General features: G+C 69.7%; 47 protein-coding genes. 33 read left to right on the forward strand and 14 right to left on the reverse strand.

From position 1 onward, the window contains the following. The 3 genes from ACFSCU_RS13105 to ACFSCU_RS13115 form a co-directional block, all read left to right on the forward strand. The coding region (locus ACFSCU_RS13105) for an IS1595 family transposase (RefSeq protein ID WP_377560920.1) at nucleotides 1-310 on the forward strand (310 nt) is incomplete at its 5' end. Nucleotides 311-495: 185 nt separating this feature from the next. Then, the gene (locus tag ACFSCU_RS13110; protein ID WP_377560921.1) at nucleotides 496-1,878 is read left to right on the forward strand and encodes an aminopeptidase P N-terminal domain-containing protein; all 1,383 of its coding nucleotides are present in this window, start codon (nucleotides 496-498) and stop codon (nucleotides 1,876-1,878) included. 179 nt (nucleotides 1,879-2,057) lie between these two features. Beyond that, nucleotides 2,058-3,713 (forward strand): IPTL-CTERM sorting domain-containing protein, encoded by a 1,656-nt coding sequence (locus ACFSCU_RS13115; protein WP_377560922.1) that lies wholly within the window; start codon nucleotides 2,058-2,060, stop codon nucleotides 3,711-3,713. Nucleotides 3,714-3,824: 111 nt separating this feature from the next. Here the strand turns inward: ACFSCU_RS13115 and ACFSCU_RS13120 are convergent, their stop codons facing one another. After that, the gene (locus ACFSCU_RS13120) at nucleotides 3,825-4,733 is read right to left on the reverse strand and encodes an acyltransferase (protein ID WP_377560923.1); all 909 of its coding nucleotides are present in this window, start codon (nucleotides 4,731-4,733) and stop codon (nucleotides 3,825-3,827) included. A 56-nt stretch (nucleotides 4,734-4,789) separates the two neighbouring features. On the opposite strand from ACFSCU_RS13120, the gene ACFSCU_RS13125 reads away from it, so the two are divergent. Continuing rightward, nucleotides 4,790-5,401, forward strand: coding sequence for an MOSC domain-containing protein (locus tag ACFSCU_RS13125; protein WP_180550261.1), 612 nt, complete (start codon nucleotides 4,790-4,792; stop codon nucleotides 5,399-5,401). Nucleotides 5,402-5,568: 167 nt separating this feature from the next. On the opposite strand, the gene ACFSCU_RS13130 is transcribed toward ACFSCU_RS13125, so the two are convergent. After that, nucleotides 5,569-6,189 (reverse strand): rhomboid family intramembrane serine protease, encoded by a 621-nt coding sequence (locus ACFSCU_RS13130; protein ID WP_180550260.1) that lies wholly within the window; start codon nucleotides 6,187-6,189, stop codon nucleotides 5,569-5,571. Between the two features lie 113 nt (nucleotides 6,190-6,302). Further along, on the reverse strand, nucleotides 6,303-9,098 hold the full coding sequence (gene glnE / locus ACFSCU_RS13135; RefSeq protein ID WP_377560924.1) for a bifunctional [glutamate--ammonia ligase]-adenylyl-L-tyrosine phosphorylase/[glutamate--ammonia-ligase] adenylyltransferase: 2,796 nt from the start codon (nucleotides 9,096-9,098) through the stop codon (nucleotides 6,303-6,305). A gap of 80 nt (nucleotides 9,099-9,178) precedes the next feature. Here glnE and ACFSCU_RS13140 point away from each other — a divergent pair, with 80 nt between their 5' ends. The 3 genes from ACFSCU_RS13140 (at nucleotide 9,179) to ACFSCU_RS13150 (ending at nucleotide 16,657) form a co-directional block, all read left to right on the forward strand. Next, nucleotides 9,179-13,309 (forward strand): YhdP family protein, encoded by a 4,131-nt coding sequence (locus tag ACFSCU_RS13140; protein WP_377560925.1) that lies wholly within the window; start codon nucleotides 9,179-9,181, stop codon nucleotides 13,307-13,309. Further along, nucleotides 13,306-14,127 (forward strand): carbon-nitrogen hydrolase family protein, encoded by an 822-nt coding sequence (locus ACFSCU_RS13145; protein ID WP_377560926.1) that lies wholly within the window; start codon nucleotides 13,306-13,308, stop codon nucleotides 14,125-14,127. The genes ACFSCU_RS13140 and ACFSCU_RS13145 overlap by 4 nt, the downstream gene beginning before the upstream one ends. A gap of 520 nt (nucleotides 14,128-14,647) precedes the next feature. Beyond that, nucleotides 14,648-16,657, forward strand: a complete 2,010-nt coding sequence (locus ACFSCU_RS13150; protein WP_180550259.1) for a sensor histidine kinase — start codon at nucleotides 14,648-14,650, stop codon at nucleotides 16,655-16,657. A 40-nt stretch (nucleotides 16,658-16,697) separates the two neighbouring features. Here ACFSCU_RS13150 and ACFSCU_RS13155 read toward each other — a convergent pair whose 3' ends face one another. Further along, nucleotides 16,698-16,934 (reverse strand): hypothetical protein, encoded by a 237-nt coding sequence (locus ACFSCU_RS13155; protein WP_377560927.1) that lies wholly within the window; start codon nucleotides 16,932-16,934, stop codon nucleotides 16,698-16,700. Continuing rightward, on the reverse strand, nucleotides 16,931-17,869 hold the full coding sequence (locus tag ACFSCU_RS13160; RefSeq protein ID WP_180550258.1) for a LysR family transcriptional regulator: 939 nt from the start codon (nucleotides 17,867-17,869) through the stop codon (nucleotides 16,931-16,933). The genes ACFSCU_RS13155 and ACFSCU_RS13160 overlap by 4 nt, the downstream gene beginning before the upstream one ends. A gap of 242 nt (nucleotides 17,870-18,111) precedes the next feature. Here ACFSCU_RS13160 and aptA point away from each other — a divergent pair, with 242 nt between their 5' ends. From aptA to ACFSCU_RS13190, 6 genes are all read left to right on the forward strand, one after another. Continuing rightward, nucleotides 18,112-19,476, forward strand: coding sequence for an omega-aminotransferase AptA (gene aptA, locus ACFSCU_RS13165; RefSeq protein WP_377560928.1), 1,365 nt, complete (start codon nucleotides 18,112-18,114; stop codon nucleotides 19,474-19,476). Nucleotides 19,477-19,503: 27 nt separating this feature from the next. Then, nucleotides 19,504-19,803, forward strand: coding sequence for a type II toxin-antitoxin system RelE/ParE family toxin (locus ACFSCU_RS13170; RefSeq protein WP_180550256.1), 300 nt, complete (start codon nucleotides 19,504-19,506; stop codon nucleotides 19,801-19,803). Between the two features lie 2 nt (nucleotides 19,804-19,805). Beyond that, nucleotides 19,806-20,096, forward strand: coding sequence for an addiction module antidote protein (locus tag ACFSCU_RS13175; RefSeq protein WP_180550255.1), 291 nt, complete (start codon nucleotides 19,806-19,808; stop codon nucleotides 20,094-20,096). A 33-nt stretch (nucleotides 20,097-20,129) separates the two neighbouring features. Beyond that, the gene (locus tag ACFSCU_RS13180) at nucleotides 20,130-20,351 is read left to right on the forward strand and encodes a hypothetical protein (RefSeq protein WP_377560929.1); all 222 of its coding nucleotides are present in this window, start codon (nucleotides 20,130-20,132) and stop codon (nucleotides 20,349-20,351) included. An 8-nt stretch (nucleotides 20,352-20,359) separates the two neighbouring features. Further along, on the forward strand, nucleotides 20,360-21,877 hold the full coding sequence (locus ACFSCU_RS13185; RefSeq protein WP_180550254.1) for a CoA-acylating methylmalonate-semialdehyde dehydrogenase: 1,518 nt from the start codon (nucleotides 20,360-20,362) through the stop codon (nucleotides 21,875-21,877). 151 nt (nucleotides 21,878-22,028) lie between these two features. Then, nucleotides 22,029-22,316: a hypothetical protein gene (locus tag ACFSCU_RS13190; RefSeq protein WP_180550253.1), complete on the forward strand. Its 288-nt coding sequence runs from the start codon at nucleotides 22,029-22,031 to the stop codon at nucleotides 22,314-22,316. 88 nt (nucleotides 22,317-22,404) lie between these two features. Here the strand turns inward: ACFSCU_RS13190 and ACFSCU_RS13195 are convergent, their stop codons facing one another. Continuing rightward, the gene (locus ACFSCU_RS13195; RefSeq protein ID WP_377560930.1) at nucleotides 22,405-23,613 is read right to left on the reverse strand and encodes an alpha/beta hydrolase family protein; all 1,209 of its coding nucleotides are present in this window, start codon (nucleotides 23,611-23,613) and stop codon (nucleotides 22,405-22,407) included. A 131-nt stretch (nucleotides 23,614-23,744) separates the two neighbouring features. On the opposite strand from ACFSCU_RS13195, the gene ACFSCU_RS13200 reads away from it, so the two are divergent. Beyond that, nucleotides 23,745-24,371 (forward strand): response regulator transcription factor, encoded by a 627-nt coding sequence (locus tag ACFSCU_RS13200; RefSeq protein ID WP_257645702.1) that lies wholly within the window; start codon nucleotides 23,745-23,747, stop codon nucleotides 24,369-24,371. A gap of 152 nt (nucleotides 24,372-24,523) precedes the next feature. Here the strand turns inward: ACFSCU_RS13200 and ACFSCU_RS13205 are convergent, their stop codons facing one another. Further along, nucleotides 24,524-24,685 carry a hypothetical protein gene (locus tag ACFSCU_RS13205; RefSeq protein WP_180550251.1) on the reverse strand — a complete coding sequence of 54 codons (162 nt, stop codon included), beginning with the start codon at nucleotides 24,683-24,685 and terminating at the stop codon, nucleotides 24,524-24,526. On the opposite strand from ACFSCU_RS13205, the gene mltA reads away from it, so the two are divergent. After that, entirely contained in the window at nucleotides 24,618-25,850 is a 1,233-nt protein-coding gene (gene mltA / locus ACFSCU_RS13210; protein ID WP_377560931.1) for a murein transglycosylase A, read from the forward strand. The genes ACFSCU_RS13205 and mltA overlap by 68 nt on opposite strands. 293 nt (nucleotides 25,851-26,143) lie before the next feature. Continuing rightward, nucleotides 26,144-26,584 (forward strand): hypothetical protein, encoded by a 441-nt coding sequence (locus tag ACFSCU_RS13215; protein ID WP_180550250.1) that lies wholly within the window; start codon nucleotides 26,144-26,146, stop codon nucleotides 26,582-26,584. A 443-nt stretch (nucleotides 26,585-27,027) separates the two neighbouring features. On the opposite strand, the gene ACFSCU_RS13220 is transcribed toward ACFSCU_RS13215, so the two are convergent. Continuing rightward, nucleotides 27,028-29,190, reverse strand: a complete 2,163-nt coding sequence (locus tag ACFSCU_RS13220; protein WP_180550249.1) for a PhoX family protein — start codon at nucleotides 29,188-29,190, stop codon at nucleotides 27,028-27,030. Between the two features lie 95 nt (nucleotides 29,191-29,285). After that, the gene (locus ACFSCU_RS13225) at nucleotides 29,286-29,777 is read right to left on the reverse strand and encodes an Lrp/AsnC family transcriptional regulator (protein WP_377560932.1); all 492 of its coding nucleotides are present in this window, start codon (nucleotides 29,775-29,777) and stop codon (nucleotides 29,286-29,288) included. A 175-nt stretch (nucleotides 29,778-29,952) separates the two neighbouring features. On the opposite strand from ACFSCU_RS13225, the gene ACFSCU_RS13230 reads away from it, so the two are divergent. From ACFSCU_RS13230 to ACFSCU_RS13250, 5 genes are all read left to right on the forward strand, one after another. Continuing rightward, nucleotides 29,953-33,555 carry an indolepyruvate ferredoxin oxidoreductase family protein gene (locus ACFSCU_RS13230; RefSeq protein ID WP_377560933.1) on the forward strand — a complete coding sequence of 1,201 codons (3,603 nt, stop codon included), beginning with the start codon at nucleotides 29,953-29,955 and terminating at the stop codon, nucleotides 33,553-33,555. Nucleotides 33,556-33,832: 277 nt separating this feature from the next. Then, a complete protein-coding gene (gene yajC, locus ACFSCU_RS13235) occupies nucleotides 33,833-34,165 on the forward strand; it encodes a preprotein translocase subunit YajC (RefSeq protein ID WP_180550247.1) in 333 nt (110 codons plus the stop codon). Between the two features lie 84 nt (nucleotides 34,166-34,249). Continuing rightward, nucleotides 34,250-36,139 carry a protein translocase subunit SecD gene (gene secD, locus ACFSCU_RS13240; RefSeq protein WP_180550246.1) on the forward strand — a complete coding sequence of 630 codons (1,890 nt, stop codon included), beginning with the start codon at nucleotides 34,250-34,252 and terminating at the stop codon, nucleotides 36,137-36,139. A 105-nt stretch (nucleotides 36,140-36,244) separates the two neighbouring features. Next, complete coding sequence (secF, locus tag ACFSCU_RS13245) at nucleotides 36,245-37,195, forward strand: protein translocase subunit SecF (RefSeq protein WP_377560934.1); 951 nt, start codon at nucleotides 36,245-36,247, stop codon at nucleotides 37,193-37,195. A 70-nt stretch (nucleotides 37,196-37,265) separates the two neighbouring features. Next, nucleotides 37,266-39,710, forward strand: coding sequence for a DUF1631 family protein (locus tag ACFSCU_RS13250; protein WP_377560935.1), 2,445 nt, complete (start codon nucleotides 37,266-37,268; stop codon nucleotides 39,708-39,710). 19 nt (nucleotides 39,711-39,729) lie between these two features. On the opposite strand, the gene ACFSCU_RS13255 is transcribed toward ACFSCU_RS13250, so the two are convergent. From ACFSCU_RS13255 to ACFSCU_RS13265, 3 genes are all read right to left on the reverse strand, one after another. Beyond that, nucleotides 39,730-40,230 (reverse strand): Smg family protein, encoded by a 501-nt coding sequence (locus ACFSCU_RS13255; RefSeq protein ID WP_180551744.1) that lies wholly within the window; start codon nucleotides 40,228-40,230, stop codon nucleotides 39,730-39,732. Nucleotides 40,231-40,307: 77 nt separating this feature from the next. Beyond that, nucleotides 40,308-41,510, reverse strand: coding sequence for a DNA-processing protein DprA (gene dprA, locus ACFSCU_RS13260; RefSeq protein ID WP_377560936.1), 1,203 nt, complete (start codon nucleotides 41,508-41,510; stop codon nucleotides 40,308-40,310). A 34-nt stretch (nucleotides 41,511-41,544) separates the two neighbouring features. Then, the gene (locus ACFSCU_RS13265; protein ID WP_180550243.1) at nucleotides 41,545-42,846 is read right to left on the reverse strand and encodes a LysM peptidoglycan-binding domain-containing protein; all 1,302 of its coding nucleotides are present in this window, start codon (nucleotides 42,844-42,846) and stop codon (nucleotides 41,545-41,547) included. 144 nt (nucleotides 42,847-42,990) lie between these two features. On the opposite strand from ACFSCU_RS13265, the gene def reads away from it, so the two are divergent. The 9 genes from def (at nucleotide 42,991) to ACFSCU_RS13310 (ending at nucleotide 51,850) form a co-directional block, all read left to right on the forward strand. Then, nucleotides 42,991-43,521 carry a peptide deformylase gene (def, locus tag ACFSCU_RS13270; protein WP_180550242.1) on the forward strand — a complete coding sequence of 177 codons (531 nt, stop codon included), beginning with the start codon at nucleotides 42,991-42,993 and terminating at the stop codon, nucleotides 43,519-43,521. Further along, nucleotides 43,518-44,030: a hypothetical protein gene (locus ACFSCU_RS13275; protein ID WP_180550241.1), complete on the forward strand. Its 513-nt coding sequence runs from the start codon at nucleotides 43,518-43,520 to the stop codon at nucleotides 44,028-44,030. Before def ends, ACFSCU_RS13275 begins: the two co-directional genes overlap by 4 nt. A 65-nt stretch (nucleotides 44,031-44,095) precedes the next feature. Beyond that, complete coding sequence (gene fmt / locus ACFSCU_RS13280) at nucleotides 44,096-45,082, forward strand: methionyl-tRNA formyltransferase (protein WP_377560982.1); 987 nt, start codon at nucleotides 44,096-44,098, stop codon at nucleotides 45,080-45,082. 131 nt (nucleotides 45,083-45,213) lie between these two features. After that, nucleotides 45,214-45,894, forward strand: a complete 681-nt coding sequence (locus ACFSCU_RS13285) for an AzlC family ABC transporter permease (RefSeq protein WP_257646063.1) — start codon at nucleotides 45,214-45,216, stop codon at nucleotides 45,892-45,894. Beyond that, nucleotides 45,887-46,234, forward strand: coding sequence for an AzlD domain-containing protein (locus ACFSCU_RS13290; protein WP_377560937.1), 348 nt, complete (start codon nucleotides 45,887-45,889; stop codon nucleotides 46,232-46,234). The genes ACFSCU_RS13285 and ACFSCU_RS13290 overlap by 8 nt, the downstream gene beginning before the upstream one ends. Nucleotides 46,235-46,384: 150 nt before the next feature. Then, entirely contained in the window at nucleotides 46,385-47,578 is a 1,194-nt protein-coding gene (locus ACFSCU_RS13295) for a phosphoglycerate kinase (protein ID WP_180550240.1), read from the forward strand. Between the two features lie 181 nt (nucleotides 47,579-47,759). Further along, entirely contained in the window at nucleotides 47,760-49,334 is a 1,575-nt protein-coding gene (locus ACFSCU_RS13300) for a phospholipase D family protein (RefSeq protein WP_377560938.1), read from the forward strand. A gap of 278 nt (nucleotides 49,335-49,612) precedes the next feature. Continuing rightward, entirely contained in the window at nucleotides 49,613-51,046 is a 1,434-nt protein-coding gene (pyk, locus tag ACFSCU_RS13305; RefSeq protein ID WP_180550236.1) for a pyruvate kinase, read from the forward strand. 18 nt (nucleotides 51,047-51,064) lie between these two features. Further along, on the forward strand, nucleotides 51,065-51,850 hold the full coding sequence (locus ACFSCU_RS13310) for a bestrophin-like domain (RefSeq protein WP_180550235.1): 786 nt from the start codon (nucleotides 51,065-51,067) through the stop codon (nucleotides 51,848-51,850). An 18-nt stretch (nucleotides 51,851-51,868) separates the two neighbouring features. On the opposite strand, the gene ACFSCU_RS13315 is transcribed toward ACFSCU_RS13310, so the two are convergent. Together ACFSCU_RS13315 and ACFSCU_RS13320 are read right to left on the reverse strand one after the other, a co-directional pair. After that, on the reverse strand, nucleotides 51,869-52,423 hold the full coding sequence (locus ACFSCU_RS13315; RefSeq protein ID WP_180550234.1) for a phosphatase PAP2 family protein: 555 nt from the start codon (nucleotides 52,421-52,423) through the stop codon (nucleotides 51,869-51,871). Further along, on the reverse strand, nucleotides 52,420-53,136 hold the full coding sequence (locus ACFSCU_RS13320) for a phosphatase PAP2 family protein (protein ID WP_377560939.1): 717 nt from the start codon (nucleotides 53,134-53,136) through the stop codon (nucleotides 52,420-52,422). The genes ACFSCU_RS13315 and ACFSCU_RS13320 overlap by 4 nt, the downstream gene beginning before the upstream one ends. Before the next feature lie 172 nt (nucleotides 53,137-53,308). Here ACFSCU_RS13320 and fba point away from each other — a divergent pair, with 172 nt between their 5' ends. Genes fba through ACFSCU_RS13335 form a run of 3 tightly spaced genes read left to right on the forward strand, consistent with a single transcriptional unit; the run spans nucleotide 53,309 to nucleotide 56,672 of the window. After that, nucleotides 53,309-54,373, forward strand: coding sequence for a class II fructose-bisphosphate aldolase (gene fba / locus ACFSCU_RS13325; RefSeq protein ID WP_377560940.1), 1,065 nt, complete (start codon nucleotides 53,309-53,311; stop codon nucleotides 54,371-54,373). Between the two features lie 19 nt (nucleotides 54,374-54,392). After that, complete coding sequence (locus ACFSCU_RS13330) at nucleotides 54,393-55,718, forward strand: DUF2254 domain-containing protein (RefSeq protein ID WP_333706016.1); 1,326 nt, start codon at nucleotides 54,393-54,395, stop codon at nucleotides 55,716-55,718. A 54-nt stretch (nucleotides 55,719-55,772) separates the two neighbouring features. Continuing rightward, nucleotides 55,773-56,672, forward strand: a complete 900-nt coding sequence (locus ACFSCU_RS13335; protein ID WP_180550231.1) for a phosphoribosylaminoimidazolesuccinocarboxamide synthase — start codon at nucleotides 55,773-55,775, stop codon at nucleotides 56,670-56,672. Nucleotides 56,673-56,843: the final 171 nt, after the last annotated feature.

Genomic DNA, 56,843 nt, shown 5'->3' on the forward strand with positions numbered 1-56,843 from the left:
CCGGGGCAAGGCCGACATTGCCAGCATCATTCACACTGATGGCTGGAGAGGCTACGACGGGCTGGTAGACGTGGGCTTTGACAAGCACTTTCGGGTCAGCCACGGGGCCAATGAGTTCGCACGTGGCTCGGTGCATGTCAATGGCATCGAGAGCTTCTGGAGCTTCGCCAAGCGGCGACTGGCGCAGTTCAATGGCGTGCCGCGCAAGACGTTCTATCTGCACTTGAAGGAGACCGAGTTTCGCTTCAATCATCGAAATCAGAACCTCTACCAAGCATTGCTATCCTTGCTCAGAAACAATCCGCTTTGATAGCGTTTGCTTCCTAAGACCCTTAACAAAACCAGCGTGAATCTAATCGAACTGTTTATTTAAGTCCACACTTATGTGTGCCTGCGTCCCGCGATGGGGGGTTGCATGTGGGGGGGCGAACCATAGGAAAGCGCCTGCATAAGCGGGCGCGGCGCGTGCAACGCAATCGACTAAGCTGCGGCTCCATGAACCACGAGCCCTATTCCAGCCGCCGCGCCCGCGTGGCGGCGCAGCTTGGCGAAGGCGGCATCGCCATCGTGCCGACCGCCCCCGAGCGCGCGCGCAACCGCGACAGCGATTACCTGTACCGGCACGACAGCTACTTCTATTACCTGACCGGGTTTTCCGAGCCCAACGCCTGGCTGGTGCTGACGGCCGATGGCCGCAGCCTGCTGTTCTGCCAGCCCAAGGACCTGGAGCGCGAGATCTGGGACGGCATCCGCCTGGGCCCGGAGGCCGCGCCGGCCGCGCTGGGCGTGGATGAGGCGTTCTCGGTCGAGGAGCTGCACCAGCGCCTGCCCCAGCTGCTGGAGAACCGCACCACCGTGTGGTGGCCGTTCGCCACCCACACGGGGCTGGAAGGCCGCATCGACGGCTGGCTCACGAGCGTGCGCGCCCGCGTGCGCTACGGCGCGCTGGCGCCCGAGGGCCAGCGCGACCTGTGCGCCATCCTGGACGAGATGCGGCTGGTGAAGGACGCGCACGAGCTGGACATCATGCGCCGCGCGGCCCGCATCAGCGCCGGCGCCCACGTGCGCGCCATGCAGCGCTCAGCCGCCATGCTGCGCGCCGGCCAGGACGTGCGCGAATACCACCTCGACGCCGAGCTGCTGCACGAATTCCGCCAGCACGGCTCGCAATACCCGGCCTACGGCAGCATCGTCGCCGCCGGCGCCAACGCCTGCGTGCTGCACTACCGGGCCGACAACGCCCCCATCCGCGACGGCGAGCTGGTGCTGATCGACGCCGGCTGCGAGCTGGACGGCTATGCGTCGGACATCACCCGCACCTTCCCCGCCAACGGCCGCTTCACCGGTCCGCAGCGCGCGCTGTACGAGCTGGTGCTGGCCAGCCAGCAAGCCGCCATCGACGCCACGAAACCCGGCGCACGCTTCACCGACCCGCACGAGGCCACGGTGAAGGTGCTGACGCAGGGCATGCTCGACCTCGGCCTGCTCGACAAGCACCAGCACGGCACGCTGGAAGACGCGATCGCCAACCGCCACTACTTCGCCCACTACATGCACCGCACCGGCCACTGGCTGGGCATGGACGTGCACGACGTCGGCAGCTACGTGGAGCCCAGCGAGATCGGCCAAGTGAGCGAGCGCACCGATCCGCTGTCGGGCGAGCTGATCAAGGACCGCCCCAGCCGCATATTGCGCCCCGGCATGGTGCTGACCATCGAACCCGGCCTGTACGTGCGCCCCAGCGACAAAATCCCCAAGGAGTTCTGGAACATCGGCATCCGCATCGAGGACGATGCGGTCGTGACCGAGACCGGCTGCGAGCTGATCACGCGCGACGTGCCGGTGGAGCCGGACGCCATCGAGGCGCTGATGCGCTGAGCGCCGCCAGCGCGGCGCTTGTTGCGTTTGCGATACGGCCGTGCTCAGTCTGACCGTTCTCGCGCGCAAGTGCGGCGATCGTGCGGACTTTTTCCTTGCGCCAACGAAAATGGCGGTTTGGCCGCGGGAGCGTCGGTCACCGAACGCGTCCCGATCCCTGTTCAAGCCCATCGTTCGCCATGCGCTATTTCACCGGCTCTGTTTCGTCCTCGCTCGCCCGCCGTGTGCCGCCCGCGCTGACGCTGCTGCTGGCAGCCGCGGCCGTCAAGGCCCAGCCGGCCCCGCCGGTGTTCGTCTGCCCCACCGTCAGCCCGGCGCCCGCTGGCACCGTCAACGACGTGGGCACGGTGCTCAACACGACGGCTGTCAGCGAAGCGGATCGCGGCAACCAGCCGCGCTGGGAGGCGGCCATTGGTGCGTCCGGCTTTCCCAACCCGTTGCCAAGCACCGTGCCGAGCAACCTGACGTTCGGCTACCTGAGCGGTACCGAGATCGCCAACTATGTCGGCGGACTGTCCGCCCCCAATTCGTTGGCGCAGGTCGGTTTCTACCCCTATCCAACGGGTTTCGTGGCGCCGGCGACGATGTACTTCCGCTATCGCTTCCAGCTTGATCCCACGGTCGATCCGGCGACCTATCTGCTGACCCTGAATGGCATCTGGGCCGATGACACTGTCACGGCCATCTACATGAACGGCGTGCGCTGGACCGGCAACGCCACGCCCGCGTTGCCGACCACCTATGCCAACACTGCCGGCTCCACCGCCACGCTGGGCGGCGGCAGCACCACGGCGCAGCAGTGGAAGGCGGGCGCCAACGAGGTCACATTGTTGGTGTACGACTCAGGCGGCGCGGCCGTGCGCTTGAGGGTTGCCAGTTCGTCCGCCCAATGCCCCAGCGGCCCGGTCGCCATCACCATCGCCCCGGCGCCCACTGTCACGCTGGCGCAGCCCTTCGCCCTGTCGGGCACCACCAGCGGGCTGGCAGACGGCACCCAGATCACGGTCACGGTGGTTGGCACGGACGGCGTGCCGCACAACTATCCGGCCACCGTCACGGGCGGCGCTTGGAGCGTCAACGTGCCGGCCGGCACGCTGCCGGCCGGCAGCTACGATGTGACGGCCACCACGCCGTCCGGCCTGCCGGCGACCACGCAGGGCACGGTGCTCGCACCCGTGCTTGCGCCAGCGCCTCTGCCGGCCACCATCGGCCCGAGCGAAACCGTCAACCTGTCGGGCACGCTGACCAACGTTCCGGTCGGCACGCCGGTGACGATCGAGCTGGCCGGCCCGGGCGGCAGCGTGCAGACCTTCACCACCCAAACGACCGATGCCGCTGGCAATTACGGTCCGGTGCCCGCCGGCCCGCTGGCGCCCGGCAGCTACACCGCCACCACCTCGGCCACCGGCGTCACGCCGCAGCAGCAGACTTTCTCGGTGGTCGCCCCGGCCGTGCCGGTGCTGAGCCCCGCGCCGCTGCCGGCCACCGTCGGCCCGAGCGACAACGTGGACCTCTCCGGCACGCTCACCAACGTGCCCGCAGGCACCACCGTCACCATCACCATCACGGGGCCGAACGGCTTTACCCGGACGCTGACGGCCACCACCGATGGCGCCGGCGCCTACGGCCCGGTGCCGGCCGGAACACTGCCGGCTGACGACTACACCGTGACCACCACCGCTGCGGGTGTGGCCCCGGTGGCGCAAACGCTGGCGGTGCGCGCCGCGGCGGGTGCCGGGGCCGTGCAGGCTGTGCCGACGCTCGGCACCTGGGCGCTGGGCCTGCTGGGCTTGCTGCTGGCAGGCGTGGCGGGCTGGCGTCGTCGATTCCAGTGACAGGGGCAGCACCTCAGGAGCGGTCCGACCAGCCAGCCATGGCCGCGTACCCGCCGATCCGGCCATGAGTCCACTGCCCCGGGTGTGATCGAAGCGCTGATGCGCGGCTGATCACGCCGGGTCGCGGCGCTCGGCCAGCAGGCGCTCGATCTCGGCGTCCTTCTCGGCCCACAGGTCGGCGAGCCAGCCGTGGATCTGCGCGCGGAAGGCGGCGTCGGCGCTGTAGTCGCCGTGGCAGAAGGCGGGCGGAATGGGGCGGCGGTGCACGCGCATCACGATCTCGGGCACGCGCCCGCACATGAACTGCCAGAACGTCGGTCGGCCGTGCGGGTAGACGATGGTCACGTCGATCAGCGAATCGAACTTCTCGCCCATGGCGTGCAGCGACAGCGCGAGCGCGCCGGCCTTGGGTTTGAGCAGGTGCCGGTAGGGCGAGGCCTGCGCCGCGTGCTTAGGCAGAGTGAAGCGCGTGCCCTCGGGGAAATTCATCACGCTGGTGGGCACCAGCGAGAACTTGGCGCAGGCGCGGCGCGTGGTTTCGCGGTCCTCGTCGCGCAGCGCCGGGTTGGCGCGCAGGGCGGCGGGCGAGTGCCGCTTCATGAACGGAAACTCGAGCGCCCACCACGCCAGCCCCATCACCGGCACCCAGATCAGCTGCTGCTTCAGGAAGAACTTGAGGAACGGGATGCGCCGGTTCAGCGTGTACTGCAGCGCGAAGATGTCGACCCAGGACTGGTGGTTGGCCTGCACCAGGTACCAGCCGGCGTAGGGCAGGCCGTCGATGCCGGCCACGTCCCAGCGCGTGGGCTGGGTCAGGCGCATCCAGGCGCTGTTGCCGGCGATCCAGCGGGTGGCGATGCCGTGGATGGCCGGATCGAGCGCCAGCCGCACGCCGCGAAACGGCAGCACCAGCTTGAGCAGCGCCAGCGCGAACAGCGGCGTGCACCAGAACAGGGTGTTCAGCGCCAGCAACAGGGCCGCGATGACACCGCGCAGGACGGGGGGCAGGAAGCTCAGCATGACGGCGCGCATCTTGCCCCAACTGACGGCGGCCGCGCATGCACAATCCGGGCGCCATGCCTGAACCTGCCCCTTGCCCTGTTCCGCGTCTGCTCAGCGTCAACGTCGGCGCCGCGCGCCTGCTGCGCGTGGGCGGCCGCACGGTGCTCAGCGGCATCCGCAAGTCGCCGGTCGACGGGCCGGTGGCCGTGGGCGCGCTGGGGCTGGCGGGCGATGAGCAGGCCGACCTGAACGTGCACGGCGGGCTGCAGAAGGCGGTGTACGCCTACCCGAGCGAGCACCTGCCGTACTGGCAGGCGGCGCGGCGCGCGGGCGGCGCCAGCCTGTTCGACGAGGCGCTGCCCGCCGGCTTCATGGGCGAGAACCTGACGATCTGCGGGCTGCTGGAATCCGACGTGTGGATCGGCGACACGCTGCACGTCGACGGCTCGGGCTGCGTGCTGCGCGTGACCATGCCGCGCGAGCCCTGCGGCAAGTTCACCGCCGTGATGGGCCTGGCCGACGCTGCGCAGCGCATGGTGCGCGAGGCGCGCAGCGGTTTCTATCTGGCGGTGGAGGTTCCCGGCGACCTGCGCGCGGGCAGCGCGCTGCGGCTCATGCCCGGGCCGCGGCGGCTGTCGGTGGCTGAGGCGATCCGTGGCAAGTGGGCCAGGCACCGCAACGGGTAGCGCCACCCGCTGGCCTTGCCGGCGGGTACGCCGTGGAAGAATTTTGATAGGGGAGTATGAGGTTCTAGCGCCCGTCCAGTAAGCGCTGACGGCTTGCTATAGGGGGAGTATGCTTTCGCCCTGCCTTGCATCAATCGTCTGCGCGGCGCTTTGATCGCCGCAGCCGCTCAGAAACGCCTCGACGCCGGCGGCGCATGTCGCCGCGGGCTGGCCAGCAGCCCCACCACCTGCAGCGCCAACGCCAGCGCCGCACCCACGGCCGCGCTGCTCAGGTGCGCGGCGAACACCACGTTGAAGCCCCAGCCGCTGTCGAAACCCACCGGCACGGCCCAGCCGCGCTCCAGCGCCAGCTTGATCAGCAGCCCGCCCGCCAGCAGCAGCCCCAGCCAGCGTGTGGCGGGCGCCTGCAGTGCGCGCAGCGCCAGGATGGCCGCCGCCGCGTGCACCGGGCCCGACAGGCCGTAATAGCCGCCCACCGCTGGCCAGGCCAGCAGCGCCAGCGTGCCCAGCGGCCAGGCCAGCAGCAGGGCCAGCGCGTCGGCGCGGGGCGCGTGCAGCGCCGCGCCCAGCACCGCCAGCGCCGCCAGCGCCAGCGCGTTGCCGGCCAGGTGCGCGCCCAGAAAGTGCAGCAGCGGGCCGGTCCACAGTGTCCACGGCTGGCGGGGCCAGAAATCGGCATGCCACAGCCAGTGCTGCGGCACCACGTGGCCGCTGATGCCGGCCAGCCACAGCGCCACGCTGGCCGCGATCAGCAGCGCGCAGGTAAGGGGCCAGGCGCGGTGGTGCATCAATCAGGGTAGGGCGTGCCGCCGCGGCGACGCGCAGCGAACGGCGGATGGCTGGAGGTCAGTTTGAAATTAATAGCGCCTTGCGCAGATCGGACGGGCGCCAGACGCCATTTTCATCCAAAAACCGTGTGCCACAGCTGCTGGATGGCGAGGCGCTCGGCAGCCAGGGTGTCGGGCGCCACCTGGGTCGGCTGCTCGTCCAGCCGCGCGCGGTGCTGCACGCGCCGCAGCGCGCGGTAGGCATCGGCCGCGGCCTGGCCCACGCCGGCGGGCAGCAGGCCGGCGTCCTCGGCGCGGCGCAGCAGGGCGATGTTGCCCAGGTTCGGCGCCAGCTCGGGGTGCTGCGCGGTGTGCGCCAGCACCAGGTACTGGGTGACGAACTCGGCATCCACCATGCCGCCGGGGCTGTGCTTGACGTCGAACAGCCCGTCCCGGATCGGGTGGGCGTTGCGCATCTTCTCGCGCATGGCGATGATCTCGCCGCGCAGGGCGGCGTGGTCGCGCGGCGCGGTGATGACGGCGTGGCGCACGGCGTCGAAGCGGGCGGTGAGCGGGTCGGATGGCGAGGAAGCGCCGGCCGTGGGCGCCGACGGCGGCACCATCCTGGCTCTGGTCATCGCCTGGTGCTCCCAGGTCCACGCGGTGTTGCTGCCGCGGTTCTCCTGGTAGTCGGCGTAGGCGTCGATGTCGGTCACCAGCAGGCCCGAGTTGCCGTTGGGCCGCAGCGCGGTGTCGATCTCGAACAGGTCGCCCTCGCCGGTCTTCACCGTCAGCCAGGTGATCAGCTTGCGCACGAAGGCGGCGTAGATTTCCTGCGCGTCCTCGTGCTCGTCGTCGAACACGAACACGATGTCCAGGTCGCTGCCGTAGCCCAGCTCCTTGCCGCCCAGCTTGCCGTAGCCGATGACGCCGAAGCGCGGCTCAGCGCGGTGCTTCTGCCGCAGGCGCGGCCAGCACCAGCGCATGGTCAGGCGCAGGATGGCGTCGGCCAGCGCCGACAGGTCGTCGGCCACCTGCTCCACCGTGATGCGGCCTTCCACGTCGCGCGCCAGGGTGCGGAAGGTCTCGGCATGGTGCGCGCGGCGCAGCAGGTTCAGCAGGCTTTCCTCGTCGTCCTCGCCGCCGCGCGCCAGGGCTTCGCGGCGCAGCTCCAGCTCCTGCTCGAACGCGGCGGCGTCGAAGCGTTCGTTCAGCAGGCTGGGGCTGGCCAATTCGTCGATGACGCCGGGGTGCTGCATGGCGTAGCGCGCCGGCCAGCGCGCCGCGCCCAGCACGCGCAGCAGGCGCTCGTGCACGGCGGGGCGCTCCAGCAGCAGGGCGATGTAGCTCTCGCGGCGCAGCAGCGGCTCCACCCAGTCGGCCAGGCGCAGCACGCCGTCCTCGTTCACGCGGCCTTCCTCCAGCCATTGCGCGGTGCGCTGCAGCAGGCGCGTCAGGCGGCCGCGCGCTTCGTCGCGCAGCGCCAGCACGCGCGGGTGCTCGGGCCACTCGGCCAGGCGCTCGCGCACGCGCTCGGGGAAGGCGGGCAGCACGGCGTCGATGTCGGACGGCGCGGCGCGCGCCTCGCCGCCCGCGCCTTTCTGGCAGCTCTTGCAGGGCGCGTCGCCGCCCAGCAGGCGGTCGAACTCCTGCGCCACGAACTCGCGGTGTGTGTCCAGCTCGGCCAGGAAGGGGCAGACGCCGTCGTAGCCCAGGGTGCGCGCGATCCAGTCCAGGTCGGCGTCCTGCGTGGGCAGGATGTGGGTCTGCTGGTCGTCCAGGTACTGGATGCGGTGCTCGACCCGGCGCAGGAACACGTAGGCGCGTGCCAGCGCGTCGGCGGCTTCGGGCGGCATCAGCTCGGCACGGGCCACGCGCTGCAGCGCCTCCAGCGTCGGGCGCGTGCGCAGCTCGGGGAACTGGCCGCCGCGCACCACCTGCAGCAGCTGCACCGTGAACTCGATCTCGCGGATGCCGCCGCGCGACAGCTTGACGTCGTTGGCGCGCTCGGGCCGGCCGGCGCTGCGCCGGCTGGCGTGGCTGCGGATCTGGTCGTGCAGCGTGCGCAGCGACTCGAACACGTTGTAGTCGAGGTACTTGCGGAACACGAAGGGCAGCACCACGCCGCGCAGCCCCTCGGCCGAGCCGCCGGCGATGGCCGCGCGCGGCGCCACCACGCGGCTCTTGAGCCAGGCAAAGCGCTCCCACTCGCGCCCCTGCACCAGCATGTATTCCTCCAGCGCGTCGAGCGAGCACACCGTGGGGCCGGAGTTGCCGTTGGGCCGCAGCGCCAGGTCGACGCGGAACACGAAACCGTGCTCGGTGGTGTCGCCGATCAGGCCCTGGATCAGCTTGACGGCGCGGGTGAAGTATTCGTGCACCGTGATCTGCCCCCGCCCGTCGTCGCGGCCGGTGGTTTCGCCATCGTCGTCGTAGACGTAGATCAGGTCGATGTCGCTCGACACGTTCAGCTCACGCGCGCCGAACTTGCCCATGCCGATCACCCACAGCTGGGCGCGCTGGCCCGCCTCGGTCAGCGGCGCGCCGTGGCGCTCGTCGAGCTGGGCGAAGGCGTGGGCGCAGGCGGCGTCGAGCGCCAGTTCGGCAAGCTCGGTGACGGCGCGGGTCACCACTGCGAGCGGCGCGGCCTGCTCGCAGTCCAGCACCACCAGCCGTTCCATCACCAGCTGGCGCAGGATGCGCAGGCGCGCGCCCAGTTCGTCGTGGCCGCGTTCGGCCAGCGCGGCCAGGCAGGCCGCCATGCTGTCCTGGGTGGGCGCGCCGGGCGGCAGCAGGGGCAGTTCGTCCTCGTAGCGCCTGCGCAGGCGCTGCACCAGGCGCGAATGGCTGGCGCTGCCCGGCAGGCCGGGGAACGGGGTTAACAAAGATTCACGGTTGGCGCAAGAACCTTGCGCAGCGCCACGGGTCATAATTTCTTCAGTCCTCCGGGGCAGGTGCGTGGCCGTTGATCGGCCTGGCCTGCCCGTCCGCTCCAAGCCCCTTCAAGCCGTTGCTCCAGTCGTCTCTCAAGATCGCCGCCATCGTCATGCGCTGGACGGTGCGCGGTGTCGGTGCGCTGCTGTTGCTGATGCTGCTGGCCGGGGCCGTGCTCCACTGGATCATTGTGCCGCGAATCGACCAGTTCCGCCCCCGGCTGGAGCAGCTCGCCTCGCGCGCGATCTCGGCCCCGGTCACCATCGGTGCCATCGAGGCCGAGTCCAATGGTCTCGTGCCGGCGGTGTCGCTGCGCGACGTGCGCGTGCATGACCCCACGGGCCGGGCCGGCTTGCATGTGCCGCGCGTGCTGGCGGCATTTTCTGTGCTATCGCTGGGCCGCGGCGCGCTGGAGCAGCTGGTCATCGACCAGCCCGACCTGGAGCTGCGCCGCACCACCGACGGTCGCCTGCTGGTTGGGGGCATCGACCTGTCGGGCGATGCCGAGGGCGACACCGGCGCGGCCGACTGGTTCTTCTCGCAATCCGAGTTCCTGGTGCGCGGCGGCCGCGTGCGCTGGGTGGACGAGCGCCGCAGCGCGCCGCCGGTGGCGCTGAACGACGTGCAGTTCGTGGTGCGCAACGGCTACGGCCGCCACCAGCTGCGACTGGACGCCACGCCCGACACCGCCTGGGGCGAGCGCTTCACGCTGATCGGGCAGTTCCGCCAGCCGGTGTTCTCGCGCCATCCGGGCTTCTGGCGCGACTGGGAGGGCCATGCCTTCGCCGATTTCAGGCGCGTCGACGTGTCTCAACTGCGGCAGTACGCCGACCTGAAAACCGACTGGGGCGTTGATCTTCAGGGGGGCCATGGCGCGCTGCGCCTTTGGGCCGACATGAAGAAGGGCGCGCTGACGGCCGCCACGGCCGACGTGGCCCTGGGCGGCGTGTCGGCCACCTTTGGCCCGAAGCTGGAGCCGCTGGCCTTCGCTGCGCTGACCGGCCGGCTGGGCTGGCGCAACGTGGGCCAGGGCATGGAGGTGGACACGCGCAACCTGCACTTCGTCGATGCCGACGGCCTGGCCTGGCCCGGCGGCAACGTGCAGCTGAGCTACCGCGACGACGACGGCGGCGAGCTGCAGGGCGACCGCCTGGACCTGGCGGCGCTGGCCAAGATCGCGCAGCGCCTGCCGCTGCCGCCCGCCGTGCACGAGCGCCTGCAGGCGCACCCGGTGCAGGGCCTGGTCGAGCGCATCCAGGCGCGCTGGAGCGGCCCGCTGGAGGCGCCGCGCGACTGGCGCGTGCAGGCTCGGGCCAGCGCCATGACCGTGGGTGCGCGCCCCGCGCCGCCCCGGCCCGATGGCCAGCCGGTGGAAGGCATTCCGGGCGTCGAAGGGGCTACGCTGGAGCTCGAGGCCACGCCGGCCGGCGGCCACGCGACGCTGGCCATCCGCGACGGCGCCCTCAGCTTTCCGGGCGTGTTCGACGAGCCGCGCATCCCGCTGGCCGAGCTGGCCACCCGCGCCCGCTGGCGCGTGCAGGGCGGGCAGGTCGAGCTGGACGTGGACGAGCTGAAGCTGCGCAACGCCGATGCCACGGGCACCTTCAAGGCGAAATGGCAGACCGTGGCCGGCCAGCAAGGGGCGGCGCGCTTTCCGGGCGTGCTGGACCTGTCGGGCAGCTTCAGCCGCGCCAACGGCGCGCGCGTGCACCGTTACCTGCCGCTGGGCATTCCCGAATCGGCGCGCCGCTACGTGCGCGAGGCGGTGGTCAAGGGCGAGGCGCGCGACGTGGCGGTGCGCGTGAAGGGCGATCTGCGCCACATCGCCAGTTCGAAGGCACCGCCGGGCAGCGAATTCCGCTTTGCCGGGCAGGTGCACGGCGTCACGCTGGCCTACGTGCCGCCCAGCCTGCAGCCCGCCGGGCAGGTGCCCTGGCCGGCGCTGGAGAACCTGTCGGGCGAGCTGATCTTCGACCACAACAGCATGCAGGTGAAGAACGCGAAGTCGCAGGTGCGCGGGCACCCCGGCTGGCAGTTCACGCGCGTGCAGGCGGGCATTGCCGACCTGGGCCACACGCGCGTGCTGGTGGATGCCGAAGGCACCGGCCCGCTGGCGGCGGCGCTGGGCATCGTGCGGCAGTCGCCGGTGTCCGGCTTCACGCAGCAGGTGCTGGACCGCGCCCAGGCCAACGGCAACGCGGGCCTGCACCTCAAGCTCGATTTGCCGGTGAACCGCATCGAGGATTCCAGGGTGGAAGGCCGTGTCAGCCTGGCCGGCAACGACCTGCGCATCACGCCCGACACGCCGCTGCTGGGGCAGGCGCAGGGCGCGGTCAGCTTCAGCGAAACCGGTTTCACCATTCACGATGCGCGCGTGCACCTGCTGGGTGGCGAGGCGCGCCTGGCCGGCGGCAGCCAGTCCAGTGCCGGCGGCGCGCCCGCGGTGCAGCTGCGCGCCAGCGGCACCGCCACCGCCGAAGGCTTGCGCGACACCGCCGACTGGGCGCCGCTCCCCGCCATCGCGCGGCGCGCCAGCGGCAGCGCGGCCTACCAGGCCGTGATCGGCTTTCGCGCCGGCCAGCCCGATGTGCTGGTGACCAGCGACCTGCGCGGCATGGCCGTCGATCTGCCCGCGCCGCTGGCCAAGCCGGCCGACGCCGCCTGGCCGCTGCGCTACGAAAGCGCGCAGCTGAACGGCAGCGGCCGCTCGCGCTTTCGCGTCGACGTGGCCGACCAGCTGGTGGTGGCGTATGAGCGCGATGCCGCCTCCGGCCGCGTGGCGCGCGGCGTCATCGGCGTGGGGCCGCAGGCCATGCCGCAGCTGGCCTTGCCGGACAGCGGCGTGGTGGCGCGCCTGCACACGCCCCGGCTGGATGCCGAGGCCTGGGACGAGGCGCTGACCAGCCTGTTCGGCGACGACGCGGCCAGCGCCGCCGCGCCCGCAGCAGCGCCCGACCACGGATTCGTGCCCACCGTCTGGTCGGTGCGCACCGGGCAGTTGCTGGCCGACGACCGCACGCTGTACGACGTGGTGGCCAGCGGCACGCGCGATGGCCGCGTGTGGCGCGCCGACGTGCAGGCGCGCGAGTTGGCCGGGCGCGTCGAATACAGCGAGGGCGCCGGCGGCCGCGCCGGCAAGGTGCATGCGCGCCTGGCGCGCCTCAGCATTCCCGCCAGCAGCGCGGGTGACGACCAGACGCTGCTGGCCCAGCCGCCCGCCAACATCCCGGCGCTGGATGTGGTGGCCGAGCAGTTCGAGCTGCGTGGCAAGAAGCTGGGCCGGATGGAGATCGAGGCCATCAACCGCGACGTCGCGCCGACGCGGCAGGGCGGCGGCCTGCAGGAGTGGGAACTGACGCGCCTGGTGGTGCGCGCGCCCGAGGCCACCTTCAGCGCCAGCGGCCGCTGGGCCACTATTGCGCGCGGCCCGGCCCTGCCGCTCAATCCGCGGGCGCCGCGCACACCGGGCGATCCGCGGCGCACGGCGCTCGACTTCAAGCTCGACATCCGCGACGCCGGCAACCTGCTGGCGCGCTTCGACATGCCGGACGTGCTGGTGCGCGGCCGCGGCCAGATCGAGGGCAACCTGAGCTGGCGCGGAGCGCCGTTCTCGCCGCACTGCGCCAGCATGGCGGGCCAGCTGCATGCCGATGTCGGTGCAGGCCAGTTCCTCAAGGCCGATCCGGGCGTGGCCAAGCTGCTGGGCGTGCTCAGCCTGCAGGCGCTGCCGCGGCGGCTCACGCTGGATTTCCGCGACATCTTCAGCGCCGGCTTCGCGTTCGACTTCATCCGCGGCGACGTGAACGTGGCGCGCGGCATCGCCAGCACCAACAACCTGCAGATGAAGGGCGCCAGCGCCGCCGTGCTGATGGACGGCAGCGCCGACATCGACAAGGAGACGCAGGACCTGCGCGTGCTGGTGGTGCCCGAGATCGACGCCGGCACCGCCGCGCTGGTGGCCACCGCCATCAACCCGGCCATCGGCATCGGCACCTTCATCGCGCAGCTGGTGCTGAAGCGGCCGCTGATCAAGGCGGCCACGCGAGAATTCCACGTCGGCGGCAGCTGGGCCGATCCGCAGGTCACGCAAGTCAAGGCGCGCAGCGACGCTGGCGCGGCCGGCGCCGCCAGCGCCGCCAGCGCGCCGGCCGCGGCCGCTTCTGCCGCCGAGCCGGCTGCTGCGCCCATCAACGAGGAGACATCGTGAAAGTTGCCGCCATCCAGATGGTGTCGGGCACCCGCATCGACGACAACCTGCGCGACGCGCACGCGCTGCTGCTGCAGGCCGCGCAGGCGGGCGCCGAGCTGGCGGTGCTGCCCGAATACTTCTGCGTCATGGGCCAGCGCGACACCGACAAGCTGGCGTTGCAGGAATTGCTGGGCAAGGGGCCGATCCAGGACTGGCTGGCCGCCACGGCGCGCGAGCTGGGGCTGTGGATCGTCGGCGGCACGCTGCCGCTGTCGAGCGAGCCGCGCGACGAGGCGCGGGTGCGCAATGCCTCGCTGGCCTTCAACCCGCAGGGCGAGCGGGTGGCGTGCTACGACAAGATTCACCTGTTCCAGTTCGACGACGGCACGCGCATCTACGACGAGGCGGCGGTGCTGGCGCGCGGCAGCGTGCCGACGCTGTTCGAGCTGCCGTCGCGCGACGGGCACACGTGGCGCATCGGCATGAGCGTGTGCTACGACCTGCGCTTTCCCGAGCTGTACCGCGCCTATGCGGCGCAGGGGGCCGACGTGCTGCTGGTGCCGAGCGCGTTCACCTACGTGACGGGGCAGGCGCACTGGGAGGTGCTGCTGCGGGCGCGGGCGATCGAGAACCTGGCGGGCGTGATCGCGGCGGCGCAGGGGGGCACGCACGAGAACGGGCGGCGCACCTGGGGGCACAGCATGGTGGTGGATGCGTGGGGGCAGGTGCTGGGCTTGCGGGCCGAGGGGGCGGGGGTGGTGGTGGCTGATCTGGACGCGGATGCGCTGGCGGGGCGGCGGGCGCAGCTGCCGGCGCTGTCGCATCGCAGGCTGTGATGGGCCTTGGGGCGTTGGATGCGCTGCTGGCCGGGAGTTCGCCCCGGCGGGCGACCTACTTTTCTTTGTCTCGCCAAAGAAAAGTAGGCAAAAGAAAGGCGACCCCACTGGCCGTGTCCCTTCGCTTCGCTGCGGGCAACCTGCGATGCTCGGGCGCGGGGCGGCGCTGCGGAACTCGCTTCGCGCTTGCGCGCTCCGCTCAGACAACCGCAGCGAGTCAGAGTACGAAGCATGGGCTTGCTGCGCAGCCCATGCCCGCCCCACGCCCTGCGCTTCTCGGCACGGCCAGAGGGGAGGTGAAGTCCACTCGGGCCATCGCTGCGCTCGGCCTTTGGTTGGTCAGCGCCGCTGCTTCGCGCGGCGTGCCTTCTTGCCCCCTCTCCCACTGGCGGGAGAGGGTTGGGGTGAGGGCAACTCGGTTCAAAAATAATAGCTGCTTGCGCCTGAGCTACGGGCGATACAGGCACTTTCCGCTTGAATTTTCAGGGCGGCCGTGCCGAGCCCTCCCGGGGGCACTTGCATGACCTCGCCCGATGCACCCGCCGGCGCACTGGCGCGGCTGCGCGGCGCGTGGCGCCGCTGGGCCTTGTGGTTCGCGCTGGTGCTGGTGGTGGTGGGGCTGCTGGCCACGCTGGTGTGGCTGGCGCGTGGGCACGAGATCGAGCAGACGCAGCGCGATCTGGATCGCGACAACGCCGACGCCGCGCAGGTGCTGCGCCAGCGGCTCGCGCGCAACCTGCAGGATTTGCACGGCCTGGCGGCCACGCATGCCGACCCGATCAGCTGGTGGACGGGCGCCACGCAACTGCTGCACGAGCACCGCGAATGGATGCGCCTGCAGTGGCACGACGCGGCACTGAACCTGCGCGCCGTGGCCGACAGCCCGTTCTACCCCGCGCTGGCACCGCCGCCGCCCGACGGCAGCACGCACCATCCCTCCGACATCGCCAACCTGTGCGGCCAGGCCAGCAAGCTGGGCGCGGCGGCCTATGCGCCCAGCCGCTTCGTGCCGCGCGCCGGCGGCCTGGGCGAGGAGGTGCTGGAGCTGTGCCTGCCCGTGCGGCAGGGCGCGCAGCTGCAGGGCTACGTGGTGGCCACGCACACGCTGGATGGCATGCTGGCGCTGCTGCCCAGCAGCCTGACGCGTGGGCAGAGCGTGGGCTTCACCGAACTGGACGGCACGCGCCTGGCCATGCAGGGCGTGCCGCGGCGCGGCGCGCGGGTGTTCGTCGCGCAGCAGGTCATCGACCTGCCCGGCGCCCCCATCGTGCTGCGGCTGGAGGGCTCGCGCCAGCTGCCCGACGTGTTCCCCAACGTGCTCACGGCGCTGGTCACCGGCCTGTCGATCGCGCTCATCACCGTGCTGGTGCTGCTGGCGCGCGACTTCCGCGCCCGCCAGCAGGCCGAATCGGAACTGGCGCAGGCGCTGGCCTTCCGCAAGGCGATGGAGGATTCGCTGGTCACCGGCCTGCGCGCGCGCGATCTGGAAGGCCGCATCACCTACGTCAACCCGGCGTTCTGCGACATGGTTGGCTTTGCCGCCGACGAGCTGATCGGCCAGTCCAACCCCGTGCCCTACTGGCCGCCCGAGATGGCGCAGGACTATGCGGCGCGCCAGGTGCAGCGCCTGTCGGGCCTGTCGCCGGTGCGCGAAGGCGTGGAATCGGTCTTCATGCGCAAGGACGGCACGCGCTTTCCGGTACTGATCTACGAGGCGCCGCTGATCACCACCGTGGGCAAGCACACCGGCTGGATGAGTGCCGTGCTCGACATGACGGCGCAGCGCCGCGCCGAGGAGCTGTCGCGCGCCAGCCAGGAGCGTCTGCAGGCCAGCGCGCGCCTGGCCACGGTGGGCGAGATGGCCTCGCTGATGAGCCACGAGCTGAACCAGCCGCTGGCCGTCATCTCCAGCTACGCTACCGGCTCGCTCAACCTGCTGCAGCAACCGGCGGGCGATGCCGCCACGCTGCACGACGTGCGCACCGCGCTGTCGCGCATCGCCGAGCAGGCCGGCCGTGCCGGCAAGGTGATCCACAGCGTGCGCGATCTGGTGCGCCAGCGCAGCACCTCGCGCCAGGCGGTGGCGCCGCGCGTGCTGTTCGACGCCGTGCTGCCGCTGGTGCAACTGCAGGCGCGCAAGCTGGGCGCCACCGTGCACGTCGACGTGCCGGCCGATCTGCCCGCCGTGTGGTGCGAGGCCACGATGATCGAGCAGGTGCTGTTGAACCTGGCGCGCAACGGCCTGCAGGCCATGGCCGAGGCGCCCGCGCCTCGGCTGTTGCGGCTGCAGGCGCGGCTGGGGCCGGCGCACACGGCGGTCGAGTTCGTGGTGGCCGACAGCGGCGAGGGCATCAGCGACGACGTGGCGGCGCAGCTGTTCACGCCCTTCTTCACCACCAAGGACGAGGGCATGGGCCTGGGCCTGTCGCTGTGCCGCACGGTGGTGGAGCAGCACGGCAGCGCGCTGCAGCACCAGCCGCAGACGCCGCGCGGCACGGTGTTCCGGTTCACGCTGCCGGTGGCGGGGTAATTCAATAATGATAGCTGTTTGCGCTTGTCATTGGCCAATTTCAGATGCTTTTCAATCTGAATTCGTCTTGTACAGGGCGCAAGCAGCTATCAAAAATGCTTGATTCGCAACCAGTCTCAGACAGTGTGGTGGGAGCGGGCTTGCCCGCGATCAAGCGTTCGTTGCGACGCGGCGCCTCATCGCGGGCAAGCCCGCTCCCACACAGCGGATGAGTTCCGCAAGTCATTGGGGAATCCTTGATCATCAAGAAAAAATCAAGCGACTGCATGGTGCTCATGCCCCATGCGCCGCCAGCAATGCCTGGTGAAATGCCAGTGCCGCGCGCGAAGGCTGGGGCGAGCGGCGCAGCACGCTGACGAAGTCGCAGGCGTAGGTCAGCACGCGCGGCGCCACGGCCCGCATCTGGCCGCGCTGCACGAAGGGCTCGGCATAGTGGTCGGGCAGAAAGCCGACGAAGCGGCCCGACAGGATCAGCGTGGCGATGGCCTCCTGCTCGTAGGCGGTGGCGCGGCGCTTGAGCTGCTCGCCGTGCGCCAGCTCCATGTTGGGCGAGTGGTAGCCCAGCCCGGCGAAGTCTTTTCGGGCCCGCAGCGCGGGCCAGTCGAGCGCGGCGTGCTCCTCGTTGAATAGCGCATGGGTCGTGCCGCAATACAGGTACATGGTCTCGCCGAACAGGCGGTCGTAGCGCAGGCTGGCCGAGGCGCGGTGCTCAGGGATCACGCCGATGGCGAAGCTGCCGTCCATCACGCCGCGCTCGATGTCCTGGATGCTGCCCACGTGCAGGTGCAGCCGCACATCGGGTGCGTGGCCGGCGAAATCGGCGATGGCCGCATGGATGCGCGCGGCCGGGTTGCTGGCCGTCTTGTCGAACAGCGCCACGTGCAGCGCGCCGCCCATGCGGTCGTGGATGTCGTCGACGCTGGCGCGAAAGCCATCGACGGCGGCCAGCAGGCGCAGCGTCTCGTCGTACACGCGCTGCCCCTCGGCCGTCAGCGCAAAGCCCGCGCGCCCGCGCCGGCACAGCGTCAGGCCCAGGCGCGTTTCCAGGTCCTTCACGTGACGGCTGACGGTGCTGGTGCCGATGTTCAGCTCCAGCTCCGCCGCCGACAGCCCGCCGCATTCGACCACCGCCTTGAACACTTGCAACAGGCGCAGGTCCATGTCGCTCACCTGGCCGAGCACGGCGCGGGCGCGTTTGGCGGGTGCGCTCATGGCAGGCTTTCCCTCCTTCCCCCGCTGGGGGAAGGCGGGGATGGGGGCCGACGGCCGATGGACGGCGTGGCTGGCCCCCACCCCAGCCCTCCCCCAGCGGGGGAGGGAGTTCGGATCGTCATTGCTTGCATAAATCGGCAACCAAACTTGAATGTTGGCCTATTTAACATATTAACGGCGCGGCCGACAATGCCCTCTTGCCGGCCCTCGGCCGCCTTGCACCGACCGGAAGGAGACAAGCCATGAGCGTGACCACCGCCACCCCCCAGACCGCCGCCCACCCGTCCACCCGCCAAGACGCCGCTTGGCTCGACGCGCACTGGATGCCCTTCACCGCCAACCGCCAGTTCAAGCGCGACCCGCGCATGATCGTGGCCGCGCAGGGCGCCTACTTCACCGACGCCGATGGCCGCCAGGTGTTCGACGGCCTCTCGGGCCTGTGGTGCACGGGCCTCGGCCATGGCCGGCGCGAGATCGCCGAGGCCGTGGGCAAGCAGGCCGCGCAGCTCGACTATTCGCCCGCGTTCCAGTTCGGCCACCCACTGTCGTTCGAGCTGGCCAACAAGCTGAAAAGCCTGACGCCCGCGGGGCTCGATCACGTGTTCTTCACCGCCAGCGGCTCCGAGGCCGCCGACACGGCGCTCAAGATGGCGCGCGCCTACTGGCGCCTGAAGGGCCAGGGCGGCAAGACGCGCCTGGTCGGCCGCGAGAAGGGCTACCACGGCGTCAACTTCGGCGGCATCTCGGTCGGCGGCATGGTCGCCAACCGCAAGGTCTACGGCCAGGGCATCGAGGCCGATCACCTGCCCCACACCCAGCCGCCCGCCGGCACCTTCGCCAAGGGCCAGCCGGCCGAGGGCGGCAAGGCGCTGGCCGACCGCCTGCTGGATCTGATCGCGCTGCACGACGCCAGCAACATCGCCGCCGTCATCGTCGAGCCCTTCAGTGGCTCGGCCGGCGTGGTGATTCCGCCCGTGGGCTACCTGCAGCGCCTGCGCGAAATCTGCACCCAGCACGACATCCTGCTGATCTTCGACGAAGTCATCACCGGCTTCGGCCGCTGCGGCACCATGACCGGCGCCGACGCCTTCGGCGTGGTGCCCGACATCATGACCTTCGCCAAGCAGGTCACCAACGGCGTGCAGCCGCTGGGCGGCGTGATCGCCAAGACGGAGATCTACGACACCTTCATGGCCGCCGGCGGGCCGGACTACATGCTGGAGTTCGCGCACGGCTACACCTACAGCGCGCATCCGGTGGCCTGCGCCGCCGGCATCGCCGCGCTCGACCTGCTGGAGCGCGAGGACGGCGTGGGTCGCGTCAAGGCTCTGGCGCCGCACTTCGAAGCCGCCGTGCACAGCCTCAAGGGCGCCAAGCACGTGCTTGACATCCGCAACTACGGCCTGGCCGCCGGCTTCACCATCGAGGCATTGCCCGGCGAGCCTGCCAAACGCCCCTACGAGATCGCCATGCACTGCTGGAAGCAGGGCTTCTACGTGCGCTACGGCGGCGACACCATCCAGCTCGCGCCGCCCTTCATCAGCACGCCGGCGGAGATCGATCGGCTCGTGGGCGCGCTGGCGGAGGCGTTGGACGCAGTGGCGTAAAAGTATCCAATCGGATACGATGCGCGCATGAACACCTTTCTTCGGACGGAGGTCTTTGACGTTTGGCTCTCCGCGCTGAAGGACAAGATAGGACGGGCCCGCATTACCCACCGCATCCGCTCCGCCGAGCACGGCAATTTTGGCGATTGCGAGCCAGTAGGCGATGGCGTTTTCGAGATGCGCGTGCATGTCGGCCCCGGTTACCGCGTTTACTACACGCGCCGGGGCCAGGTGATCTACCTGCTTCTGCTGGGCGGCGACAAGTCGACCCAGAAGCGCGACATCAAGCGGGCCATCGAGATGGCGCGCGAACTGGACAAGGAGTGAACATGGCGACGCACATCGCACCCTTCGACGCTGCAGACTATCTGGACGATGAGCACACCATCGCCGAATACCTGACCGCCGCATTGGAAGACCCGAACCCCGATGTGTTTCTGACGGCGGTGCGCGACGTGGCGCGCGCGCGCGGCATGGCGCAATTGGCCAAGGATGCGGGGTTGGGGCGGGAAAGCCTTTACAAGGCGCTGACGCCGGGAGCCAAGCCGCGCTATGACACGGTGCTCAAGCTGTTGAACGCGCTTGGCGTCAGGCTTTCGGCGACGCCTGTTCAGTCATGAGTTCTAGTGCGACGCTTTGAGAGCATACCCGCTATGGCTGCTCATTCACTCGCGCCAGGCTCTCGCGTGCGCCTGAAATCGCTTCCAGATTGGCTGCTGAAGGACTTGCCGGATGGCGATGTCGCCGCTTTGCAAAGATTGCTCGGCACTAAGGTCTACGTCCATTCGCTGGATTCCCACGGCTATTTATGGTTAGGCAGTGAGCCAGATCAGCAGTGGTTTTGCGTTGAGCTTTCCTGCATTGTTTTTTCTTGAGACTGTTTATGAACCACGACAAACCCGTCACCCAAACCATCGGCCACCTCATCGACGGCCAGATCGTCAACGACACGGCGCGCACTCAAGCCGTGTTCAACCCCGCCACGGGCCAAGTCAGCGGCCATGTGGCGCTGGCGAGCAAGGCCACCGTCGAGCAGGCCATTGCCTCGGCCGAGAAGGCGTTTCCGGAATGGCGCAACACACCGCCGCTCAAGCGCGCGCGGGTGATGAGCAAACTCAAGGTGCTGCTGGAGCAGAATGCCGACAAGATCGCCGCCATGATCACCGCCGAGCACGGCAAGGTGCTGAACGATGCGCATGGTGAGTTGCAGCGCGGCATCGAGAACGTCGAATACGCGAGCTACGCGCCCGAGTTGCTCAAGGGCGAGCATTCGCGCAACGTCGGCCCCGGCATCGACTCGTGGGCCGAGCATCAGGCGCTGGGCGTCACGGCCGGCATCACGCCGTTCAACTTTCCGGCCATGGTGCCGCTGTGGATGTGGCCGATGGCGGTGGCCTGCGGCAACACCTTCGTGCTGAAGCCTTCGGAGCGCGATCCGAGCAGCGCGCTGTTCATCGCGCAGCTCGCGCTGGAGGCCGGCCTGCCGCCGGGCGTGCTGAACGTGGTGAACGGCGACAAGGAAGCCGTCGATACGCTGCTGCACTCTCCCGCCGTGAAGGCCGTCAGCTTCGTCGGCTCGACGCCGATTGCCGAATACATCTACAGCGAGGGCACCAAGCATGGCAAGCGCGTGCAGGCGCTGGGCGGCGCCAAGAACCACGCCGTGGTGATGCCCGACGCCGACATCGCCAACGCGGTGAACGCCATGATGGGCGCGGCCTACGGCTCGTGCGGCGAGCGCTGCATGGCGGTGCCGCTGATCGTGGCCGTGGGCGACGAGGTGGCGGAGAAGATGATCGCCGGGCTGAAGACCGAGATCGCGAAGATGAAGGTCGGCCCCGGCACCGACAACGCCAACGACATGGGGCCGCTGGTGACCAAGCCGCATTTCGAGAAGGTGACTGGCTACGTCGACCAGGGCGTGAAGGAAGGCGCGACGCTGTTGGTCGATGGGCGCGGGCTGAAGGTGCCCGGCCACGAGGACGGCTACTTCCTCGGCCCTTGCCTGTTCGACCACGTCAAGCCGGGCATGGTGATTTACCAGGAAGAGATCTTTGGCCCGGTGCTGGGCATGGTGCGCGTGAAGACGCTTGAAGAGGCGATGCAGCTCATCAACGACCACGAATACGGCAACGGCACCTGCATCTTCACGCGCGACGGCGAGGCGGCGCGCTACTTCACCGACCACATCCAGGTCGGCATGGTGGGCGTGAACGTGCCGCTGCCGGTGCCGGTGGCGTACCACAGCTTCGGCGGCTGGAAGCGCAGCCTGTTCGGCGACCTGCACGCCTACGGGCCGGACGCGGTGCGCTTCTACACCAAGCGCAAGACCATCACGCAGCGCTGGCCTTCGGCCGGCGTGCGCGAGGGGGCAGTGTTCAGCTTCCCCAGCAGCCGCTGAGCGGCAGCGCCTTTCGTGGCACAGTGCCGTCCACCGACGGCACTTTTTCTGGCCGGCGGCGCAGGGTGCGTTCAGCGGGGCTTCATGGTTCTGGCGCACACTGCAGGCACACAGTCGAAAAGCGACTGTGGCCACACACAGGAGATCCCTCATGAAATCGACCACGCTTCTGGCCGCCATCGCCTTGCTGGGCGCCACCGCCTGCACGCCGTTCATGGTCGGCGATCGTGATGCCGAGCCCGTCCACGTCATCAGCGGCTATGACCACGGCATGGTGCCCGTGTCCAACCCCGCCACGGCCCGCGACCGCGCCCATGGCTGGCGCTACTTTTCCGACCCGGCCACCGACCGCTCGGTGGTGATCAGCCCGCAGGGCGACTATTACCTGAACCGCGGCAACGGACTGCGCTGGGTGGCCGGGGTGCAGACGGGTATCTGATTGCTCTGTTATTAATAGCTACTGGCGCAGACAGATAAAGCGCTGGAGCCCGATTTGGCTTGAAATCCAGGGCGCGCGCCAGCCGCCCTCACAGATCGCGCGCCAGCCGCCCCATGCGGTCGACGGCGAAGCGGAAGTACTCCGGCACGCAGTCCAGATGGCCGAACTTGGGCGTGGTGCAGTCGGTCAGGCTGACCTCCGTCGCGCCGGCTTCGCGCAGTGCATCGCGCGCCGATTCGGCGGCCGAGTACGGCACCGTCAGGTCGCCCCGGCCGTGGAACAGGTACACCGGCACGGCGGGCGCCCAGCCCAGGTGCACGCTGTGCTCGGCGGTGATGGCGTCGCGGTCGTCGGCGAGGTAGCGGTCCAGGAACAGCGTCTGGTAGCTCACGTCGCCGTCTTCCGGCACCATCTGGCGCAGCAGCAGGCGCCGCACCTCGTCGCGCACCGTGCTGCCCAGGTGGCGCAGAAAACCGGGGTTGATGGCCGCGCCCAGCACCGGCACCAGCTTGCGCACGCGGTCAAGCTGTTCGTCCAGCGTTTCCAGCACGTCATACGGCCCGGCGCCCGGCACGGCAGCCTGCAGGTGCGCCTTCAGCGCGTGGCCCGACTGATGCAGCGCGCGGTGCGCGGCCATGGTGGCGTAGCCGCCTTCCGAATAACCGGCCAGGAACAGCTGGCGGTTGTCGGCCACGCCGTGCTGGCGCCGCCAGTGCAGGGCGGCCACCTGCATGTCGATGACGGCGCGCGCCGTGGGCTCGGCCGTCAGGTACGGGTGCTCGACGCCTTTCGAGGCGCCGAAGCCCACGTAATCCGGCGACACCACGATGTAGCCCAGCGAGGCCAGCACCAGCGGCGGCTCGAACGCCTCGACCTTGTTGGCCGGCGCCTCGGCGTCGTGGAAGGTGGTGGCGTGCTGGTAGCCCAGCACCGGGCTGGGCTGGCCCGCGGGCTTGAGCGGCACGCTGACCAGGCCCGAGGCCATGACCTCGACGCCGTGCTTGTCGGTGGTGGTGTAGGTGATGCGGTACGAGGACACGTCGTAGCGCGGCACGACGCCTTCTTCCACCTTGCTGTCGGGCGAGCGCAGGGCCTGCGTGATGTCGGCGGCGCTGAGGGTCTTGACGAATGCGCCCGATAGCAGCGCGCCGGGGCCTTGCTGCACCACGGGCGGATCGGGCGGCAGATCGGCCGGCGTGGCGGCCGGTGCGTCGCCGCCGCCGCCACAGGCGGACAGGGCGGCGGCCAGCAGCAACGGGATGAGCGAGAAGGCGCGGCGCGGCTTGGAAGTGAACATGGCTGGGCGAAGTGAAGCAATGGAAGGCGGCCCTTCGGCCGCGACAACCCGATTTTCGGGCATGGCGGGCATGGGCGGCGGCCAAGTGCTGCGGGGTGCTGCCGTGGCGAGGGTACTTCTAGAATCCCTGCATGGCCGCAACCGACGCCATGGTCTACATCGTCGACGACGACGCCAGCGTGCGCGAGGCGTTGGCGTGGCTGCTGCGCTCGCGCCGCCTGCTGTCCGAGGCGTTCGACAGCGCCGAGGCCTTCGAGCAGGCGCTGGGCGATGCCGTGCCCACCACGCCCGCCTGCATCCTGCTGGATGTGCGCATGCCCGGCGCCAGCGGGCTGGCGCTGTTCGACCGGTTGCTGGAGCGCGGCGTGGCGCAGGCCTGGCCGGTGATCTTCCTCACCGGGCACGCCAGCGTGGCCACGGCGGTGGAGTCGGTGAAGCGCGGCGCCTTCGATTTCTGCGAGAAGCCGTTCTCCGACAACGCCCTGGTCGACCGCGTGGAGCGCGCGCTGGCGCTGTCCGAAGAGCGGCTGGCGCAACTGATCCTGCAGCGCGCCCTGCAGGCCCGGCTGGACGAGCTGACCGAGCGCGAGCGCGACGTGCTGCGGCTGGTGGCCGAGGGGCGGCCGAACAAGCTGATCGCCGATGAACTGGGCATCAGCGTGCGCACGGTGGAGGTGCACCGCGCGCGCGTGTTCGAGAAGATGGAAGTGAAATCGGCCGTGGAACTGGCGCAGAAGCTACAAAAACTGGAGCTTTAAGCGCAGGCGGGGCGGGCGCTGGGGGCTGATTTGGCTTGAAACTCTCGGCGGCCTTCGAGGGGTGGCTGCGGCAGCGCCCGGCGGCCCCGCCGGCGCTGCATAATTAATAGCTTGCGGCGCCGATCCATGCTGCGCCGCAGGCCTGAAACCACTCAATCATGAGCGTCGCGTGGCGGCGTGTCGCGGTCGTCCGCGGAGGGTGTGTCGTGCTGGCCGGGCAGCTCGCCCTTCTTGCGGCCGGCGAACATGGTCCACCAGACGATCAGCAGCAGGATGACAAGCGCCGCCAGCGCTTCCAGCAGAATCACGAGCATGAAGCAAGCATTACGGTTTCTTGGGGCAGCGGTCATTGTAGGAATGCTGGCCAGTTGCGCGGTCAAGCCGCCGCCCAAGCCCCCCGCCCCACCGCCCAGCACCGAGCCAGCCCTGCCGCCGCCCGGCCCGGTGGCCGACAGCGCGCCCATCGGCCCGGCCATCGAGCGCGCGCGCAGCCGCTGGGTGCCGGTGCGCTGGTCCGATCTGCCCGGCTTCGATCAGGACAACACCACAGACGCCTGGAACGCCTGGATCAAGAGCTGCGAGCGCCCCGGCCCCACCTTCGGCCGCCTGTGCAGCGAGGTGCGGCGCCTGTCGCTGGCCAGCACCGAGGACCAGCGCAACTGGATGAAGACGCGCCTGCAGCCCTACCGCGTAGAGCCGCTGGGCGGCATGGCCGCGCCCGGCGCCGAGGGGCTGCTGACCAGCTATTTCGAGCCGTTCTACGAGGCCTCGCGCAGCGCGCGCCCCGGCTTCGGCGCGCCGCTGTACCGCCCGCCCGCCACGCTGGCGCAGCGCAAGCCCTGGTACACGCGGCAGGAGATGGAAACCCTGCCCGAGGCGCGCGCCCAGCTGGCCGGCAGCGAGATCGCCTGGCTGGCCGACCCGGTGGAGGCGCTGATTCTCCAGATCCAGGGCTCGGGCCGCGTGCGCGTGACCGAGGCCGACGGCAGCCAGCGCCTGGTGCGCCTGGCCTTTGCCGCCACCAACGAGCAGCCCTACCGCAGCCCCGGCAAGTGGCTGATCGACCAGGGCCTGCTGCGCGGCGATGTCACCTGGCCCGGCATCCGCAACACGCTGGCGGCCAACCCGCAGGTGCTGCAGGGCTTTCTGTGGAGCAACCCGCGCATGGTGTTCTTCCGCGAAGAGGCCTTGAGCCCGCTGGACGCGCAGTTCGGCCCGCGCGGCGCGCAGGGCGTGGCGCTGACGCCGGGCCGCTCGATCGCCGTCGACCCGCAGAGCATCCCGTACGGCACGCCGGTGTGGCTGGCCTCGCAGGGGCCGGTGGCCAACCTGCAGCGGCTGGTGCTGGCGCAGGACACCGGCAGCGCCATCGTCGGCGCGGTGCGGGCCGACTACTTTGCCGGCTGGGGGGCCGAGGCGGGTGAGTTCGCCGGCCGCATGAAGCAGCCGCTGCGCCTGTGGGTGCTGTGGCCTAGATGAGGCTCTCCCCCAGGCTCCACATGCTTCGCATTGTTTCGCCACCCCCCGCGCCGGGGGCGCGCCCGATGGCCAGGGGAACCCCGGCCATGGGCGCCCCGGCCACCGGATCGCGCCGCTGCGGCGCGCCGCGGTCTTGCCCCCTCTCCCTCTGGGAGAGGGCGGGGGTGAGGGCCGCGCCCGTTCGTCGGTCTCCGGCGCCGCGCGTGGGCGCACTGCTCCAATTCAAGCCGAAATGGCTGTTGGCGCCCGTCCAGCAAGCGCCATCAGCTTCTTATTCGATAGCAAAAAACTGCTTGCTCGCCCTGTCGCTGCCAGCTCTGCTGTCCGCCTGCGCCGCGCTGCAGGACGCCCCGCGCCTGAGCTACCTGTGCCCCAACGACCTGCGCTTCGAGGCGCGCCTGTACCAGGACATGGCCTTGCTCGAAGGCCTGCGCGGCCATGCCGTACTGGAGCGCGTGGCGGACCACCACGATGGCGAGGGCGACGGCGCGCTGCGCTACGCCGACCCCGCGGTGCGCGCGCAGTTCGGCCTGGGCGTGCAGGGCCGGCTGGCGCGGTTGGACTACACCAACATCCCCGAGCCGGTGTACTGCGAGCGCGCGGCCACGCCCGACGACGCCACCCCGGTGCGCGCCCACGCCCGCCCCGGCCCGCGCCCCGCGCCGCCGTTCGACCCCAACGCGCCGGTGCAGACCAACATCCGCGTGGGCGATGGCGACAACGGGCCGGGTTGAGCGGCGCGTTGTCTGGGTGAATGGGGGAGTGCTCTGCCAGGGATGCCCCTCTCGGCAGATACTCCCTGCATATCTATCCGCTAGAGCCTGTCTGCCAAGCGATGGAGGCAGATACTCCCATGGTGCTTGGCGAGTCTATGCCCTCATGACCTGCTTTTGGCGTGCAGGCCGGTGACAACGCACCGCACCAGGCAGCGCGTGCGGTAGGAGCGGCGGAAGCCGCGAATGCGTCCCATCGTGCATCCAGCCGTTCGCGGCTTCCGCCGCTCCTACAGTGCAGGTGGATCAAGCGAAAAGGCCTGAAGCGCTTGCTGCATCAGCGTATGCAGCTTCTGTTTTTATAGCTCCGGACGACGCTGGCGCGGCCAAGGAAAAGGCCCGCACGCGGCGGACCTTGGGTGCGCATGGGCGCTGTGCACATCACGCAGCGCCGTGCGCCATCGTCAGATGCCGATGGTGCCGCCGTCGGTGCGCGTCACCACCACGGTGGCCGAGCGCGGGCGCTTGTGGCCGTGGTGCAGCGCATCGCTGGCGGGCGCCTGGTTGCCGGGCCAGTGGCTGGTGAAGGTGTTGGTCGTGAAGTCGCCCTTGTCCTCGCCCGGGTGCTGCACGTTGAAGAACAGCGTCTTGCCGTCGGGCGTGACCACCACGCCGGTGATCTCGCAGTCGAACGGGCCGACCAGGAAGCGGCGCACGTTGGCATCGGTGGGCTTGGCGCCCATGATGGTCTCCTGACCTTCCCGCGTCTTGATCTTGCCGCCGTCGCCCACGTGGCCGGGCAGGGCCGCCAGCATCATGCAGTTGGTCACGTCGGTGTAGGCGCCGTCGTCGGTCTGGATCCACAGCAGGCCGTCGGTCTGGCCGTTGCGCTGGTCGAAGTACAGGCCGTCGGGGCTGGAGAAGTCGTTCACCGCCGTCAGGCCCGACAGGTTCTCGCTCTGCTTGCCGTCCTCGCGCGCGCCGAACAGGTACACGTCCCACTCGAAGCTGGTGCCGGCCTGGCCGCCTTTTTCCTTCCAGCGGATGATGTGGCCGTTGGTGTTGCCCTTGCGCGGGTTGGCGGCGTTCAGCGGCATCTTCTCGCCGTCGCGCTGCGAGTTGTTGGTCATGGTCATGTAAACCTCGTTGTTCAACGGGTTCACGCCACCCCACTCGGGGCGGTCCATCTTGGTGGCGCCCATGAAGTCGGCGGCCAGGCGGCAGTGCATCACCACGTCGCCCTGGTCGGCGAACGGGTACAGCGTGTTCTTGTCGTCGATGCCGTTCTTGCCGTGCGTCAGCTCCAGCCACTGGCCGGTGCCGTCGTCGTTGAACTTGGCGGCGTACAGCTTGCCCTTGTCCAGGTACTTGGCGCCCATGGCGGTGCCGCCGTTGATGTCCTTCGGGTCCCACTTGGCGTCGGACACGAACTTGAACACGTACTCGTTGCGCGCGTCGTCGCCGGAGTAGATGACGATGGGCTCGCCCGCCTTGGCCGGGGCTGGCCAGGCGCCTTCGTGGTTGAAGCGGCCCAGCGCGCTGCGCTTGACGGGCTTGCTCTCGGGGCGGAAGGGGTCGATCTCGACCACCCAGCCGAAGGTGTTGAAGCTGTTGCGGTGGTCTTCGGCCGCGCTGGCGCCGCTGACCTTGCTGTTCCAGCGCTGGTACTGCTCGCCATCGGGCGTGTCCCAGCCGTAGGGGTTCTTGCGGCCGGCCGGCAGGCCGTAGCGCTTGAGCGCCACGATCTCGCTGGCGCTGCGCTGCTCGTCGTCGCCGGCGGCGCGGCCGATGACGTTGAGGTAGTTCTCCTCGCAGGTCAGGTAGGTGCCCCAGGGCGTGTAGCCGTTGGCGCAGTTGTTGTTCATGCCGAAGGCCAGCTTGCCGTCGGGCGAGAGCTTGTTGACCAGCTTGGCGTTGCCGGCGGCCGGGCCGCCGAAGTCCATCTCGGTGGCGCTGGTCACGCGGCGGTTGTACTTGGAGCCGCGCACCATCTCCATGTCGTTGCTGCCGGACTTGCGCTTGACCTCGACCACGCTGACGCCGTGGGCGCGGATTTCCTTTTCCACCTCGTCGGCGGGGCGCTGGTCGCCCACCTTGGTGGAGCCAGCGGGGTGCAGGCCGTAGGGGGCCACCACGTATTCGTGGTTCACGCACAGCAGGCCGCGGTCGGAGCGGTTGGCGTCGAACTTGCCGTCGTCGCTCAGGCCGAAGTAGTACATGCCGTCGTGGCCGTCGCCGATGCGGCGGTCATACGACTCGGCGGTCTCGGTGCCGGCGTCGCTCCAGCTGGTGTCGCCGAACATCATCGGGTCGCCCAGCGCGTGCAGGATGCTGACCTGGTAGCCGGCCGGCACGCTCACGGTGTCGGCGTTGGTCTTGGCCACAGCGGCGAAGTTCAGCGACTTGGGCGTTGGCGCGGGCGCCGGTGCCGGGGTGTCGTCGTCGCTGCCGCCGCAGGCCGACAGGCCCACGCCACCCAGCAGCGCGGCCGTGGTGGCGCCAATGCCGCCCTTGAGCGCGCCGCGGCGGCTCAGGCGCGCGGCCAGGATGGTGTCCATGTGGGGGTTGGACGAATGGTTGACGATCTCGTTGTCGTCGTACTCGGAAACGGAAGGGGTCGTGTTCATGACAGGTGGGACTTTCGTGGAGAGAGGCGAACCTTGCGGAAGGCCGGATCGTGCAGTCCCAATGTGGCAATGTCGTGACACTGCCGTGACGGCGGTCAGCAGGCGCGCCGCGGCGGCTTCAGCTGCGCCAGGGGCAGCGCGCCCCCGGCCTTCACCTCGCCCAGCGAGAAGCTGGTGTGCATGTCCTTCACGTTCGGCAGGTGCAGCAGCACCTCGCGCGCGAAGCGGCTGAACTGCTCCAGGTCGGCCGCCACCACCTGCAGCTCGAAGGTGCCGGTGCCGCTGATGTAGTGGCAGCTGATGATTTCGGGCCGCTCGCGGATCGCCTGCTCCAGCCCGCGCATGGATGCGGCGCCGATCTGCGCCGCATCCAGTCGCACGAAGGCCAGCACGCCCAGGCCGATCTTGTGGCGGTCGATCTCGGCGCGATAGCCGCGGATGAAGCCGGCCTGCTCCAGCGCACGCACGCGGCGCCAGCACGGCGCGGCCGACAGGCCCACGCGCTGCGCCAGCTCGGTGTTGGTCAGGCGGCCGTCTTCTTGCAGATGTTGCAGGATGGCGAGGTCGTAGGCATCCAACGTTTCCATAGTGGGCCAATTCTAGAAAGAATCTTTCTTTTCTGTGCTTGAAAAGGGAGCGCAAAGAAAACACTTATCGTCACAGGCGGCATACACTTTGCTTTCAAATGACGGACAGGCCTGCCCACACGGCGCGCCACACCCCGCTGCCCACGAAGCGGCGGCCCACCAAGGAGACAAGCACATGAACGCCCCCCTGCCCGATCACATCCGCAAGGCACTGGAAACGGTGACCCTGGACGACAAGTACAGCCTGGATTACGGCCGCGCCTTCATGAGCGGCATCCAGGCGCTGGTCAAGCTGCCCATGCTGCAGCGCCAGCGCGATGCGCTGGTGGGCAAGAACACGGCCGGCTTCATCAGCGGCTACCGTGGCTCGCCGCTGGGCGGCTACGACCAGGCGCTGTGGGGCGCGCGCAAGCACCTCGAGTCGCAGCACATCGTGTTCCAGCCCGGCGTGAACGAGGAGCTGGCGGCCACCGCCATTTGGGGCACGCAGCAACTGGGCTTTGCGCCCGCGGGCACCAACAAGTTCGACGGTGTGTTCGGTATCTGGTACGGCAAGGGGCCGGGCGTGGACCGCTGCTCCGACGTGTTCAAGCACGCCAACATGGCGGGCACCACGCCCTGGGGCGGCGTGATTGCCGTGGCCGGCGACGACCACGTGGCCAAGAGTTCGACGGCCGCGCACCAGAGCGACCACATCTTCAAGGCCTGCGGCCTGCCGGTGTTCTTCCCTTCCACGGTGCAGGAAATCCTGGACCTGGGCGTGCACGCCTTCGCCATGAGCCGCTATGCCGGCGTGTGGACGAGCATGAAGACGATCCAGGAGATCGTCGAATCCAGCGCCACGGCGATGATCGACCCTGAGCGCGTGCAGATCGCGCTGCCGACCGATTTCGAGATGCCGCCCGGCGGCGTGCACATCCGCTGGCCCGATGCCGCGCTGCCGCAGGAAGAGCGCCTGTTCAACTGGAAGTGGTACGCCGCGCTGGCCTACGTGCGCGCCAACCGGCTGAACTACAACGTCATCGCCACGCCGCACGACCGCTTCGGCATCATCGCCAGCGGCAAGGCCTACAACGACACGCGCCAGGCCCTGATCGACCTGGGCCTGGACGACGCCACCTGCCGCCAGCTGGGCATCCGCCTGCACAAGGTGAACGTGGTGTGGCCGCTGGAGGCGCAGATCACGCGCGACTTCGCCACCGGGCTGAAGGAAATCCTGGTGGTGGAAGAGAAGCGCCAGGTGATCGAATACCAGATCAAGGAAGAGCTGTACAACTGGCGCGCCGACGTGCGCCCCAACGTGCTGGGCAAGTACCACGAAGGCCCGGACGGCAGCCTGTCGGGCGGCGAATGGTCGCGCGGCAACCCCACGGCCAACACGCTGCTGCGCGCCACCGCCGACCTGACGCCGGCCCTCATCGCCCGCGCCATCGCCGAGCGCCTGAAGAAGCTGGGCCTGGACGCCGACATGACGGCGCGCATCGACCGCCAGCTGGCCGTGCTGGACGCCGCCGAGCGCGGCATGCAGGCGCTGGAGATCGGCGGCAGCGGCGCCGACCGCATGCCCTGGTTCTGCTCCGGCTGCCCGCACAACACCAGCACCCGCGTGCCCGAGGGCTCGCGCGCCATGGCCGGCATCGGCTGCCATTTCATGAGCATCTGGATGGACCGCGCCACGGTGGGCTTCACGCAGATGGGCGGCGAGGGCGTGCCGTGGGTGGGCCAGCAGCCGTTCAGCAAGGAGCAGCACGTGTTCGCCAACCTGGGCGACGGCACCTACTACCACAGCGGCTCGCTGGCGGTGCGCCAGGCGGTGACGGCGGGCGTCAACATCACCTACAAGATCCTCTACAACGACGCCGTGGCCATGACCGGCGGCCAGCAGATCGGCGAGCGGCCCGAGGGGCTGTCGGTGATCCAGATCGCGCAGAACATGCGCGCCGAAGGCGCCGCCAAGATCACCATCGTCACCGACGAGCCCGAGAAATACGCCAACGCCACGCAGCACGGACTGCCCTTGGGCATCGAGATCCAGCACCGCGACAAGCTGGATGCCGTGCAGCGCGAGTTCCGCGAGATCCCGGGCACCACGGTCATCATCTACGACCAGACCTGCGCCACCGAGAAGCGCCGCCGCCGCAAGCGCGGCACCATGGTCGACCCGGCGGTGCGCGTGATCATCAACGAGGCCGTGTGCGAAGGCTGCGGCGACTGCAGCGTGCAGAGCAACTGCCTGAGCTTGGAGCCGCTGGAGACCGAGTTCGGCCGCAAGCGCACCATCAACCAGAGCACCTGCAACAAGGACACCAGCTGCCTGAAGGGCTTCTGCCCCAGCTTCATCACCGTCGAGGGCGGCCAGCTGAAGAAGAAAGCCAAGGCCAAGGCCAGCGTGTCGCCCGCCGAGCTGGGCGCGCTGCCCGAGCCGGTGCAGCAGCAGCCCGCACCGGGCGGCGCCTGGGGCATCGTGGTGGCGGGCGTGGGCGGCACCGGGGTCATCACCATCGGCCAGTTGCTGGGCATGGCGGCGCACATGGAGGGCAAGGGCATCGTCACGCAGGACGCGGCCGGCCTGGCGCAGAAGGGCGGCGCCACCTGGAGCCACGTGCTGATCGGCGAGTCGCAGGACGACATCCGCACCACGCGCGTGGGCATGGCGGCGGCCGACTTGATCCTGGGGTGCGACCCGATCGTGGCCGCCAACAAGGAGACCATGCTGCGCATGCGCGAGGGCCGCACGCACGTGGCGCTGAACTCGCACGGCACGCCGACGGCGGCGTTCGTGAAGGATGGCGCGTGGCAGAACCCGTCGGAGCGCTGTGCCGCCGACATCGCCCGCGCCGTGGGCCCCACCGGCCTGTCGCGCTTCGACGCCGATGCCGTGGCCAGCCAGCTGCTGGGCGACACCCTCTACGTCAACCCGATGATCCTGGGCTACGCCTGGCAGAAGGGCTGGGTGCCGCTGCGCCGCGAATCGCTGCTGCGCGCCATGGAGCTGAACAACGTGCAGGTCGAGAACAACAAGGCCGCCTTCGAGTGGGGCCGCCAGGCGGCGCACGACTTCGCGCGCGTGCAGAAGCTGCTGACGGGCGCCGGCGGCGCGCAGGTGATCGAGTTCAAGAAGCGCGAAACACTCGAATCCATCATCGCGCGACGGGTGGAGTTCCTCACCGGCTACCAGGACGCGGCCTACGCCGACCAGTACCGCGACTTCGTGGCGCAGGTGCAGCAGGCCGAAAGCAAGCTGGGCGGCAAGACCCTGCTTTCCGAGGCCGTGGCGCGCTACCTGTTCAAGCTGATGGCGTACAAGGACGAGTACGAAGTGGCGCGCCTGCACAGCGACCCGGCGTTCCAGCAGCGCATTGCCGACATGTTCGAGGGCGATTACAAAGTCAATTACCACCTGGCCCCGCCCATGACGGCCGACCGCAACGACAAGGGCGAGCTGCTGAAGAAGAAGTACGGCCCGTCGATGCTGCGCAACTTCAAATTGCTGGCCAAACTGAAAGGCCTGCGCGGCGGCGCGCTGGACATCTTCGGCAAGACCGAAGAGCGCCAGACCGAGCGCGCGCTGATCCAGCAGTACCGCGCCAGCATCGAGGAGGTGCTGCAGGGCCTGAACAGCGAGAACCACGCCACGGCGGTGGAGATTGCCCGCATTCCCGAGCAGATCAAGGGCTACGGCCACGTGAAGGAGCGCAACCTGAAGGCCGCCCGCACGCGCTGGGCCGAGCTGATGGCGCAGTACCGCGATCCGCAAGGGGCGCGGCAGGTGGCCTGAAGCGGGCGCCGGGGCAGCAAGCCCAAAAAATAGTAGCTGCTTGTGCCCGCCAGTAAAGGATTTCAGCATTAAATGATGCTGAAATCCTTGTACATCAAGCGCAAGCAGCTATCAAAATAGAGAATACCCTTCGCCATCGCCTGACGGGCCGTGGCGCACACGGGTGCCGCTTAAAATGGCGGGTTGCCAGTCGGGCCGCCACCGCGCGCCTGCAGCGCCGCCGCGCGGCCCGTGCCCTCTGTCCTTTCATCCCCTTTTCCGCCATCGGAGTCTGCCTGTGTTCATCTCAAACGCCTTCGCCCAGACCGCCCCGGCCGCCGCATCCGGCGGCGACATGGGCTCCTCGCTCATGAGCATGCTGCCCCTGGTGCTGATGTTCGTGGTGCTGTACTTCATCATGATCCGCCCGCAGATGAAGAAGCAGAAGGAGCACCGCGCCATGATCGACGCCCTGGCCAAGGGCGACGAAGTGGTCACCGCCGGCGGCCTGCTGGGCAAGGTGAGCACGCTCACCGACAGCCACATCGGCCTGCAGATCGCCAACGGCGTCGAGGTGCAGATGCAGCGCAGCGCCGTGGTGCAGGTGCTGCCCAAGGGAACCATCAAGTAAGCGGCGAATCGCACCGCCGCGGCCCGCCAGCGCGCGGCAGCCAGCCCAGGGCCGCTCTCGCCGGCCCGCTACCGACCCCTCTTCATGAACCGATACCCCTTCTGGAAATACATCATCATCCTCATCACGCTGCTGGTGGGGGTGATCTACACGCTGCCCAACTTCTTCGGCGAGGCGCCGGCGGTGCAGGTGTCGGCCGGCAAGGTGACGGTGCGCGTCGATGACGGCACCCTGTCGCGGGTCGAGGCGGCGCTGAAGACCGCCAGCCTGGCGCCCACCCGGCTGACGCTGGAGGGCAACTCGGTGTGGGCGCGTTTCGACACCACCGACAACCAGCTCAAGGCCAAGGACGCCATCGAGCGCGCCCTGAACCCCGACCCCGCCGACCCCTCGCACATCGTGGCGCTGAACCTGGTGCCGCGCTCGCCCGCCTGGCTGGCGGCGCTGAACGCCAAGCCCATGTACCTGGGCCTCGACCTGCGCGGCGGCGTGCACTTCATGCTGCAGGTCGACATGCGCGCGGCCATCACCAAGCGGCTGGACACGCTGGCCAGCGACATCCGCCTGACCCTGCGCGAGAAGGACGTGCGCCATGGCGGCGTCAGCCGCGAGGGCAACTCCATCGAGATCCGCGCCCGCGACGCCGCCACGCTGGAGGCCGCGCGCCGCGCCATCACCGACAGCCAGCCCGACCTGCAACTGGCCGAAAGCTCCGGCGGCGAGCCGCGCCTGGTCGCCACCTTCAAGCCGCAGGCGCTGCAGGCGGTGCAGAACGACGCGGTCAAGCAGAACATCACCACGCTGCACAACCGCGTCAACGAACTGGGCGTGGCCGAGCCGGTGATCCAGCAGCAGGGCGCCGACCGCGTGGTGGTGCAGCTGCCCGGCGTGCAGGACACGGCCAAGGCCAAGGACATCCTGGGCCGCACGGCCACGCTGGAAATGCGCCTGGTGGACGAAAGCACCGAAGGCCGTGCCGCCGAACTCAGCAACGGCCCCGTGCCCTTCGGTTCGGAGAAGTTCCTGCTGCGCGACGGATCGTCGGTCATCGTCAAGCGCCAGGTCATCCTGACGGGCGACAGCCTGACCGATGCGCAGCCCGGCTTCGACTCGCAGACGCAGCAGCCCAAGGTCGACCTGACGGTGGACGCCAAGGGCGGCCGCATCATGCGCGACGTCAGCCGCGAGAACCTGCGCAAGCGCATGGCCATCATCCTGTTCGAGAAGGGCAAGGGCGAGGCGTTGACGGCGCCGGTGATCCAGGCCGAGCTGGGCACGCGCTTCCAGATCTCCGGCTCGATGACCACGGTGGAGGCCAACGACCTGGCGCTGCTGCTGCGCGCCGGCTCGCTGGCGGCGCCGATGGAGATCATCGAGGAGCGCACCATCGGCCCCAGCCTGGGCGCCGACAACATCTCCAAGGGCTTCCACAGCGTGATGTGGGGCTTCGCGGCGATCGTGGTGTTCATGATCGTCTACTACCACCTGTTCGGCGTCTTCTCGTCGATCGCGCTGACCTTCAACCTGTTGCTGCTGGTGGCCATCCTGTCGATGCTGCAGGCCACGCTGACGCTGCCAGGCATCGCCGCCGTGGCGCTGACGCTGGGCATGGCCATCGACGCCAACGTGCTGATCAACGAACGCATCCGCGAGGAACTGCGCGGCGGCGCCTCGCCGCAGGCGGCCATCCACTCGGGCTACGACCGCGCCTGGGCGACGATCCTGGACTCCAACGTCACCTCGCTGATCGCGGGCTTGGCGCTGCTGGCCTTCGGCTCCGGCCCGGTGCGCGGCTTCGCCGTGGTGCACTGCATCGGCATCCTGACCTCGATGTTCTCGGCGGTGTTCTTCTCGCGCGGGCTGGTCAACTGGTGGTATGGCCGCCAGAAGAAGCTGAAGACGGTGTCGATCGGCACCGTGTGGCGGCCCGAACACGACAAGAAACTGGCCGACGGCAGCGGCGCGGCCGGCTGAGCGCTGGGAAAGCAAGACCATGGAATTCTTGGTTCCGGCATCACATGCGCTTCGCGCACATGTGGGCCTGCACTGAAAACTCCAACAGAAGCCTAGGAAAGTCAGATGGAGTTTTTCAAGATCGGACGGGACATCCCGTTCATGCGGTATGCGTTGATCTTCAACGTCATATCGATCGCCACCTTCGTGCTGGCGGTGTTCTTCCTGATCACGCGCGGCCTGCACCTGTCGGTCGAGTTCACGGGCGGCACGGTGATGGAGGTCAGCTACAGCCAAACCGCCGACCTGGCCAAGGTGCGCAACACCGTCGGTTCGCTCGGCTTCGGCGAAGCCCAGGTGCAGAACTTCGGTACCTCGCGCGACGTGCTGATCCGCCTGCCGGTGCAGCAGGGCAAGACTTCGGCGCAGCAGAGCGAACAGGTGCTGCAGGCGCTGAAGGCGGCCTCGCCCGACGTCGAGTTGCGGCGCACCGAGTTCGTCGGGCCCCAGGTGGGCCGGGAGCTGGCAGCCGACGGCCTGAAGGCGCTGGCCTTCGTGGTCATCGGCATCATGATCTACCTGTCGATGCGCTTCGAGTGGAAGTACGCGGTGGCCGGCATCATCGCCAACCTGCACGATGTGATCATCATCCTGGGCTTCTTCGCCCTGTTCCAGTGGGAGTTCTCGCTCTCGGTGCTGGCGGCCATCCTGGCGGTGCTGGGCTATTCGGTGAACGAGTCGGTGGTCATCTTCGACCGCATCCGCGAGAACTTCCGCCGCTACCGCAAGATGAGCACGGTGGAGATCATCAACAACTCCATCACCGCCAACATCAGCCGCACCATCATCACCCACGGCTCGACGCAGATCATGGTGCTGTCGATGCTGCTGTTCGGCGGCGAGACGCTGCACTACTTCTCGGTCGCGCTGACCATCGGCATCCTTTTCGGGATCTACTCCTCGGTGTTCGTGGCCTGCGCCATCGCCATGTGGCTGGGCATCAAGCGCGAAGATCTGATCAAGAGCAGCCGCAAGGAAGGCGACGCGAACGATCCGAATTCGGGCGCCGTGGTGTAAGTCACGCGCGACCCGAGCGCCGGCAGTTCGCCATGCGATACTGCCGGCGCATTCCGTTACGCTCCGCGCCATGGCCACATCCTCCCAGGCTGTCCTCCAGTACCGAATTGCCCGCCAGGTGCGCGAGCAGTTCGTGAACACGCTGGATGCGTCGATCATCGAACTGATGGGGCTGATGCAGAATCACCTGAGCCAGCTGGCGCAGGGCGGTGGGGCTGGCCGCTCGGTGGCCGAGATTCAGCTGGCGATGGAGGCGGCCGCGCTCTTCCGGGCCGAACGGCAGCACTGGGTGGCAACGGTGCGCAGGGAGTGGCGCGAGGCGCTCATCCGCATGGGCAGCAAGACCGGCAATACCGACATGGCCGGATTGAGCCTGGTCGACGATGAACTGGTGGAACGCAAGATCGCGGCCTCGCGCCTGGCTGCGGCCGTGGCGGAAGCGGCGGGCGCCGAATTCAACAACCTGCGCCTGCGGATGCAGTTTCTGGAGCGCCGCTCGGACCTGCCGGCCGACGACGTGCTCAAGCCCGAAACGCTGGCGCAGATCATGGTCAAGGCCTGGACCGACTGTGGGCTGACCCGGCCCATGTGGGCGCTGGTGCATCCGGCGGTGCAGGCGGGGCTGGCGCGCCGACTGCCCGAAGCCTTCCGCCAGGCCAACGAGTGGCTGGTGCAGCAGGGCGTGATGGCCGAGATCGACCTCAAGTCTCTGGTGCGGCGTGCCGACGGCGAGGCGGGGGGCAGTGGCGCGGGCGCGGGGGCCTCCGGCGGAGCCGGGCAGCGGCCATCGGCCTGGGGCGGATCACCGCAACCATCGGCACGTGGCCCCGGCACAGGCTGGCAGGGCGGTGGCACCCGCGCTGCGCCCGCCACGCGCCTCGACGCGCCAATGACCGCGCCGATGACGGCGCCAATGGGGGGCACGGGTTATTCGGGCGTGCCCGATGTGCGGCCCTCGGCACTGGCCCGGGCCGAGCAGGAAACCCGCATGCTGACCGCCGCCACGCCCATGACGCGGGTGCGCCAGCGCGCGCAGGGCGTGCTGGGGCAGCTGCGGCGCCTGCTGACGGATCGCGTGGCGGATTTCGAGTCGGGCGTGCCGGCGGGCCCGCCGTCGCCACAACTGGCCCAGGCGCTGGCTGAGCCGGCCACGCCGTTCGCCGTCACCGAGCTGATGGATTCGCGCGGCGGCGCCGTCACCCGGACGCTGCCCATGGCCAACGTCGAGGTGGTGGCCACCCGCCTGCGCCAGCGTGCGGCCGAGCTGAAGGAAAAAGCCGATAAACCCAGCGAGAAGGCGATCATCGAGATCGTGGCGCTGATGTTCCAGGCCATCCTGGCCGAAGAGCGGATTCCGGCGGCCATCCGCGTGTGGTTCGCCCGCCTGCAGATTCCGGTGCTGCGGTTGGCACTGGCCGAGCCGGACTTCTTTGCCTCGGTGCAGCATCCGGCGCGGCAGCTCATCGACCGCATGGGCGCGTGCGCGCTCGGTTTCGATGCCACCACCATCACCGGCAGCCGGCTGGAGCGCGAGATCAAGCGCATCGTGCAGGTGGTCGAGCAGTACCCTGAAACCGGCCGGCGCGTCTATCAGCTGGTGCTGGACGAATTCAAGAAGTTCCTCGGCCGCTCGCTCACCGAGGGCGGCAGCGCTCAGCAGGCGGCCACGCTGGCGCAGCAGGTCGAGCAGAAGGAAGCCCTGGCGATCCAGTACACCATCGAGCTGCGGCGCATGCTGGCGTCGGTACCGGTGCCGGACGACGTGCGCGAGTTCCTGTTCCGCATCTGGTCCGAGGTGCTGGCCATGGCCGCCGTGCGGCGCGGCCCGCAGGCCGAAGAAACGCTGCGCTACAAGCAGGCCGCGGCCGATCTGCTGTGGTCCGTCAGCCCGAAAATGGACCGCACCGAGCGCAGCCGGGTGGTGCAGCAGCTTGCCAGCCTGCTGCACACGCTGCGCGACGGCATGGGCACCCTGGCCATGGACGCGGACGAGCAGGACGGGCACATCAAGCTGGTCAACGACGCGGTGATGCAGGCCTTCGTGTCGCGCGGCGAGGGCATGTCGCCCTCCAAGCTGGCCGAGCTGTCGCACAGCCTGGCCGGGCTGGAGGATGTGGTCACCGACGACCCCGAGGGCGATGTGCTGCTCGATCCCGGCATGATCGAGCTGCTGTTCGGCGTCGAGGGCGACGCGCTGGAGGTGATCGCCACCGGCGGCTCGCAGCCCAGCGAGGGCATGCTGCATTGGGCGCACGAACTGGAGCTGGGCGTGTGGTTCGCGCTCGATTACCTGGGCGACGTGGTGCAGGTGCAGTACGTGTGGCGCAGCCGGCGTGGGCAGCTGCACCTGTTCTCGGCCGGGGCCAACCGCCACTACCTGGTGCAGACGCGCCGCCTGGCGTCCTACCTGCAGGCGGGCCTGCTGGTGCCGGTGGAGGACGAGGCCCTGACCATCCGTGCCACGCGCGAGGCCCTCACCAAGCTCAACGTCGAGCCGGATCGCCTGCTGCACTGACCGGCCGGGGCGCGCTTGCTCAATGCGGCAGCCGGTGCCGCGTGTCGTCGCACAACTCGTCGATCACCAGCATGTCGGGCGTCATGTTCACGCGCCAGTAGACCATCATGACGATGATCTTCAGGTCGTCCAGGCCCAGGGGTGATTCGGACGCCGCGAGCGCGCGGTCGATCACCACCTCGCGCAGTTCGGCCGACAGCGCGCCAGCGTCTTCCAGAAAGCGCAGGCAGGCGATGCCGTGCGGGCCCAGTTGGTCCATTTCCTGCGGCGTGTACACGCGCAGGCTGCCGGCCGAGGCGGGCCAGCTGGGCAGGGCGGGCACGGCAGAGGCTGATTCGTCCTGCGGCGGCAAGCAGATGCTGTCGGCCGCGCAGTCGAGCCCGTCGAGCCAGTGCAGCGCCTGCACGATGTCATCGCGCCCGAAGCCGGCGCTGCTCAGGCGGCGGCCCAACTGCTCGCGGTCGGTGTCCAGGCCACCGCCGCCGTAGTTCTCGTACACGTACACGAGCACTTCATACATGCGGCCAATATAGCGCATGGCTGCGGCGCCGCGCGCTGCCATCGGAAGTGGTTGCGCGCCCGGCGCTGGGGCCTCGCTCAGGCCTGCCCCAGGCGCTGGAACAGGCCGCCGGGCAGGCGCCCCACCAGGCCGTCGAGTTCCAGCTCCAGCAGGCGCGCCTGCAGGGTGGGCGTGTCGAGGCCGGTGCGGGCCTGCAGGGCGTCCAGGCTCACCGGGTCGGCGCCCAGGGCGGCCAGCAGGCCGTCGGGGTCGGGGGCGGGCGCCGCGGGCGCGGCCGACGGCGGCGCGGCGAGCGCGACGGCACCGGGCCAGCGCAGTTCCTCCAGCACGTCCTGCGCGGTCTCCACCAGCTTGGCGCCCTGGCGGATCAGGGCGTGGCAGCCGCGTGACTGCGGGCTGTGGATGGAGCCGGGAATGGCGAACACCTCCTTGCCCTGCTCCACGGCCAGCCGCGCGGTGATGAGCGAGCCGGATTGCAGCGCTGCCTCGACCACCAGCGTGCCCTGCGACAGCCCGGCGATCAGCCGGTTGCGCTTGGGGAAGTTGCCGGCCAGCGGCGGCGTGCCCAGCGGGTATTCGCTGACGATCAGGCCCTGGCGGGCGATGCGGTGCGCCAGCTCGCGGTGCTGGCGCGGATAGACGCGGTCGATGCCGGTGCCGATGACGGCGATGGTGGCGATGCCGCCCGCGGGCGCGCCCTCCAGCGCGCCTTCGTGGGCCGCGCCATCCACGCCCAGGGCCAGCCCCGACACCACGGTGATGCCCCCGCCCGCGAAGGCGCGCGCGAACTGCCGCGCGTTCTGCGCGCCCTGTGGCGTGGGGTTGCGGCTGCCGACCATGGCGATAACACGCCGGGGCCAGTTGGTTGCTTCACTATCAATAGCTGCTTGCGCCCGTGGGTTGGGCGCTGAAGGCTGATTCAATCCATCATTTTTTTCACCCAGGTCCCCCAGCACGTACAGCACGCACGGCGGGTCTTCGGTGGCCAGCAGGCTGGCGGGGTAGGCCGCATCGCCCAGCGTGACGACGCGGCGCCCGATGCCGTCCTCGGCGGCGCCCAGCCAGTCCAGTGTGGCCTGCAGTTGCGCGGCCAGCGCCTCGGGCACCTGCTGCAGCGCGCTGGCCTGCGCCGGTGTGAGCAACTGGCGCAGGGCGGTGGCGGGTTGCTCGAAGATGGCCTGCGGCAGGCCGAAGGCCGCCAGCAGGCGCCGCGCGGCGTCGTTGCCGACGCCCGGGCTCAAAGTCAGGCGCAGCCAGGCTTCGAGTTCGGCGCGGTCCATGCGCTGCGCTGCCACGGCCGGCGGGGCCGCGGCCTCAGTTCGGGTTGACCAGCTTGTCGCCCACCTGGATGGGCGTGGCGCTTTCCATGACCAGCGCGTACGACACGCGCTCGAACATGCGGAACACCATGGCCACGCCGTTGTGCTCGTCCGGCAGCTGGATCACCGAGCGCGCCTTGTCGGTCTTGTCGACCAGGCGCGGGCCGGTGGTCAGCACCGACAGCACGTGGCCGTGCTCGATGCCATCGCGCAGGCCCTTGTTGATGACCACGATCTGGTTCTGGCCGGCGTAGCGCACCGAATTGCCGTGCACCAGCACCACGCGCGCTTCCACCGGCAGATCGGGCGCGTGCGGCACGTAGCTGCGGTATTCGCGTGGCGGCTCGGGCAGCAGGCGGTCGCCGGCCTTCATTTCTTCCTTGCTGCTGACCACGTCGATGGTTGCCGGCACTGGCATCAGCCGGGGCACGCTGGCGTCGGCCTTGGGCGGCTCGATCTCGGCATCGCCGCTGGCCGGCTGCGCGACGGGCGCGTGGCGGCTTGGGGTCTTGGTGAGTTCTTCCTCGGTCTCGCTCTCGCCGCGCGCCAGCCAGGCCTGGCCGACGTACTGGCCTTCGTAGCCCAAGATCTCGCCCGTCACCGGGTCCTTCAGCGGCGTGGCGGTGCGGAACACGCGGAAGTCGGTCGGCAGGCCCGGCGCCTTCAGCAGCGGCGCATCCACCGGGCCGCGCACGTAGGCGCGATCACCCTTGGCCACCAGCACGCGGCTCTGCTCGGCCAGCGCCACGATGCGCGGCGCGCGCTGGAAGGTGTCGTCATCCACCACCAGCGGCTCGGTCAGGAAGGGCTCGATCAGGTGCGGCTGCAGCGTGGGCAGCGGGTTGGCGTCCAGCGCCTCGATGCGGTTGCGCGGCGACACCCGGATGGTGGCGCCCGGCTGGCCGTCGACCCCGCGGCGCGCGCGCAGGAAGGCGCGGTCGCCCACGCGCTCCAGGTACAGCTGCTGGCCGGGGTAGATCAGGTGCGGGTTGCGGATGTCCTTCAGGTTCATGCCCCACAGCTCGGGCCAGCGCCAGGGCGACTTCAGGAACATGCCGGAGATGCGCCACAGCGTGTCGCCGCGGCGCACGGTGTATTCCTCAGGGGCGTTGGGCGCCAGCGCCGACAGCGGCACGCCCTGCGCGGCCACCTGCTGCGCGGTGGCGCGTTGCGTGGGCGTCACGGGGCGGTTGGCGGCGGATTGCGCGGCCACCGGCTGCGCGGCCAACAGGGCCGCCGCCAGCAGGCTCAGCGGCGCGACCAGGGCGCGCGTGGCGCCAGGAAAAGAATGTTTCATTGTTTTGCTGTGAGCGGCTGCTGACTTGACAAAGCACTGGACATTCTGCATTCAAGCCCTTGATCCGGCAACGGAATCGCCCCCAGCCGACAGCGCGAAACACGAAAAGTAGCGAAAATAGCCACATCTGCTGTCTTCGCTCCCATGGCCCTGCTCTCCATTCTCCGCTACCCCGATCCGCGCCTGCACAAGGTGGCCACGCCCGTCGCCGCCGTGGACGACCGCCTGCGCGCGCTCATCGACGACATGTTCGACACCATGTACGACGCCAAGGGCATCGGCTTGGCGGCCACGCAGGTCGACGTGCACCAGCGCCTGATCGTCATCGACGTCTCGGAAGAGCGCGACCAGCGCCTGGTGCTGATCAACCCCGAGTTGGTGTGGACCAGCGACGAGCGCGTGAAGGGCGACGAGGGCTGCCTGTCGGTGCCCGGCATCTACGACGGCGTGGAGCGCGCCGAGCGGGTGAAGGTGCGCGCGCTGGACGAGCAAGGCCAGGCGCGCGAGATCGAGGCCGACGGCCTGCTGGCCGTGTGCATCCAGCACGAGATGGACCACCTGATGGGCAAGGTGTTCGTCGAATACCTGTCGCCGCTCAAGCAGGGCCGCATCAAGACCAAGCTGCTCAAGGCCGAGCGGCAGGAGAAGGCGGACAGGGCCAAGGAGCCCGCATGAGCGCCCTGCGGCGCGCCGGCTTCATCGGCGCCGCGCTGGCGCTGGTGTTGCTCGGTGGCTGCGCGCTCTTCACCAACCCCGACAGCGTGGCGCCCGGCACGCCGGCCGCCGCCGTGGTGCAGCAACTGGGCCGCCCCACGGCCCAATACCCGGCCAGCGCCAACGCCGGCGAGCGCCTGCAATACACCTACCAGCCCGCCGGCCAGCGCGTCTACAACGTCGACCTGGACGCCCAGGGCCGCGTGGCGCGTGTCGAGCAGGCGCTGAGCGAGGCCCTGTTCGGCCAGCGCATCCAGCCGAATGTGTGGACGCGCGCTGACGTGCTGCGCGAATACGGCCCGCCTGCGCGCACCATGGGCGTGCACAACTTCCAGGGCGATGTCTGGGTGTGGCGCTACCTGGACGGTCCGATCTGGCGCCTGCTGTACATCGACATCGACCGCGCTGGCGTGGTGCGCGGCTGGTCGAACGGCGACGAGGACCTGCCCGATCCACCCGATCCGCGTTAAGAATTCAAGCCAAATCGGCCTCCAGCGCTTGTCTGGCAAGCGCGAGCAGCTATCAAATCATGAGTATCAGAGTCGCCTTCGCCGGCACGCCCGAATTCGCACGCGTGGCGCTGGAGCGGCTGCACGCGGCCGGTTTCACCATCCCGCTGGTGCTGACCCAGCCCGACCGCCCCGCCGGCCGCGGCATGAAGCTGCAGGCCTCGCCCGTCAAGCAGTTCGCGCAGGCGCAGGGCATCGCCGTGGCGCAGCCGCGCAGCCTGCGGCTGGACGGCAAGTACCCGGACGAGGCTGAAGTGGCGCGCGCTGCGCTGCAGGCCGCGGCGCCCGACGTGCTGGTGGTGGCCGCCTACGGGCTGATCTTGCCGCCCTGGGTGCTCGATTGGCCGCGCCTGGGTTGCCTGAACATCCACGCCAGCCTGCTGCCGCGCTGGCGCGGCGCGGCGCCGATCCACCGCGCCATCGAGGCCGGCGACGCCGAGACCGGCGTCACCATCATGCAGATGGACGCCGGCCTGGACACCGGCGACATGCTGCTGATCGAACGCCTGCCCATCGGCCCGCGCGCCACCACCGCCACGCTGCACGACGAACTGGCCGCGCTGGGGGGCCGGATGATCGTCGAGGCGCTGGAACTGGCGGCCTGCGGCGGCCTGGCGCGCACGTCGCAGCCGGCCGAGGGCATCACCTACGCACACAAGATCGAGAAGCACGAGGCCGCCATCGACTGGCGCCAGCCCGCAGCGGTGATCGAGCGGCGCATCCGCGCGTTCGACCCGTTTCCGGGTGCCAGCAGCGCGCTGGGCGCGGACATCATCAAGATCTGGCGCTCTGAAATCGAGAGCTGCCCGCGCCCGTCGGACGGGCGCCCAGGCCAGATTTTGCAGGTCAACGACGAAGGCATCGACGTGGCCTGCGGCGAAGGCACGCTGCGCCTGACCGAGCTGCAACGCCCCGGCGGCAAGCGCCTGCCGGTGCGCGAGTTCCTGCGCGGCCACGCGCTGCAGCCCGACCAGCGCTTCGGCGTCGAAGCTGACGAAAGCCCCGCCCCATGAACATGCCGCTGCCACCCGAGCCGCGGGACGAACTCACGCCCCATGGCCGGCTCGGCAACTGGGTGGCGGGCCGCATCGAATCCTTCGCGCACACCGCGCGCCACCCGCTGTTCTGGGTCGGCGCGCGAGAGATGTCGGGCATTTCCGTCGGCCTCACGGCCTGGTCGTTCATGACCGGTGTGGCCATGGTCAAGAGCGGCATGAGTCTGACCGAGGCGGTGCTGATGTCGTTGCTGGTGTTCGCCGGCAGTGCGCAGCTGGCGGCCATTCCGCTCATCGCGGCCGGGGCGCCGCTGTGGGTCATCCTGGCCACAGCCTTCTGCGTCAACCTGCGATTCGTCGTCTTCAGCCTGCATCTGCGCGACTACTTCATGTTTCTGCCGCGAAGTCGCCGGCTTTGGCTCGGTTACTTCACGGGCGACGTAACTTATGTGCTGTACACCCGGCGCTTTCCCAAGCCGGCCGAGACCGAGCGCCAGCGCCGCGCGCAGATGTCGTACCTGTGGGGCGGCAACGTCTGCAACTGGGTGTTCTGGCAGACCTTCGGCTTTGCCGGCATCTTTCTGGGCGCGGCGCTGCCCGAGCGCTGGGGGCTGGAGTTTGCCGGCACGCTGGCGCTGCTGGCCGTCACCTGCTCGCTGGCCACCACGCAGATGCGCGCGCTGTCGGCGCTGATCGCCGCCGCCGCGGCCGTGGCGCTGTTCGGGCTGCCCTACCGGCTGAACATCGTCGCCGCCATCGTGGTGGCGGTGGCGCTCAGCCTAGCCATCGAGCCGCGCCTGCGCAAACCGCACGGAGGCGGCCATGCGTGAAACCGACGGCTGGACCCTGTTGGTGATCGTCGGGATGACGGTCATCACCGTCGTCACGCGCTGCTTCTTCTTCATCAGCGAGCGCGAATGGCGCCTGCCCGGCTGGGCGCAGCGCGGCCTGCAGTACGCGCCCATCGCCGCGCTGGCGGCGGTGATCGCGCCCGACCTGGTGCTGACCGACGGCGTGATCGGCAACCTGCTGACCGACGCACGCACCTGGGGCGGGCTGGCCGCGGCGGCGTTCTACTTTTGGCGCCGGCACTGGAGCTTTGCGCTGGTGGGCGCCATCGCCGTCGGCATGGCGGTCTACCTGCCGTTGCGCATACTATTGAATTGGTAGCTGCTGGCGCTTGTGTGGCAAGCGCTGCAGACCGATTTCATCCAGAGACATGCCTGCGTGCCGCCCCGGTGGCGCGCCGTAGAATGACAGCGTCGTCACACTCGCGTGGCGCTGCGCTGTTTTTCCACTTCCCACTCTTCGAGCACCACCATGAACGTTCTGCGCTTCTCCGATCTGTGCGCCCAAGGCAAAGCCAAGGGCCAACGCGTCTTCATCCGGGCCGACCTGAACGTGCCGCAGGACGACAGCGGCGCCATCACCGAAGACACCCGCATCCGCGCCAGCGTGCCCTGCATCCAGCAGGCGCTGGATGCAGGCGCCGCCGTCATGGTCACCTCGCACCTGGGCCGCCCGACCGAGGGCGAGATGAAGCCCGCCGATTCGCTGGCGCCGGTCGCCCAGCGCCTGGGCGAGCTGCTGGGCCGCGAGGTGCCGCTGGTGGCCAACTGGGTCGACGGCGTGCAGGTGGCGCCCGGCCAGGTCGTGCTGCTCGAGAACTGCCGCGTCAACAAGGGCGAGAAGAAGAACGATGAAGCGCTTTCACGCAAGATGGCGGCACTTTGCGACATTTACGTCAACGATGCCTTCGGCACCGCGCACCGCGCCGAGGGCACGACCTACGGCATCGCCCAGTTCGCCCCCATCGCCTGCGCCGGCCCGCTGCTGGCGGCCGAGATCGACGCGCTGAACCAGGCGCTGGCGAATCCGAAGCGCCCCTTGGTCGCCATCGTGGCCGGCAGCAAAGTGAGCACAAAACTCACCATCCTGCAGTCTTTGGCGTCCAAAGTCGATCAACTCATCGTCGGCGGCGGCATCGCCAATACCTTCATGCTGGCCGCCGGCCTGCCGATCGGCAGGAGCCTGGCCGAGCCCGATCTGGTGGGCGACGCCAAGGCGGTGATGGAGGCGATGAAGGCGCGCGGCGCCGAGGTGCCGATCCCGACCGACGTGGTGACGGCCAAGGAGTTCAACGCCGATGCCCAGGCCGAGGTGAAGGCCGCCGCCGACGTGGCCGCGGACGACATGATTCTCGACATCGGCCCGCAAACGGCTGCCAAATTGGCCGATCAGCTTCGAAAAGCCGGCACCATCGTCTGGAACGGCCCGGTCGGCGTGTTCGAGATGGCGCCCTTCGAGGGCGGCACCAAGGCCATCGCGCAGGCCATCGCCGAATCGCCGGCGTTCAGCATCGCCGGCGGCGGCGACACGCTGGCCGCCATCGCCAAGTACGGCATCGAGAAGGACGTGGGCTACATCTCCACCGGCGGCGGCGCGTTCCTGGAAGTGCTGGAAGGCAAGACGCTGCCGGCGTTCGAGATCCTGATGAAGCGCGCGGCCGGATGACCTCGCTTCGCTCCATGACCCGCGCTGCGTGCGATGACTTCGCCGCCGTGCGGCATTCATGACCCATGACCGGCCGGGGTGATGGCAATCGCCAGCCCGCATGGCTGGGCCATGGTGGCGCAGCCGCCGTCATCCAGGCCGCGCGGCGGCCCGATCATCGAGCGCAGCGAGGTCATCGCGCATGCCTTTGAGACGCGCCGTTCGCTGGTCGCTCATCGCGTTCATCGTCCTCGCCCTGCTGTCGGCGCTGGCGCTGTGGTCGTGGGGCCGCTTTGCCGCCGGTGCGCAGGGCGATGCCACGCAGGCGCTGCCGGTGGCGGCCGCCGACACGCGGCTTGACCGGCTGGTCCAGCCGCTGCTCGATGTGCACCCGCCCGAGGCCAGCGGCGCCGCCCTGCTGGACGACGCGGTGCAGGCCTTCGTGGCGCGCGCCCGCACCGCGCGCGCGGCCGAGCGCAGCCTGGACGTGCAGTACTACATCTGGCGCCACGACCTAACCGGCCGCCTGCTCGAGCACGAGCTGATGGCCGCCGCCGAGCGCGGCGTGCGCGTGCGCCTGCTGATCGACGACATGGGCTCGCCCGGCCGCGACGACGCGCTGCTGGCCATGGACGCGCACCCCAACCTGGAGGTGCGCCTGTTCAACCCCGCGCGCAACCGCGCTGGCGGCTTCCGGCGCGCCATCGAAATGGGCCTGCGCTTCGTCGGCTTCAACCGGCGCATGCACAACAAGGCCTGGGTGGCCGACAACCGCGTGGCCATCGTCGGCGGGCGCAACGTGGGCGACGAGTACTTCGACGCCTCCGACGCCATGAACTTCCAGGACGCCGACCTGCTGCTGCTGGGCCCCGCCGTGGCGCAGACCAGCGTCATCTTCGATGCCTTCTGGAACTCCGCCGCCGTGGTGCCGCTGCGCGCGCTGCACGCCCAGGGCTCGCGCTGGACCGACGACGACTTCGCCCAGCGCCGCCGCCAGTGGCAGGCCGAGGCCGCCGAATCGGCCTGGGTGCGCGCGATGGCTGGCCGCGACGACCTGGACGACAAGCTGGCGCGCGGCGGCCTGACTCTGCACTGGTCGCCCAGCATCCGCGTGCTGTCCGACCCGCCCGAGAAAGCCGCCCCCCTGGCCAGCCAGCGCGACCGCCCGGCCTGGCTGCTGTACGACCTGATGGCGCTGCTGTATTCGGCCGAGCGCGACAGCTGGCTCATCTCGCCCTACTTCGTACCGGGCGAGGGCGGCACGCTGCTGATGGCCGGGCAGGCGCGCCGCGGCGTCACCGTGCGCGTGCTCACCAATTCGCTGGTGGCCAACGACGTGCCGCTGGTGCACGCCGGCTACCGCGACTACCGCGCGCCGCTGCTGGCGCACGGCGTGCAGCTGTACGAGCTGAAGCCCGGTGCGCAAGGCCCGGCGCGCGAGCTGATCGGCTCCAGCGGCGCCAGCCTGCACACCAAGGCCTTCGTGGTCGACGGCGCGCGCGGCTTCGTCGGCTCGTTCAACTTCGACCCGCGCTCGGCCCAGCTCAACACCGAGATGGGTGTGGTGTTCGACCACCCCGCGCTGGCGGCCGAGGTCAAGCGCCTGTTCGACCACGGCACCCGCCCCGAGGCCGCCTGGCGCGTGACGCTGGACGGCGGCGCCCTGCGCTGGCACGGTGCCGATGAGCGCGTGTGGACGCACGAGCCCGAAGCCAGCCGCGGCCTGCGCGCGCTGGTGTGGCTGCTGAGCTGGCTGCCGATCGAGTCGCAGCTGTGAGCGCGCGCGGCGTGGCCACGCGCCGGTGATGGGGCGGTGTGGCTGCCCGATGGTGTGCGCGGGCGTGGTGAATCCGTTGGCCTTCATATACTCCCCATATGGAAGGCCGACAGCGCCCGTTGCATGGGCGCCAGCAATAGATACTCCCTAATAGTATGGAATAAGACTGGCCCGCGCCGGCTGACTGCGGCGGGCTTTCGCCGCGCGGCGCGCTGCGGGGCGGCGCGGTCACACGCCCGTGCCAGAATCGACGCACACCTTTGTCGAGACCGCTCACCATGACCCACCGCGCCACCAAGATCGTTGCCACCCTCGGCCCCGCGTCCAGCGAGCCCGCGCTGCTGGAGGACATGATCCGCGCCGGCGTGAACGTGGTGCGGCTGAACTTCAGCCACGGCACGGCGCAGGACCACATCGACCGCGCCCGCCTGGTGCGCGAGGTGGCCGAGCGCGCGGGGCGCGAGGTGGCCATCATGGCCGACCTGCAGGGCCCCAAGATCCGCGTCGGCAAGTTCGCCGAAGGCAAGGTGCAGCTGCTGCCGGGCGCGCCCTTCGTGCTGGATGCGGCGCGCAAGGCGCCGGGCGACGTGGCCGGCGTCGGCCTCGACTACAAGGAGCTGCCGCGCGACGTGAAGCCCGGCGACACGCTGCTGCTGAACGACGGCCTGATCGTGCTCACCGTGACCGAGGTGCGCGGCGAGGCGGTGCACACCACCGTCAAGATCGGCGGCGAGCTGAGCAACAACAAGGGCATCAACAAGCAGGGCGGCGGCCTGACCGCGCCGGCGCTGACCGGCAAGGACATGGAGGACATCAAGACCGCCATGGGCTTCCAGGCCGACTACGTCGCGGTGAGCTTTCCGAAAAGCGCCACCGACATGGAGATGGCGCGCCAGCTGTGCAACGTGGCCGGCGCCGAGCATGGGCACCGACCGTACCTGATCGCAAAAATAGAGCGCGCCGAGGCCATTCCGCGCCTGACCGAGATCCTGGCCGCCAGCGACGGCATCATGGTGGCGCGCGGCGACCTGGCGGTGGAGGTGGGCAACGCCGCCGTGCCGGCGCTGCAGAAGAAGATGATCCGCATGGCGCGCGATGCCGACAAGCTGGTGATCACCGCCACGCAGATGATGGAAAGCATGATCACCAACCCGGTGCCCACGCGTGCCGAGGTGAGCGACGTGGCCAACGCCGTGCTCGACGGCACCGACGCCGTGATGCTGAGCGCCGAGACCGCCGCCGGCAAGTACCCGCTGGAGACGGTGCGCGAGATGGCCGCCATCTGCCAGGCCGCCGAGGAGCACGACCCGGTGGAGCTGGACGCCGACTTCACCGGCGCCACCTTCCACCGCATCGACCAGTCCATCGCCATGGGCGCGCTGTTCACCGCCTTCCACCTGGGCGCCAAGGCCATCGTGGCGCTCACCGATTCGGGCTCGACCGCGCTGTGGATGAGTCGCCACCGCGTGCGCATCCCCATCTACGCGCTCACGCCCAAGGTGACCACGCAGCGCAAGATGGCGCTGTACCGCAACGTGCGCCCGATGCTGATGGACACCAGCGCCCACCGCGACGAGGCGCTGGCACAGGCCGAGGCCTACCTCAAGCGCCAGGGCGTGGTGAACGCCGGCGATGTGTACGCCATCACCTGCGGCGAGCCCATGGGCGCGCCGGGCGGCACCAACATGCTGAAGATCTGCCGCGTCAGCTGACGGCGCGGTCGCGCGGTCATGAGCTTTCTGCTGCACTGGCCTTTGTGGGCGTCCGCCCTGCTGGTGTATGCGCTGTTTCTGGCCGTGGCGCTGGGACTGGTGTTCGTGGTTGGCCGCTGGGTGCGGCGCCAGCCGGCGCGCGAGACCGTGGTGGGCGGCCTGGTGCCGCCGGTCGGCGCCGCGATGACGGCGGGCTTCCTGGTCTGGATGGCCTTGCTGGCCAACACCGAGGTGCGCGACATCGACGACGCCGAGCGCGCCGTGCACGCCGAAGCCGCCGCGCTGCACGCCCTGGGCGTGCTGGGCAGCACCGCCGCGCCCGCCGCTGCCGCCGGCTGGAACGCACAGCTGGCCGACTATGCCCAGCGCGTGCTGGCGCACGAATGGCCGCGCATGGCGCAGGGCGGCGATGACGGTACCAGCCAGCAGCTCGACCGCCTGCGCACCGAATCGCTGACCCGCTTCGCGGCCGAATCGCCCGAGTTGCGCGCCGCGCTGCGCCAGGGCGTGCAGGCGCTGGCCGAGGCCCGCCAGGCGCGCCTGCGGGTGGCTGCCGATCACATTCCCGGCGTGATCTGGTACGCGCTGCTCATGAGCGCCGTCATCGTGCTGGCGTTCTCGGCGCTGATTCATGCCCGCCAGCCGCGCGCCGCGCGCTGGATCGGCACCTTGCTGGCGTTGCTGATTGCCGTGCAGGTGCACGCCGTCTACGTGATCGACCGCCCCTTCGTCGGCGCCATCGCGGTCGGCGAAGGGCCGTTGCGCAGCACCCTGCAGCAGCTGCAGACCGGACCCGCGCGCTAGCGCCCCGCCACGGCTGGATCAGCCCCGCCGCCCGAAATGCAGGAGCAGCGGGCGCCACCTGTTCGGTGCTGGCAGCCGTTGCACCGCCAGCGCGCACAGCGCGCCCAGCGCCCAGGCCGCCAGCACGTCGGACGGAAAGTGCAGGCCCAGGGCGATGCGGCTCCAGCTCAGCGCCAGTGCCGCGGCGCCCACCAGCAGGCGCGCCGGCCAGCGCACCGGCGCCAGCGCCGCCGACACTGCAAAGGCCATCGCCGCGGTGGCGTGCGAACTGGGAAAGCCCGCCGACTTGCCATGCGGCAGGCACTGCGTGCCCAGCCCCAGCGCGAAGGGCCGCGCATGCTGAAAGCCATGCTTGAGCAACGCCGCCGCCACCGCCGCCAGCGCCATGCTCAGCAGCACGCGCCAGGCCTGCGGCCGCCACGCCGGGCGCCCGGCCAGGGCCACGGCCAGCGTGGCGGCGATCATCCAGTGCGGCAGTTGCAGGCTGGCCAGCCGGGCCACTTCCACCAGCTTGGGCGGCGCCGTTGCGCCCAGGTTGAGCCACAGGAAGACGGTTTGATCGAGGCCGTTCATGCCCGCACCTGTGCGCTTGTCACCGTGGCGTCGGCCCGCCGCGCGCGCCACGCCTGCACCGCGAACCAGAACAGGCCGCCCGCCAGCCAGCAGAACCAGCCGGCCCACAGCACGTGGCTCAGGTAATGCGCGCCGCGCGCCATCTGCACCGCGCCGAAGCCCAGGCCCGCCAGCAGCGTCAGCCCCAGCCACCAGCGGGCGGCCCGCGGCGCCCAGGGGCGCAGCCAGAAGAAGGCGGCCAGGAACGCGAACGCCGTCGACGCGTGCCCGGCCGGAAAGCAGTGCCCGCCGCCGCCGTCGGCCACGCCCCAGCGCCAGTGCGACACGTAGCGCGCCGTGCCGCCGAAGTCCTGCAGATCCCACGGGCAACTGGTCAGGCTGCTGCGCTTGAGCACCTGCACCACCAGCGCCGCCAGCAGGATGCCGAACACCAGACCGGCGCGGTCGGCCTTCGGCAGCGCGCGCAGCGGCCCCAGCGGGCGCCAGACCATCACCACCAGCGCCAGCAGCAGCGCCCAGGCGGCCTGGCGCGCGCCGGTGTGCAGCACGTTCTGCAGCCACCAGTCGTGCGTCAGCGCAAAGCCCTGCGCGGTGCCGAACCAGCGCGCCAGCGGCAGGTCGAGCGCGCTGGCGTCCCAGGCCAGCGCCAGCGCCAGGGCGGTGGCCGTGCAGGCCAGGAAACGGGTGAAGGTGAGCGTGGGGGGCTTCGGCATGGGCGGGCCGCGCGCCGGATGGGCCACGCGGGAGCGACACGGTAAGGCGCCGGCCTGAACGGTGGCTTAAGCCAGGGCCGGTGGCCAGGGGGTGGCCGGGTAAACTTGCCGGATCAACGGGCGCTTGCCGCCCGCCGCGCCGCTTCTCTTTGACTCCCGGAGGATTTGCACCATGCCACTCGTTTCCATGCGCGAGCTGCTCGACCACGCAGCGGCCAACAACTACGGCATCCCCGCCTTCAACGTCAACAACCTGGAGCAGGTGCAGGCCGTGATGGCCGCCGCCGACGAGGTGGGCGCCCCGGTCATCCTGCAGGCCAGCGCCGGCGCGCGCAAGTACGCGGGCGAGCACTTCATCAAGTACCTGATCCAGGCCGCCTCCGAGGCCTATCCGCACATCCCCATGGTGATGCACCAGGACCACGGCACCAGCCCGGCCATCTGCAAGGGCGCGCTGGATCTGGGCTTTGGCTCGGTGATGATGGACGGCAGCCTGAAGGAAGACGGCAAGACCCCCGCCGACTTCGACTACAACGTGCGCGTGACCAAGGAAGTGGTCGACATGGCGCACAGGATCGGCGCCACCGTGGAGGGCGAGCTGGGCTGTCTGGGCAGCCTGGAAACCGGTGAGGCGGGCGAGGAAGACGGCGTGGGCGCCGCCGGCAAGCTGACGCACGACCAGCTGCTGACCGACCCCGAGGAAGCCGCGCAGTTCGTCAAGGCCACGCAGCTCGACGCGCTGGCGATTGCCATCGGCACCAGCCACGGCGCCTACAAGTTCACCCGCCCGCCCACGGGCGACGTGCTGGCCATCAGCCGCGTGAAGGAAATCCACGCCCGCATCCCCAACACGCACCTCGTCATGCACGGCTCCAGCAGCGTGCCGCAGGAGCTGCTGGCGCTGATCAACCAGTACGGCGGCAAGATGAAAGAGACGTATGGCGTGCCGGTGAAGGAAATCCAGGAAGCCATCAAGCACGGCGTGCGCAAGATCAACATCGACACCGACATCCGCCTGGGCATGACTGGCGCGGTGCGCAAGTTCCAGGCCGAGAACCCCGACAAGTTCGACATGCGCGAGTGGATGAAGCCCGCGCGCGAGGCCGCCAAGGCCATCTGCAAGCAGCGCTACCTGGAGTTCGGCTGCGAAGGCCAGGGCGGCAAGATCAAGGGCATGCCGCTGTCGGTGATGGCCGAGAAGTATGCCAGGGGCGAGCTGGCGCAAGTGGTGACCTGATGGCCGCAGCGGGCGGTCGATGCTGAGCCGCCTCAAGCGCTGGTGGCGCAACCTGTTCGCGCGCCACAACCGCTTGTGGGCGACGCAGGTGGTATCCAGCATCGCCGCGGTGCTGCTGGCACTGGCGGCGTCGTGGGGTGCCTACTTCGTGGCCGAAGGCACCTTCCCCGACATCGAGCGCGAAACCCTCGACGACCTGCTGACGGTGATCGCCTCCAGCATGCTGGCGGTCACCACCTTCTCGCTGTCGATCATGGTCGGCGCCTTCGGTGCCGCCGCCGGCAGCGCGACGCCGCGGGCCACCCCCCTGCTGATGGCCGACGATGGCACGCGCACCGCCATCGCCGCCTTCCTGTCGGCCTTCATCTACGCGGTGGTGGCCAAGATCGCGCTCGGCATCGGCTACTACGGCACCAATGGCCGCTTCATCCTGTTCCTGGGCACGCTGGCCGTGCTGGCCTGGCTGCTGGTCACGCTGGTGCGCTGGGTGCGCACCTTGTCGTCGCTGGGCTCCATGACCAACACCTTGCGCAAGGTGGAGGACGTGGCTTTCGACACCCTGGCCGACTACTGGCGCCGCCCGTTCCTGGGCGCCGCCCCCGGCGCGCCCGAGCACCAGGGCGAGGCGCTGGGCCCGCCCGTCTACGCCACCCGCACCGGCTACCTGCAGCACATCGACATGCCGGAACTGCAGGCCTGTGCGCGCCAGGCGGGTTGCAGCCTGCATGTGCGCGTTCGGCCCGGCGCCATGGTGTGGCCCGGCGCGGTGATCGCGCGCATCGGCACGCCCGCCGCGGAGCGCCCGCCCGAGGACAGCGAACGCCTGTCCGGCGAGGCGCTGGCCGAGCGCGTGCGCGACGCGCTGACGGTGGGCGACGCGCGCAGCTTCGACCAGGACCCGCGCTTCGGCCTCATCGTGCTGGGCGAGATTGGCCAGCGCGCGCTGTCCGCCGCCGTGAACGACCCCGGCACCGCCATCGACGTGATGAACCGCCTGGTGCGCGTGCTGATCGACGCGCAGCGCGCCGACGACGACGATGCGGCGGCCACGTCATCCGCCGCCGAAGCGCCGCAGCACGACCGCGTCACCCTGGTTCCCCTGGACGAGGCGGCCCTGGTGTACGACGCCTTCGAGCCGCTGTCGCGCGATGGCGCCGGACTGATCGAGGTCGGCATCCGCATGCAGAAGCTGCTCGGCATGCTGGCCATGGGGTCGCGCAGCGGTGCCGTGGCCCGCGCCGCGCGGCGCCAGGCCGAAACCGCCTGCGAGCAAGCCCTGGCGGCGCTGACGCACGCACCCGACCGCGAAGCCCTGAAGGCCCAGTGTGCCGCGCCGCAGATCTGAGAAGCTGTCCCGCGCGACAATGCCGGATTTCCTCGCCACCAATCCGCACGTCCCATGAACACCCCCGCCCTGCACACCAGCCAACTCACCAGCCTGCCCCTGCTCGCGCGCGGCAAGGTGCGCGACAACTACGCCGTGGGCGACGACCGCATCCTGATGGTCGCCAGCGACCGCATCAGCGCCTTCGACGTCATCATGGGCGAGCCGATTCCGGGCAAGGGCGCGCTGCTGACGCAGATGGCGCTGTGGTGGTTCGAGCAGTTGAAGGACATCGTGCCCAACCACCTGACCGGCGACGCGCCCGAAAGCGTGGTGGTGCCGGGTGAGGTGGCGCAGGTGCAAGGGCGCAGCATGCTGGTGAAGCGCCTGCAGCCCATCCCGGTCGAGGCCGTGGTGCGCGGGTATCTCGCCGGCAGCGGCTGGAAGGAGTACCAGGACAGCCGCAGCGTGTGCGGCGTGCCGTTGCCCGAAGGGCTGCAGAACGCCAGCAAGCTGCCCGCACCCATCTACACGCCCGCCGCCAAGGCCGCGGTGGGCGAGCACGACGAGAACATCACCTTCGAGCGCACCGAGCAGATGATCGGCCCCGAGCTGGCGGCAAAGATCCGCGACGTGAGCATCCGCCTGTACGAGCGCGCCGCCGCCATCGCGCTGGCCAAGGGCATCATCATTGCCGACACCAAGTTCGAGTTCGGGCTGGACGACGCCGGCCAACTGGTGCTGATGGACGAGGTGCTGACGCCCGACTCGTCGCGCTACTGGCCGGCCGACAGCTACCAGGAGGGCAGCAACCCGCCCAGCTTCGACAAGCAGTTCCTGCGCGACTGGCTGGAGACGGCGCAGGTCGACGGCCAGCCCTGGGCCAAGTCGCCCCCGGCGCCGGCGCTGCCGCAGGCCGTGATCGACGGCACGGCGGCCAAGTACCGCGAGGCGCTGCAGCGCCTGCTGGGCTGAGGCCGAGACGCGCCACGCGCCGATCCGCGGCCCGGCTTCGTGGGGCGGTGAGGCGGGTAATGCCGTTGCTGCTTCAAAGCGTTGACCATCGTCATCCCGGCGAAAGCCGGGATCCATGCCCTCACCACGCGCGTCGTCTGGATTCCGGCTTTCGCCGGAATGACGGAAGCA

This window comes from Ottowia beijingensis (genome assembly GCF_042680925.1).
In the GTDB taxonomy this organism is placed as follows: Bacteria; Pseudomonadota; Gammaproteobacteria; order Burkholderiales; family Burkholderiaceae_C; genus Ottowia; species Ottowia beijingensis.

Coding starts and splice junctions, on each gene's coding strand:
- ACFSCU_RS13110 (WP_377560921.1), top strand. CDS start 496: ATGAACCACGAGCCCTATTCCAGCCGCCGCGCCCGCGTGGCGGCGCAG.
- ACFSCU_RS13115 (WP_377560922.1), top strand. CDS start 2,058: ATGCGCTATTTCACCGGCTCTGTTTCGTCCTCGCTCGCCCGCCGTGTG.
- ACFSCU_RS13120 (WP_377560923.1), bottom strand. CDS start 4,733: ATGCTGAGCTTCCTGCCCCCCGTCCTGCGCGGTGTCATCGCGGCCCTG.
- ACFSCU_RS13125 (WP_180550261.1), top strand. CDS start 4,790: ATGCCTGAACCTGCCCCTTGCCCTGTTCCGCGTCTGCTCAGCGTCAAC.
- ACFSCU_RS13130 (WP_180550260.1), bottom strand. CDS start 6,189: ATGCACCACCGCGCCTGGCCCCTTACCTGCGCGCTGCTGATCGCGGCC.
- glnE (WP_377560924.1), bottom strand. CDS start 9,098: ATGACCCGTGGCGCTGCGCAAGGTTCTTGCGCCAACCGTGAATCTTTG.
- ACFSCU_RS13150 (WP_180550259.1), top strand. CDS start 14,648: ATGACCTCGCCCGATGCACCCGCCGGCGCACTGGCGCGGCTGCGCGGC.
- ACFSCU_RS13155 (WP_377560927.1), bottom strand. CDS start 16,934: ATGAGCACCATGCAGTCGCTTGATTTTTTCTTGATGATCAAGGATTCC.
- ACFSCU_RS13160 (WP_180550258.1), bottom strand. CDS start 17,869: ATGAGCGCACCCGCCAAACGCGCCCGCGCCGTGCTCGGCCAGGTGAGC.
- aptA (WP_377560928.1), top strand. CDS start 18,112: ATGAGCGTGACCACCGCCACCCCCCAGACCGCCGCCCACCCGTCCACC.
- ACFSCU_RS13170 (WP_180550256.1), top strand. CDS start 19,504: ATGAACACCTTTCTTCGGACGGAGGTCTTTGACGTTTGGCTCTCCGCG.
- ACFSCU_RS13175 (WP_180550255.1), top strand. CDS start 19,806: ATGGCGACGCACATCGCACCCTTCGACGCTGCAGACTATCTGGACGAT.
- ACFSCU_RS13180 (WP_377560929.1), top strand. CDS start 20,130: ATGGCTGCTCATTCACTCGCGCCAGGCTCTCGCGTGCGCCTGAAATCG.
- ACFSCU_RS13185 (WP_180550254.1), top strand. CDS start 20,360: ATGAACCACGACAAACCCGTCACCCAAACCATCGGCCACCTCATCGAC.
- ACFSCU_RS13190 (WP_180550253.1), top strand. CDS start 22,029: ATGAAATCGACCACGCTTCTGGCCGCCATCGCCTTGCTGGGCGCCACC.
- ACFSCU_RS13195 (WP_377560930.1), bottom strand. CDS start 23,613: ATGTTCACTTCCAAGCCGCGCCGCGCCTTCTCGCTCATCCCGTTGCTG.
- ACFSCU_RS13200 (WP_257645702.1), top strand. CDS start 23,745: ATGGCCGCAACCGACGCCATGGTCTACATCGTCGACGACGACGCCAGC.
- mltA (WP_377560931.1), top strand. CDS start 24,618: ATGGTCCACCAGACGATCAGCAGCAGGATGACAAGCGCCGCCAGCGCT.
- ACFSCU_RS13205 (WP_180550251.1), bottom strand. CDS start 24,685: ATGCTCGTGATTCTGCTGGAAGCGCTGGCGGCGCTTGTCATCCTGCTG.
- ACFSCU_RS13220 (WP_180550249.1), bottom strand. CDS start 29,190: ATGAACACGACCCCTTCCGTTTCCGAGTACGACGACAACGAGATCGTC.
- ACFSCU_RS13225 (WP_377560932.1), bottom strand. CDS start 29,777: ATGGAAACGTTGGATGCCTACGACCTCGCCATCCTGCAACATCTGCAA.
- ACFSCU_RS13230 (WP_377560933.1), top strand. CDS start 29,953: ATGAACGCCCCCCTGCCCGATCACATCCGCAAGGCACTGGAAACGGTG.
- secD (WP_180550246.1), top strand. CDS start 34,250: ATGAACCGATACCCCTTCTGGAAATACATCATCATCCTCATCACGCTG.
- secF (WP_377560934.1), top strand. CDS start 36,245: ATGGAGTTTTTCAAGATCGGACGGGACATCCCGTTCATGCGGTATGCG.
- ACFSCU_RS13250 (WP_377560935.1), top strand. CDS start 37,266: ATGGCCACATCCTCCCAGGCTGTCCTCCAGTACCGAATTGCCCGCCAG.
- ACFSCU_RS13255 (WP_180551744.1), bottom strand. CDS start 40,230: ATGTATGAAGTGCTCGTGTACGTGTACGAGAACTACGGCGGCGGTGGC.
- dprA (WP_377560936.1), bottom strand. CDS start 41,510: ATGGACCGCGCCGAACTCGAAGCCTGGCTGCGCCTGACTTTGAGCCCG.
- ACFSCU_RS13265 (WP_180550243.1), bottom strand. CDS start 42,846: ATGAAACATTCTTTTCCTGGCGCCACGCGCGCCCTGGTCGCGCCGCTG.
- def (WP_180550242.1), top strand. CDS start 42,991: ATGGCCCTGCTCTCCATTCTCCGCTACCCCGATCCGCGCCTGCACAAG.
- ACFSCU_RS13275 (WP_180550241.1), top strand. CDS start 43,518: ATGAGCGCCCTGCGGCGCGCCGGCTTCATCGGCGCCGCGCTGGCGCTG.
- ACFSCU_RS13285 (WP_257646063.1), top strand. CDS start 45,214: ATGTCGGGCATTTCCGTCGGCCTCACGGCCTGGTCGTTCATGACCGGT.
- ACFSCU_RS13290 (WP_377560937.1), top strand. CDS start 45,887: ATGCGTGAAACCGACGGCTGGACCCTGTTGGTGATCGTCGGGATGACG.
- ACFSCU_RS13295 (WP_180550240.1), top strand. CDS start 46,385: ATGAACGTTCTGCGCTTCTCCGATCTGTGCGCCCAAGGCAAAGCCAAG.
- ACFSCU_RS13300 (WP_377560938.1), top strand. CDS start 47,760: ATGCCTTTGAGACGCGCCGTTCGCTGGTCGCTCATCGCGTTCATCGTC.
- pyk (WP_180550236.1), top strand. CDS start 49,613: ATGACCCACCGCGCCACCAAGATCGTTGCCACCCTCGGCCCCGCGTCC.
- ACFSCU_RS13310 (WP_180550235.1), top strand. CDS start 51,065: ATGAGCTTTCTGCTGCACTGGCCTTTGTGGGCGTCCGCCCTGCTGGTG.
- ACFSCU_RS13315 (WP_180550234.1), bottom strand. CDS start 52,423: ATGAACGGCCTCGATCAAACCGTCTTCCTGTGGCTCAACCTGGGCGCA.
- ACFSCU_RS13320 (WP_377560939.1), bottom strand. CDS start 53,136: ATGCCGAAGCCCCCCACGCTCACCTTCACCCGTTTCCTGGCCTGCACG.
- fba (WP_377560940.1), top strand. CDS start 53,309: ATGCCACTCGTTTCCATGCGCGAGCTGCTCGACCACGCAGCGGCCAAC.
- ACFSCU_RS13330 (WP_333706016.1), top strand. CDS start 54,393: ATGCTGAGCCGCCTCAAGCGCTGGTGGCGCAACCTGTTCGCGCGCCAC.
- ACFSCU_RS13335 (WP_180550231.1), top strand. CDS start 55,773: ATGAACACCCCCGCCCTGCACACCAGCCAACTCACCAGCCTGCCCCTG.